Annotated in this window: 53 protein-coding genes; all 53 read right to left on the minus strand. The window is 47.7% G+C overall.

Features of this window, described 5'->3' with window-relative positions; genetic code table 11:
- The coding region (locus FWJ59_RS00005; protein WP_414479924.1) for a methionine gamma-lyase family protein at positions 1–915 on the minus strand (915 nt) is incomplete at its 3' end.
- Positions 916–1,024: 109 nt separating this feature from the next.
- Entirely contained in the window at positions 1,025–1,330 is a 306-nt protein-coding gene (gene hfq, locus FWJ59_RS00010; RefSeq protein ID WP_414479925.1) for an RNA chaperone Hfq, read from the minus strand.
- Between the two features lie 73 nt (positions 1,331–1,403).
- A complete protein-coding gene (gene miaA, locus FWJ59_RS00015; protein WP_414479926.1) occupies positions 1,404–2,375 on the minus strand; it encodes a tRNA (adenosine(37)-N6)-dimethylallyltransferase MiaA in 972 nt (323 codons plus the stop codon).
- Between the two features lie 14 nt (positions 2,376–2,389).
- A complete protein-coding gene (gene mutL, locus FWJ59_RS00020; protein WP_414479927.1) occupies positions 2,390–4,261 on the minus strand; it encodes a DNA mismatch repair endonuclease MutL in 1,872 nt (623 codons plus the stop codon).
- A gap of 11 nt (positions 4,262–4,272) precedes the next feature.
- Positions 4,273–6,900 carry a DNA mismatch repair protein MutS gene (mutS, locus tag FWJ59_RS00025; RefSeq protein WP_414479928.1) on the minus strand — a complete coding sequence of 876 codons (2,628 nt, stop codon included), beginning with the start codon at positions 6,898–6,900 and terminating at the stop codon, positions 4,273–4,275.
- Positions 6,901–6,969: 69 nt separating this feature from the next.
- A complete protein-coding gene (miaB, locus tag FWJ59_RS00030; RefSeq protein ID WP_414479929.1) occupies positions 6,970–8,352 on the minus strand; it encodes a tRNA (N6-isopentenyl adenosine(37)-C2)-methylthiotransferase MiaB in 1,383 nt (460 codons plus the stop codon).
- Between the two features lie 79 nt (positions 8,353–8,431).
- On the minus strand, positions 8,432–9,697 hold the full coding sequence (locus FWJ59_RS00035; protein WP_414479975.1) for a M16 family metallopeptidase: 1,266 nt from the start codon (positions 9,695–9,697) through the stop codon (positions 8,432–8,434).
- Between the two features lie 75 nt (positions 9,698–9,772).
- A complete protein-coding gene (locus FWJ59_RS00040; RefSeq protein WP_414479930.1) occupies positions 9,773–10,483 on the minus strand; it encodes a polysaccharide deacetylase family protein in 711 nt (236 codons plus the stop codon).
- 108 nt (positions 10,484–10,591) lie between these two features.
- The gene (locus FWJ59_RS00045) at positions 10,592–12,769 is read right to left on the minus strand and encodes a polyribonucleotide nucleotidyltransferase (protein WP_414479931.1); all 2,178 of its coding nucleotides are present in this window, start codon (positions 12,767–12,769) and stop codon (positions 10,592–10,594) included.
- A 236-nt stretch (positions 12,770–13,005) separates the two neighbouring features.
- Entirely contained in the window at positions 13,006–13,269 is a 264-nt protein-coding gene (rpsO, locus tag FWJ59_RS00050) for a 30S ribosomal protein S15 (protein WP_414479932.1), read from the minus strand.
- A 105-nt stretch (positions 13,270–13,374) separates the two neighbouring features.
- Positions 13,375–14,319: a bifunctional riboflavin kinase/FAD synthetase gene (locus FWJ59_RS00055; RefSeq protein ID WP_414479933.1), complete on the minus strand. Its 945-nt coding sequence runs from the start codon at positions 14,317–14,319 to the stop codon at positions 13,375–13,377.
- Positions 14,320–14,329: 10 nt separating this feature from the next.
- Positions 14,330–15,238 (minus strand): tRNA pseudouridine(55) synthase TruB, encoded by a 909-nt coding sequence (gene truB / locus FWJ59_RS00060; RefSeq protein WP_414479934.1) that lies wholly within the window; start codon positions 15,236–15,238, stop codon positions 14,330–14,332.
- A gap of 20 nt (positions 15,239–15,258) precedes the next feature.
- Complete coding sequence (locus FWJ59_RS00065) at positions 15,259–16,242, minus strand: DHH family phosphoesterase (protein ID WP_414479935.1); 984 nt, start codon at positions 16,240–16,242, stop codon at positions 15,259–15,261.
- Positions 16,239–16,604, minus strand: coding sequence for a 30S ribosome-binding factor RbfA (gene rbfA / locus FWJ59_RS00070; protein ID WP_414479936.1), 366 nt, complete (start codon positions 16,602–16,604; stop codon positions 16,239–16,241). The genes FWJ59_RS00065 and rbfA overlap by 4 nt, the downstream gene beginning before the upstream one ends.
- Before the next feature lie 18 nt (positions 16,605–16,622).
- Positions 16,623–19,070: a translation initiation factor IF-2 gene (gene infB / locus FWJ59_RS00075; RefSeq protein ID WP_414479937.1), complete on the minus strand. Its 2,448-nt coding sequence runs from the start codon at positions 19,068–19,070 to the stop codon at positions 16,623–16,625.
- Positions 19,071–19,077: 7 nt separating this feature from the next.
- The gene (locus tag FWJ59_RS00080) at positions 19,078–19,410 is read right to left on the minus strand and encodes a L7Ae/L30e/S12e/Gadd45 family ribosomal protein (RefSeq protein ID WP_414479938.1); all 333 of its coding nucleotides are present in this window, start codon (positions 19,408–19,410) and stop codon (positions 19,078–19,080) included.
- On the minus strand, positions 19,394–19,675 hold the full coding sequence (gene rnpM, locus FWJ59_RS00085) for an RNase P modulator RnpM (protein WP_414479939.1): 282 nt from the start codon (positions 19,673–19,675) through the stop codon (positions 19,394–19,396). Before rnpM ends, FWJ59_RS00080 begins: the two co-directional genes overlap by 17 nt.
- Before the next feature lie 37 nt (positions 19,676–19,712).
- Entirely contained in the window at positions 19,713–20,744 is a 1,032-nt protein-coding gene (gene nusA / locus FWJ59_RS00090) for a transcription termination factor NusA (protein WP_414479940.1), read from the minus strand.
- A 16-nt stretch (positions 20,745–20,760) separates the two neighbouring features.
- Positions 20,761–21,222 carry a ribosome maturation factor RimP gene (rimP, locus tag FWJ59_RS00095; protein ID WP_414479941.1) on the minus strand — a complete coding sequence of 154 codons (462 nt, stop codon included), beginning with the start codon at positions 21,220–21,222 and terminating at the stop codon, positions 20,761–20,763.
- Between the two features lie 155 nt (positions 21,223–21,377).
- Positions 21,378–25,673, minus strand: coding sequence for a PolC-type DNA polymerase III (locus FWJ59_RS00100; RefSeq protein WP_414479942.1), 4,296 nt, complete (start codon positions 25,671–25,673; stop codon positions 21,378–21,380).
- A gap of 52 nt (positions 25,674–25,725) precedes the next feature.
- Positions 25,726–26,358, minus strand: a complete 633-nt coding sequence (locus tag FWJ59_RS00105; RefSeq protein ID WP_414479943.1) for a glycosyltransferase family 2 protein — start codon at positions 26,356–26,358, stop codon at positions 25,726–25,728.
- Entirely contained in the window at positions 26,355–27,428 is a 1,074-nt protein-coding gene (gene ispG, locus FWJ59_RS00110) for a flavodoxin-dependent (E)-4-hydroxy-3-methylbut-2-enyl-diphosphate synthase (protein ID WP_414479944.1), read from the minus strand. The genes FWJ59_RS00105 and ispG overlap by 4 nt, the downstream gene beginning before the upstream one ends.
- 28 nt (positions 27,429–27,456) lie before the next feature.
- Positions 27,457–28,482: an RIP metalloprotease RseP gene (gene rseP, locus FWJ59_RS00115; RefSeq protein ID WP_414479945.1), complete on the minus strand. Its 1,026-nt coding sequence runs from the start codon at positions 28,480–28,482 to the stop codon at positions 27,457–27,459.
- A 17-nt stretch (positions 28,483–28,499) separates the two neighbouring features.
- Positions 28,500–29,639 (minus strand): 1-deoxy-D-xylulose-5-phosphate reductoisomerase, encoded by a 1,140-nt coding sequence (locus FWJ59_RS00120; RefSeq protein WP_414479946.1) that lies wholly within the window; start codon positions 29,637–29,639, stop codon positions 28,500–28,502.
- 75 nt (positions 29,640–29,714) lie between these two features.
- Positions 29,715–30,524 (minus strand): phosphatidate cytidylyltransferase, encoded by an 810-nt coding sequence (locus FWJ59_RS00125; RefSeq protein ID WP_414479947.1) that lies wholly within the window; start codon positions 30,522–30,524, stop codon positions 29,715–29,717.
- A 2-nt stretch (positions 30,525–30,526) separates the two neighbouring features.
- Positions 30,527–31,270: an isoprenyl transferase gene (locus tag FWJ59_RS00130; RefSeq protein ID WP_414479948.1), complete on the minus strand. Its 744-nt coding sequence runs from the start codon at positions 31,268–31,270 to the stop codon at positions 30,527–30,529.
- Positions 31,271–31,325: 55 nt separating this feature from the next.
- Positions 31,326–31,586: a PASTA domain-containing protein gene (locus tag FWJ59_RS00135; protein ID WP_414479949.1), complete on the minus strand. Its 261-nt coding sequence runs from the start codon at positions 31,584–31,586 to the stop codon at positions 31,326–31,328.
- Complete coding sequence (gene frr, locus FWJ59_RS00140) at positions 31,587–32,153, minus strand: ribosome recycling factor (protein WP_414479950.1); 567 nt, start codon at positions 32,151–32,153, stop codon at positions 31,587–31,589.
- 5 nt (positions 32,154–32,158) lie between these two features.
- Positions 32,159–32,884 carry a UMP kinase gene (gene pyrH, locus FWJ59_RS00145; protein WP_414479951.1) on the minus strand — a complete coding sequence of 242 codons (726 nt, stop codon included), beginning with the start codon at positions 32,882–32,884 and terminating at the stop codon, positions 32,159–32,161.
- 113 nt (positions 32,885–32,997) lie between these two features.
- On the minus strand, positions 32,998–33,651 hold the full coding sequence (gene tsf, locus FWJ59_RS00150; RefSeq protein WP_414479952.1) for a translation elongation factor Ts: 654 nt from the start codon (positions 33,649–33,651) through the stop codon (positions 32,998–33,000).
- Positions 33,652–33,777: 126 nt separating this feature from the next.
- Positions 33,778–34,485: a 30S ribosomal protein S2 gene (rpsB, locus tag FWJ59_RS00155; protein ID WP_414479953.1), complete on the minus strand. Its 708-nt coding sequence runs from the start codon at positions 34,483–34,485 to the stop codon at positions 33,778–33,780.
- Between the two features lie 162 nt (positions 34,486–34,647).
- Positions 34,648–35,046, minus strand: coding sequence for a DUF6115 domain-containing protein (locus tag FWJ59_RS00160; RefSeq protein ID WP_414479954.1), 399 nt, complete (start codon positions 35,044–35,046; stop codon positions 34,648–34,650).
- A gap of 29 nt (positions 35,047–35,075) precedes the next feature.
- The gene (locus tag FWJ59_RS00165) at positions 35,076–35,408 is read right to left on the minus strand and encodes a hypothetical protein (RefSeq protein ID WP_414479955.1); all 333 of its coding nucleotides are present in this window, start codon (positions 35,406–35,408) and stop codon (positions 35,076–35,078) included.
- Between the two features lie 14 nt (positions 35,409–35,422).
- A complete protein-coding gene (locus FWJ59_RS00170; protein ID WP_414479956.1) occupies positions 35,423–37,222 on the minus strand; it encodes a FapA family protein in 1,800 nt (599 codons plus the stop codon).
- A complete protein-coding gene (locus tag FWJ59_RS00175; protein WP_414479957.1) occupies positions 37,219–37,995 on the minus strand; it encodes a sigma-70 family RNA polymerase sigma factor in 777 nt (258 codons plus the stop codon). Before FWJ59_RS00175 ends, FWJ59_RS00170 begins: the two co-directional genes overlap by 4 nt.
- Positions 37,996–38,011: 16 nt before the next feature.
- Positions 38,012–38,500: a chemotaxis protein CheD gene (locus FWJ59_RS00180; RefSeq protein ID WP_414479958.1), complete on the minus strand. Its 489-nt coding sequence runs from the start codon at positions 38,498–38,500 to the stop codon at positions 38,012–38,014.
- Positions 38,501–39,124 carry a chemotaxis protein CheC gene (locus tag FWJ59_RS00185; protein ID WP_414479959.1) on the minus strand — a complete coding sequence of 208 codons (624 nt, stop codon included), beginning with the start codon at positions 39,122–39,124 and terminating at the stop codon, positions 38,501–38,503.
- 22 nt (positions 39,125–39,146) lie between these two features.
- Positions 39,147–39,596, minus strand: a complete 450-nt coding sequence (locus FWJ59_RS00190; RefSeq protein WP_414479960.1) for a chemotaxis protein CheW — start codon at positions 39,594–39,596, stop codon at positions 39,147–39,149.
- A gap of 9 nt (positions 39,597–39,605) precedes the next feature.
- Complete coding sequence (locus FWJ59_RS00195; RefSeq protein ID WP_414479961.1) at positions 39,606–41,591, minus strand: chemotaxis protein CheA; 1,986 nt, start codon at positions 41,589–41,591, stop codon at positions 39,606–39,608.
- Between the two features lie 81 nt (positions 41,592–41,672).
- Complete coding sequence (locus FWJ59_RS00200; RefSeq protein ID WP_414479962.1) at positions 41,673–42,344, minus strand: flagellar brake protein; 672 nt, start codon at positions 42,342–42,344, stop codon at positions 41,673–41,675.
- Positions 42,345–42,362: 18 nt separating this feature from the next.
- Positions 42,363–43,256 (minus strand): MinD/ParA family protein, encoded by an 894-nt coding sequence (locus FWJ59_RS00205; protein ID WP_414479963.1) that lies wholly within the window; start codon positions 43,254–43,256, stop codon positions 42,363–42,365.
- Entirely contained in the window at positions 43,256–44,395 is a 1,140-nt protein-coding gene (gene flhF / locus FWJ59_RS00210; RefSeq protein ID WP_414479964.1) for a flagellar biosynthesis protein FlhF, read from the minus strand. Before flhF ends, FWJ59_RS00205 begins: the two co-directional genes overlap by 1 nt.
- A 4-nt stretch (positions 44,396–44,399) precedes the next feature.
- The gene (gene flhA, locus FWJ59_RS00215) at positions 44,400–46,433 is read right to left on the minus strand and encodes a flagellar biosynthesis protein FlhA (protein ID WP_414479965.1); all 2,034 of its coding nucleotides are present in this window, start codon (positions 46,431–46,433) and stop codon (positions 44,400–44,402) included.
- A gap of 17 nt (positions 46,434–46,450) precedes the next feature.
- Positions 46,451–47,536: a flagellar biosynthesis protein FlhB gene (gene flhB, locus FWJ59_RS00220; protein WP_414479966.1), complete on the minus strand. Its 1,086-nt coding sequence runs from the start codon at positions 47,534–47,536 to the stop codon at positions 46,451–46,453.
- Positions 47,533–48,324: a flagellar biosynthetic protein FliR gene (fliR, locus tag FWJ59_RS00225; protein WP_414479967.1), complete on the minus strand. Its 792-nt coding sequence runs from the start codon at positions 48,322–48,324 to the stop codon at positions 47,533–47,535. Before fliR ends, flhB begins: the two co-directional genes overlap by 4 nt.
- A 7-nt stretch (positions 48,325–48,331) precedes the next feature.
- Positions 48,332–48,622 carry a flagellar biosynthesis protein FliQ gene (gene fliQ, locus FWJ59_RS00230; RefSeq protein ID WP_414479968.1) on the minus strand — a complete coding sequence of 97 codons (291 nt, stop codon included), beginning with the start codon at positions 48,620–48,622 and terminating at the stop codon, positions 48,332–48,334.
- Positions 48,619–49,389, minus strand: coding sequence for a flagellar type III secretion system pore protein FliP (gene fliP / locus FWJ59_RS00235; protein WP_414479969.1), 771 nt, complete (start codon positions 49,387–49,389; stop codon positions 48,619–48,621). Before fliP ends, fliQ begins: the two co-directional genes overlap by 4 nt.
- On the minus strand, positions 49,376–49,738 hold the full coding sequence (locus FWJ59_RS00240; RefSeq protein ID WP_414479970.1) for a FliO/MopB family protein: 363 nt from the start codon (positions 49,736–49,738) through the stop codon (positions 49,376–49,378). Before FWJ59_RS00240 ends, fliP begins: the two co-directional genes overlap by 14 nt.
- Positions 49,735–50,097 carry a response regulator gene (locus FWJ59_RS00245; protein WP_414479971.1) on the minus strand — a complete coding sequence of 121 codons (363 nt, stop codon included), beginning with the start codon at positions 50,095–50,097 and terminating at the stop codon, positions 49,735–49,737. The genes FWJ59_RS00240 and FWJ59_RS00245 overlap by 4 nt, the downstream gene beginning before the upstream one ends.
- 48 nt (positions 50,098–50,145) lie before the next feature.
- Positions 50,146–51,264, minus strand: a complete 1,119-nt coding sequence (fliY, locus tag FWJ59_RS00250; protein WP_414479976.1) for a flagellar motor switch phosphatase FliY — start codon at positions 51,262–51,264, stop codon at positions 50,146–50,148.
- A 9-nt stretch (positions 51,265–51,273) separates the two neighbouring features.
- Positions 51,274–52,266: a flagellar motor switch protein FliM gene (gene fliM, locus FWJ59_RS00255; RefSeq protein ID WP_414479972.1), complete on the minus strand. Its 993-nt coding sequence runs from the start codon at positions 52,264–52,266 to the stop codon at positions 51,274–51,276.
- A 23-nt stretch (positions 52,267–52,289) separates the two neighbouring features.
- Positions 52,290–52,727, minus strand: coding sequence for a flagellar basal body-associated protein FliL (gene fliL / locus FWJ59_RS00260; RefSeq protein WP_414479973.1), 438 nt, complete (start codon positions 52,725–52,727; stop codon positions 52,290–52,292).
- A 23-nt stretch (positions 52,728–52,750) separates the two neighbouring features.
- Positions 52,751–53,548 (minus strand): OmpA family protein, encoded by a 798-nt coding sequence (locus FWJ59_RS00265; RefSeq protein ID WP_414479974.1) that lies wholly within the window; start codon positions 53,546–53,548, stop codon positions 52,751–52,753.
- Between the last annotated feature and the right edge of the window lie 161 nt (positions 53,549–53,709).

Below are 53,709 nucleotides of genomic sequence, written 5' to 3' on the forward strand. Positions count from 1 at the left end.
CGCTTCTCCCACCACATGGGGAGCAAGAAATAAGCCCTGATAAAACGGCGTATAAGAGGCAGCGTATGATCCCACTTCCCTACCCGTCCCCGGATAAGTTAAGCGGTATGATAGCTTCTCGATAGCTCTGCTGGTGCCCACCGCATATCCTCCCGTTGGTGCCAATCCGCCTCCCGGGTTCTTTATAAGGGAACCCACAGCTATGTCGGCACCCACATGGCACGGTTCCAGCTCCTCGGTAAACTCTCCGTAGCAGTTGTCAACAACCACAAATACGTCGCTTCTCTTGCTCTTTATATCCCGTAATGCCTTTTGAATTTGCTTCACTGATAGCGACGGCCTGAGACTGTATCCCCTTGAACGCTGTATCAACACCAGTTTGATCCTTGGGTCATCCAGCAGTGACAGCACAGTCGGTATATCGATATCCCCTTGAGGGGTCAAATCGACCTGCTTATAGCCCACTCCCCACTCGGCCAGAGAACCGTCAGAGGGGTCGTTGCCCATGCCAATGACCTGTTCCAGGGTATCATACGGCTTTCCAGTAATGGACAGGATGACATCGCCCGGCCTTGTGAGGGCAAACAGGCAATCGCTTATGACGTGAGTACCAGAAACCCAGTGGGGGCGTACCAAAGCATCCTCTCCTCCAAATACCGCTGCGTATAGCTTATCAAGCGTATCCCTTCCTTCATCCCCATATCCATATCCGGTAGAGGGATAAAAATGCCTCTGGCTAACCTGATACTGGCCCATAAACTTCAAAATCCTGGCTTGATGATACTCCCGCAGCTCATCAATTGGTTCAAACATCGCTTTTATGCCTTCATGAGCCTCTTGCACAAATTTGGCCACCTTTTGAGGTATGCCCATATCGTCGTACAGCTGTTGCATCCCTTTCAAGCTCAAAGCCACAGTTTCTCCCCCTTTAAAATACGAAACCCTTTGGCCCCGCTGCACCACAGCTTATAAAGCCAAAGGATTTCACCTCGAACTCCTAAACTATCAAAGCCCATTTGAACCATCAACTTTCGGCCTCAGAAGGATTAGATTTCTCCTTATTGGCGTTGTTAGCGTTATTATTGGTTGCGTTGTTATTATTGCCGCTCGTAAATATAACCTGACGGGCTGGGGTTACGGTAGAAACAGCATGCTTATATATCATCATCTGTTTGCCTTCGCTCTCAAACAGGATGATGAAATTGTCAAAACCCTTAATCAGCCCTTTGAGCTGAAATCCGTTGATCAAATGAATAGTAACAGGTATTCGTTCCTTGCGCAGCTGATTGAGATAAGCATCTTGCAAAAGAATCGTCACCTTGTTCGCCATATCGATTAACCACCCTTCAAAATAATTATGTAAAATTTTTATACCTTATTTTGTTAATATTATACACTATTTTTTAAGTGTTTAAAAGATGATTTTGGAAATTTATGTTCAATTTTTCCTTTATATAATCCAAGCACCACTTGACCAGGGCTTCGTGGGACTCAAACTGGTCTACATCTACCCATACGATATCCTTTTGTGCCCTGAACCATGTGAGCTGACGTTTAGCATATCGCCGTGTCTCCCGCTTCAATATGTCTATGGCTTCTTCCAGCGATACCCTGCCTTCAAGGTATTCCATCAACTCCTTATAACCTAAGCCCTGCATGGATATCATATCCCTTGTATAGCCCCTGTCCAGCATTCCCTTTACCTCATCTAGCAGCCCCTTTTTCATCATCTCATCCACTCGCTGATTAATCCTCTGGTACAGCTTGGCCCTGTCCATGGTAAGCCCTATCATGGCCACGTTATATTTATATTCCATTTTTTCCAGCCCCTGATCGTATTCCGACATGGGCTTGCCGGTCAGATGATATACTTCCAAGGCCCTGATCACCCTGCGAACATCGTTGGGATGAAGCCTTGCTGCCGTTTTAGGATCCACAGCCTGAAGCTTCCTGTGCAGGTATTCTTTCCCCATGATCTCAGCTTGGCGTTGAAGTTCCTTCCTGAACTCTGGATCATAGGAAGCATCGGTAAAATTCATAGGATACAGCAAAGATTTTATGTACAGCCCTGTGCCACCCACCACTATGGGGAGCTTGCCTCTGCGGTAAATATCATCAATGGCCTGGGTGGCCAACCTTTGATATTCAGCTACGCTAAATTCCTGCCCCGGATCTATGATATCTATCATGTGATGGGGTATTCCTTGCCGCTCTTCGACTGTAGGCTTGGCAGTTCCTATATCCATATACCTGTATATCTGCATGGAGTCGGCCGAGACGATTTCCCCGTTCAAAACCTTAGCAAGCTCGATAGATAGCTTGGTCTTCCCTACAGCTGTTGGCCCTACTATCACCACTAAAGGCCTTTTCTCCATTTCCCCCTTCCCCCCTACTGGATCCTCTTAAATTTTTTCTCCAGCTCGTACTTGGTAATAGCTACCACGATAGGCCTTCCATGGGGGCAGGTTAAAGGGATCTTTTGTTCCTGAATATCATTAAGTAGAGATAGGATCTCTCTATCCGATAGTGGATCACGAGCTTTTACAGCCTGCTTACATGCTATCCTCATTATGTCATGCGGTTTGAAGGCGACGTATAGATGTGCATCCCGCTCCCCCTTCCATTGATCCAAAACATTGTAAAACAGCTCTTTAATGTTCACCCCGCTTACTACAGCCGGTATACCTCTTACCGCCCATGCGTTTCCTCCAAAGGGTTCCAGTTCAAACCCCAGTGACTTAAAAACCTCCAAGGCATCCTGGAGCAGCATGTGCTCATAGTGGGAAAGCTGGATTATTACCGGTGGCAATAGCTGCTGTGTAGCCACATCGTGCTGAGCCATGTTTCTTTTTAGCTGCTCATATATCAGCCGTTCATGGGCGGCGTGTTGGTCTATAAAGAACACCCTATCCTGGCTTTCCACTATGACATAGGTCGAAAAGATTCTCCCAACAATCTTAAAATTTACCAACTCATTTATATTATGCTCATAAATTTTGCTATCTAAACCTTCATTTGCATATTTTTTCTCTTGCTGCTCAAAACGGTCATCATGCACATAGACATGCCTGACCTTCTCAGGCCTTGACAAAAACGACACCTGTTCTTGCTTAAATCTCAGATCTTTTGAGCTTCCATCAAGCCGGTCAAATTCATCATCGTCTCGGTTTTGAATTTCTTCGTTATCTTGTTCCCCATTATCCTGCTTTTCGTTATCTGAATAGTTTATCCCACGGATATCTCGATGGCTTATGTCTGGAATATACGGATGGGCATCCAGGATTTCCCTGACCCACTGGAATATGAGGCTGTACACCACTTCTTCCTGCCTGAACCTTATCTCGGTCTTGGCAGGGTGCACATTTACGTCAACCTGACTGGCTGGTACGCTTATATGTAGGACAGCCCAAGGGAAGTGATGCAATGGCAGATAGGAGCGATGAGCTTCCTCGAGGCTTTTTGACAGCAATGGGCTTTTTACGTAGCGTCCGTTGACAAAAAACGATTGATGATTACGGTTCATCCTGGCAAGGGATGGCTTGCCCAAGTAACCGTAGACGGATAGACCGCTCTTGTGATCGCTCCTCTCTATCTTGATAACCTGCTCTCTTATTTCCCTTCCATAGACAGATATTATGGCCGACAACAGGTCCCCATTTCCCGGGGAATGGTATACGGCCTTGCCGTTATTTATATAGCGAAAGGAAATCTCGGGATGGGCGAGTATGAGCTTGGCCACCAGATCGCTGATGTATGCCGCCTCCGTCTTGGGGGCCTTTAGGAATTTAAGCCGCGCCGGCGCATTGTAGAATATATTTTTAACCATTACCGTGGTACCCTCAGGGCATCCCACTTCCTGCACCGATATGATGTTGCCGCCGTGATTTATGACATGGGTACCCGACAAGGAATTGCGAGTCCGCGTGAATATCTCCACCTGGGAGACGGCAGCTATGCTGGCCAGCGCCTCCCCCCTAAAACCGAGAGAAGTGATCTCATAGAGGTCATCGCTAGATTTGATCTTGCTGGTGGCGTGGCGCTCAAAGCACATCCGAGCATCCTGCTGGTCCATCCCTTCTCCGTTATCGGTAACCCTGATAAAGGATATGCCGCCGTCCTTTATCTCCACGGTAATGGCAGAGCTACCCGCGTCTACAGAGTTCTCTACCAGTTCCTTTACCACCGAAGCCGGCCTTTCGACTACCTCGCCGGCCGCTATTTGGTTTATGGTAAATTCATCCAGTATATTGATCTTGGGCAAAGGATCCCCTCCTATTGCTGTTTAGCCTTTTGAACAAGGCGATACAGGATGTTCATGGCCTCAATGGGGGTAATGTTCAATACATCGATGGTCTTAAGCTCCTCCTCTATCTCCGATGGCCTAGGGATGAAAAATGAAAGCTGTTCTCCCATAGGCTTTTTCTCGGCTACATAAGAAGAAGTGGCAGCTGAAGTTTTCTTGGCGATGTCGGACTCTTCAAGCTGAGCCAATATGGCCTTGGCCCTTTCGATGACCGGTTCGGGCAGGCCGGCCAGCCTGGCTACCTGTATCCCAAAGCTCTTGTCAGAGCCGCCCCTTACAATCTTTCTTAAGAATATGATGTTGTCCCCCTGCTCCTTGACTGACACGCAGTAATTTTTAACTCCAGGCAGCTTGCCTTCCAGTTCGGTGAGCTCGTGGTAATGGGTGGCAAACAGCGTTTTGCAGCCCAGGGACTTCTGCGTGCAGATATATTCTATTACTGCCCACGCGATGCTGAGGCCATCGAAGGTGCTGGTCCCCCGGCCTATCTCATCCAGGATGAGCAGGCTGTCCGGGGTAGCGTTGTGCAGTATGTTGGCCACCTCGTTCATCTCCACCATAAAGGTGCTTTGACCGGCAGCCAGATCGTCCGATGCCCCTATGCGGGTAAATATCCTATCCACTATGCCGATTTTGGCCTCACGGGCAGGGACAAAGCTGCCTATCTGTGCCATGAGCACTATGAGAGCCACCTGCCTCATGTAAGTGCTCTTCCCCGCCATATTGGGGCCGGTAATTATTATCAGGCGATGGTCTGCTTTATCCAGATATGTGTCATTGGGCACAAACATGCTGCCCGACAGGGTCTTTTCCACTACGGGGTGCCGCCCGTCCTTTATGGAGATAATTCCATCGGTAGCAATCTGGGGACGCACATAATCGTTCTCTATAGCCACCCTAGCCAGCGAACACAGAACGTCCAGTGTGGAGATTATCTGTGCAGCAGACTGTATCCTGTCTACATGCTTGGCGACCTCTTCCCTTATTTTCAGGAAGAGCTGGTATTCCAGCTTAACGCTTTTTTCTTCAGCGCCCAAAATGGCATCTTCCATTTCCTTGAGTTCGGGAGTGATATATCGCTCGGCATTGGCTAGGGTTTGTTTGCGTATATAGTCCTTGGGCACCATGTCGTAATATGACTTGGTCACCTCTATATAGTAGCCAAAAACCTTATTGAAGCCCACCTTCAGGTTCTTTATTCCGGTTCTCTCCCTTTCCTTCTGCTCAAGAGAGGCGATCCACTCCTTTCCCTCCCGCATGGCCCTCCGATACTGGTCAAGCTGTGCATTGTACCCTTCCTTTATTATATTGCCCTCTTTTATAGTGGGGGGAGGATCTTCGGCAATGGACTCCTCAATAAGGCTATATACGTCATCCAAGGTATCCAGGTTGAGGTATGCGTCTTTGAGGATGGCCGACTTGCAGTGCTGAAGCAGCTTTTTTATATCGGGCAGATTCCTAATCGACTGCTTTAAAGAGAGAAGGTCTCGAGCATTGGCGGTTCCGTAAGATATACGCGCCATCAGCCTCTCAAGGTCATAGACGCGCTTGAACTTATCGCACAGGTCATCCAGCAGAATCCTATTGGTGCAAAGCTCTTCCACGCCATCCAACCTATACTCTATCTCTTCCTTTTTTACCAGGGGCTGCTGTATCCATTTCCTCATGAGCCGGCCGCCCATGGCAGTGTTGGTCTTGTCAAGCAGCCACAGCAGCGAGCCCCTTTTGTCCCTTCCACGTATGGTCTCTGTAAGCTCGAGGTTTCTTCTGGTAGCCGCGTCCAGCACCATGTAGGATTCAAGGTAATAGGGCTTAATCCGGGTTATATGGCTTAAGGTGCCTTTTTGTGTCTCGGTCAGGTACTCCATCAGCGCGCCGGCTGCGCAGATGCCGTAGCTCATATTCTGACAGCCAAACCCTTCCAGGGAATGCACCGAAAAGTGCTGTATAAGCTTTTGGTATGCCGAATTATAGCTATAAGCCCACTCGTGATAAAGGGTGATAAAGCACGAAAACCGCTCCTTTAGCGTGCTCAACAGCTGCTGATCAAGCTCGGCGCTCTGGTTTATCAATATCTCCCTGGGAGCCACTCTAGACAGCTCGTCCAACAATTTAGCTTGAGCGTCTTGTCCGGTGATCTGGCTGACGTAGAATTCGCCGGTGGACACGTCGACTATGGAAAATCCGAAATTTTGCCCGTCCTTGAATATGGATACCAGATAATTATTGCTCTTTTCCTCCAGCATGGAGTCTTCCAGTACCGTACCAGGCGTTATTACCCTTACTACCTGCCGTTCCACCAGGCCTTTGGCCTCTTTCGGATCCTGCATCTGCTCGCATATGGCGATTTTATATCCCTTTTCGATTAGTCTAGCTATATAGCTCTCCACCGAGTGATAGGGAACGCCACACATGGGAGCGCGCTCCTCTAAGCCGCAATCCCTTCCGGTCAGGGCTATTTCCAGCTCCCTCGAGGCTATCACAGCATCCTCAAAGAACAGCTCGTAAAAATCCCCCAGCCTAAAAAAAAGAAGAGCGTCTTTATACTGCTCTTTGATTTTCAAGTACTGTTGCATCATGGGAGTAAACCCAGCCATATAAAACCCCCCATCATAAACCGCGTAATCCCTTTCAACCATCGTCGCTACGGCCAATGCTTTAATGCATTATCGCACCAAAACTCCATCCAGCGTCCAGGCTTTGGGGAGCGTGATCTTAACGTTTACAAGCTGTCCCGTCAGCCCCTCATCCCCCTCAAAATGCACCAGCTTATTGGTTCTCGTCCTACCCGCCAGCTTTGCAGGGTTATTTTTGCTTACGCCTTCTACCAACACCTCCACAACCCTGTCCAAATACTGCTGATTCTTGGCCTTGCTTATTTCGGTCTGCAGCTCTATGAGCCTATTGAGCCGATCTTTTTTGACCTCTTGGTCCACCTGGTCGGGCATGGCAGCAGCAGGAGTACCCCTTCGCGGAGAGTACATGAACATGTAGGCCGAATCGTACTGCACCCTTCTCACCATATCAAGGGTGTCTTGGAAGTCCTCTTCAGTCTCCCCTGGAAAACCCACTATCAGGTCGGTGGTAATGGCTATGTCGGGAATCCTATCTCGAAGCCTCTCCACCAGCTTGAGGTAATCATCCCTGGTATACTTCCTGTTCATCTTGTGAAGTATGCGATCGCTTCCAGCCTGCAGGGGCAGGTGAATGTGCTCGCACACCTTCTCGCACTCAGCCATGGCATCTATTAGGGCCTGGGACAGGTCCTTGGGATGGGAGGTTACAAACCTGATCCTTTCAATGCCGTCGATTTTATTCACATCCCTCAACAGGTCGGGGAAGAGGTACTCGCCTCCCAGGTCCTTGCCGTAGGAATTGACGTTTTGTCCCAGCAGGGTGATTTCCTTATAGCCCTGCTGCGCCAATTCCCTGACTTCATCCAGTATATCCTGCGGCCTTCGGCTCCTCTCGCGGCCGCGAACATAGGGAACGATGCAATAAGTACAAAAGTTGTTGCAGCCGTACATTATGGTGACATAAGCCGATATGCCATCAGCTCTATGGGGCCTTAAGCCCTCTATGATTCCCCCTTCCTCATCCAGCACTTCCACGACCGAATGCCCTGCCGACAGGGCTTGGTACAGCAGCTTGGGAAAATGGTGCAGGTTATGGGTACCAAATACCAGATCCACAAAGGGGAATTTCTCAATGAGCTCATCGGCTGCCCCTTTCTGCTGCATCATGCAACCGCAGACACCAATGATCATATTGGGTTTTTTGCGCTTGTATGGTTGAAGCATCCCTACATTTCCGTACACTCTCTGTTCGGCATGCTCTCGCACGCAGCAGGTATTGAATAGTATGAGGTCGGCTTCTTCGATAGTGGGAGTCTCCTGATACCCCATTTCAAGCAACATGCCAGCTAGCTTTTCGGAATCATGGACGTTCATCTGGCAGCCATATGTCACTATATGGTATTTAAGGTTCTTGTCGCCTATTAGCTGCTTTACAGCCTCGATGTAATCCATTTGTTGCTCCTGTATCGTCATTTTTGCCTCCCTTTGCATTTCCTATTTGCATTTCATTGATTATTATATCCTGGCACCAAACTTTATGCAAGTTACAACATCAAGCGCCATTATAAGCGGTGCCGTTCAGCACGTTTTCACGGCCCACCACCGCAATGGCCATGGTATCGGGCAATAGGACCCGGTCTACCACCCTCATCACATCATCCATTGTGACATTTTCAATCTTGGCGAGGACCTCTTCCGGCGTCCTAACCACTCCTAAGAGTAACTCTGCCCTCCCTATGGCGTTCATCCTGCTATTGCTGCTCTCCATCCCCAAAATGTAGTTGCCTTTCAGTTGCTGCTTGGCGGTATCGAACTCATCGTTAGAAATGCCTTCCACCCTGATCTTTCGTATTTCCTCCATGATCAAATCTGCCACCCTTTTTGCCTGCGAAGGCTTCATGCTGGCATAGATGGTAAACAGGCCTCCGCAGGTGTAAAAGGACGGATACGACATGACGGAATATACTAGCCCCTTATCCTCCCTTATGTTCTGGAAAAGCCGCGAGCTCATGCCCCCTCCCAGGAGGTTGTTGAATATCATGAGGGGATACACATCGTCATGTCCCAGCGGAACTCCCGGATACCCGATGCACAGGTGTACCTGCTCTATATCCTTCCATTTGAAGAGGTTCTTTGACTGGTAAAATGGCGGAGGAACGATAGCTTGTCCAACATTATAATCTGACTGCTTCTTCCAATCGCCAAAGAATGTGCCCAACAAATCTATGAGCTGCCCTTCATCGAAGTTGCCGGCTATGGATATTACGGCGTTTTGGGGCAAATATTTCCTATCCAGAAAAGAAAGCAGCTTTTCTCGGTTGAGACCAAGTATAAACTCCTGGCTTCCCAATATAGAATTGGCCAGCGGATGCCTGCCTACCAGGGCTTCAACCAATAGGTCATGGGCTAGGTCCTCTGGTGAATCTTCATACATCAGTATCTCCTCCAGCACCACGCCCTTTTCCTTTTCCAGCTCAACCGGGTCCAGCAATGAATTGATGACCATATCCGATAGGACGTCTATGGCTCGAGGCAGGTGCTCATCGATTACGTTGCTGTAATAGCAGGTACATTCCTTTGCAGTAAAGGCGTTGAGCTGCCCTCCCACAGCATCCATGGCCTGGGCAATCTGTTTGGCAGAGCGGTTTTTGGTGCCTTTAAAGAGCATGTGCTCTATAAAATGAGGTATTCCGCTGTTTTCAAAATCCTCATAAATGGATCCTGACGCAAACCATATGCCTATGGACACAGAACGGAAATGGGGAATCTCTTCTGTTATGACTCGTATCCCATTGTCGAGTTGATACCTCTTATACATCCATTTCACCTTTCCCATTTAACTTTCTTTTTAGAGTATTTTATCAAAAATACCAGAGGTTCTTCTATACGGTTTTTATTCATCCAGTAAGTCGGATATACGTACGATCTCGTAACCTCTCTGGCGAAGGCCGCTTATGATAACCGGCAGCGCCTTTACAGTATCTTCGGTGGGATGCATCAAGATGAAAGCGCCGTTGTGGGGATTTTTAAACACCCTCTTGATTATGCTGTCCACCCCGTCGCCTCTCCAATCAATGGTATCAATGCTCCACATTATGGTCTTGTATCCCAGGGACTGAGCAGCCTGTAATGTGGTACGGTTGAAATCACCATAAGGGGGTGCAAAAAGGCGGGTCTTAACGCCCGTTATCCTTTCTATGACCTCCTCAGCCTTCATTATCTCCTGGCGATTTTGTTCTAGGGTGAGCTTGCTGTGGTACTTATGGCTATAACCGTGGTTACCCAGTTCATGCCCTTCCTGTACTATCCTCTTGAGCAGTTCGGGATTTCCCTCAGCCCATTGTCCCCCTATAAAAAAGGTGATCTTTATGCCATGTTGCTTGAATATATCGAGCATTGCGGGCAAATATTCGGTCCCCCATACCACGTTACATTCAAAGGCTACTCTCGGTTGTGATGCATCACCTTTATATATCGGATTTCCTGACGATAGATAATTGAGCACGTAAAGCGACTCACCGCGGCCTGAATATAAGATGAACATTACCAGCACAACTGCTGCAAAGCATAGTACAAGCGTTCTTTTCCTCAAGACGATGATCATAAAATCTTTTCACCCCTGAATAAAATATTCCATTAATAAGTATTCAACGGGTGAAAAGATATATGATAAAAATAAATAAAACATAAACTGTTTTTAACAGTTTATGTTTTATTTATGGTGTCTCCTTATCGGATTAGGAGTGCTACCTGCTCTGCGCTGATGATGTTGAGGTCCTCGCTTTATCACCTCGCTCTTTGGGGGAGGTGGCAAGACATCCTTTCTTGAAAGGGTGATGCGCCCTAACTCATCGATATCCGTCACTTTAACGGTAATCTCATCGCCTACCTTTACTACATCCTCAACCCGTCTGACCCTTTCGTGCGCTAGTTTGGATATGTGGACCAAGCCTTCCTTCCCCGGCAGTATCTCGACAAAGGCACCAAAATCGGTAATTCGCAGCACTTTTCCGGAATAGATCTGCCCCACTTCTACATCCCTGGTTATGTTTTCTATCATTGTCAGCGCTCTTCTAGCATCCTCTATGTTGGGCGAGTAAATATATATTCTTCCGTCCTCGCGTATATCTATCTTTACATTGGTTTCGCTTATTATCTTGTTGATGGTCTTACCGCCAGGGCCAATTACGTCTCTGATCTTGTCAGGACTAATGGTAGTGGATATGATCTTCGGCGCAAAACGCGATACCTCTTTTCTGGGCTCGGAGATGACCTGCAACATCTTCTCTAGTATATATAGGCGTCCTTCCCGTGCCTGTTCCAGAGCTTTTTCTAGTATATACCGGTCAATGCCCATTATCTTAATGTCCATCTGTATTGCGGTAATCCCTTTTGCAGTACCTGCCACTTTGAAGTCCATATCACCTGTAGCATCCTCCAAGCCCTGGATATCAGATAGTATCACCACTTGACCGGTCTCGTCGTCCTTTATTAATCCCATTGCTATCCCAGCTACCGGCGCTTTTATGGGTACCCCAGCATCCATGAGGGCTAATGTGCTTCCGCATACGCTGGCCTGAGAGGTGGAACCATTGGAGCTCATAACCTCTGAGACCAAACGTATGGTGTATGGGAACTCTTCTTCGCTGGGAATCATAGGCTCCAGCGCCCTTTCTGCCAATGCGCCGTGGCCTATCTCTCGCCTTCCCGGTCCCCTCATTGGCCGCGCCTCGCCCACGCTATAAGGCGGGAAGTTGTAATGATGCATGTAGCGTTTAAAGTCCTCTTCCCACAGCCCGTCCAATACCTGTACATCGCCCAGCGCCCCCAACGTACAGGTGGTTAGCACCTGAGTCTGCCCACGCTGGAACAACGCCGAACCATGGGTACGCGGCAGCAGCCCCACTTCGCAGTGTATAGGACGGATGTCCTTGGGACCCCTTCCATCGGGCCTTATGCCCTCTTTGAGTATCATGTTGCGGACCACTTCTTTGGTTATTATGTTGATAACTTCCTTGATATCGGCTTCCTTTTCAGGAAAGGTTTCTGCAAAATGCTCTAGCACTTCTTTTTGCAAAGCGCTCATCCTTTGCTCCCGTTCCCGCTTGTCGACAGTTTTGACTGCTTCCCTTATCTTTTCGGTAGCGTATTCCCTTACCTGCGCTTCAACCTCGGGATCGGGTGCATACAGCTGGCCTATCCGTTTGGGCTTCCCAACCTCTTGAACGATCCTTTCCTGGAACTCCACCAGCTGCTTGATATACTGGTGAGCAAACATTATCGCCTCAACCATCTCGGCCTCGGTCACTTCATTGGCTCCAGCCTCTACCATGAGTATGGCGTCTTTGGTGCCTGAAACGATAAGATGCAGCTTACTCTTTTCCCTCTGCTGGCTGGTGGGATTGATGATGAATTGCCCATCCACCATTCCCACAGCTACCGAACCAGTGGGACCAAGGAAGGGAATATCCGAGATACTCAACGCGATGGAGGAACCCAGCATAGCAAACACATCAGGCGGATAGTCGGGGTCTACCGATAATGCCATGGCCACCACGTGGACGTCGTTGCGGTACCCTTTAGGGAACAAGGGCCTCAAGGGCCTGTCGATCAGCCTGGCCGTCAATATGGCCTTATCGGTGGGTTTACCCTCCCTTTTGATAAAGCCACCAGGGATACGCCCTACAGCGTACAGCTTTTCCTCGAAATCGACGGTAAGCGGGAAGAAGTCTATCCCTTCCCTGGGTTCATCGGACGCTGTAGCAGATACGAACACTACGGTGTCGCCGCACTGTACCGTACAAGCACCATTAGCTTGTTCAGCCAGCTTTCCTACCTCAACCGTAATTTTGGTGCCTGCAACCTCTGTGGTATATATCCTGTGTTCCATTCCCAAGGATTCATCTCCTTTCTTCGTTAAAATTGTTTAGGCTGTAAGAAGTTTTATGCAAAATTAAACTATACTTAGTTTGCTTGGTTTATCCCATTTTATTTTCTCAACTCTTACCATCATTCCCAGCTAAATGCTCCATGAAGATAAAGGAGCATATGCTTTAACTCGGCTGCCATTATTAAACAGATGCATAATAAGCAATGGAGCGGGCATCCCCGCTCCACCTTCCATATCTATTTTCTCAAATTAAGCTTTGATACAATAGCCCGGTACCGCTCCACATCCTTCTTCATGAGGTAATTGAGCAAAGCGCGTCTCCTACCTACCATCATGAGAAGCCCTCTACGAGAATGATGGTCTTTCTTGTGCACCTTAAGATGCTCGGTCAAATGATTGATCCTTTCAGTAAGCAAGGCAATCTGTACTTCCGGAGATCCGGTATCATTCTCATGGAGCTTATAGGCATCGATGATCTGCTTTTTAAGTTCTTTGTCCATTCCTTCGTCACCTCCATTGCATTCCAATATAACCGCCACAACCTTAGTATTACGCCGGAGGCACGTAAAACCAAGGAAGTGGTTGGCAATCCAAAGATTATTTTATCATACCTTGCACCTTTTGTAAATGAGATTTTTAGCTACAGATATATCGCGTTCCATCTGGCGTATCAACTCCTCCTGCGACGGAAACCGCTTTTCCTCCCTTATGTATTTCAAAAAATACAGCCTGGCGCGCTTGCCGTACAGTTCACCACCTCGATAATCCAGGAAAAAGCTTTCTATATGTAATCCCGACTGTTCAAAGGTGGGGTTTTGGCCTACATTGGTGACGCCCCAAAACCATTGTCCCTCAAGATTACAGCGCGTCAGGTACACCCCAAATCTGGGGATTACTATATGTTTGTGGCCGATATCCAGATTGGCAGTGGGATAGCCCAGATTTTTACCCCGCCCAGCTCCGCGGACTATTCGGCCATTTATGGAATAAGGCCTCCCAAGATACCGCCATGCCCCGGCCACATCCCCCTGTTGGATGGTCTCGCGAATTAAACTGCTGCTAACCACCTTTCCTCCCACTTTGACAGGAGGCACCACCACCACTTTAAATCCCATTTCCTTACCCATTTGCATTAAAAGCTGGGTATCGCCACTTCCATTATGGCCAAAGCGATAGTTATACCCCACCACAATAAAGCGCACATCATATTTTTCAAGTAAGTGCTGCTGTATGAATTCCCGAGGCGCAGTACGAGCAAAATCCTCGTTGAAATCATTGAGGACAAGAATGTCTATGCCCATACGGTGGAACTCCAGTATCTTCTTGTTGAGGTTCATGATTTGAGGCGGTGCCTTGTAAGGTGGCAAGCAGCCCAAAGGATGTCGCTTGAATGTATATACCATCGTGGTATAGCCATAACGTCGCTTTAGCTCTATTAAACGCCTAATTAAGGCCTGATGTCCCTTATGAATGCCATCAAATGTACCCAGTGCCAGGACTACAGGATGCCTTAGAGAATGATCATCTTTTTCATTGAATATAACCTGCATAGCCTCCCCCTTACACCAGCACTTTGTCCATTTTTATGTGGATATAATCCTCCTCCAATTTGACCACGCCTATTCCTATGAACTGCTCCCTGCAGTATACCCTTATGGGGACCTGATGGCCCAATTGGTCAAATTTCAGGTCCTGTCTGGCTAACCTGATAGGATTGCCGTTGATCAACTTATTATAGTATGCGGAGGGAACATCCACCCTCCTATAACCTTTGAGGGCTTCATCCGTAGGTATGAGAATTTCATTCAGTTTCCCCTTTAAGAGGTATTCCTCGATTTCCCACAGGGTATGGGAATCATCGATGGTATGGCTTCCTGTGCGGTACCTCAACAAAAAGCCCATATATGCGCCGCAACCCAGCCGGCGTCCTATGTCGCGGCATAGCGAACGTATATAAGTGCCTTTGGAACACTCAACCTCAAACAGAACTCTATTAGGTGGCTGGTATTGCAGTATGGTATTTCGATAGATGGTCACTTCTCTTTCCAGCTTCGAGGTATCCAGCCGCTGTCCTTGCCGCGCATACTCATAAAGCTTTCTGCCCCTGTACTTTATAGCCGAATACATGGGAGGAAACTGCTTGATGGACCCCTGAAATTCATCAAATACCCTCTTTATATCCTCAAAGCTGGGATAATCATGGGATACCCAGATGACACGCCCATACGAATCCAGAGTATCGGTCTCGGCTCCCAATATCATCTCGCAGCGATAGGCCTTGTCCTGTTCAAGCATGAGGCTAGCCACTCTGGTGGCCTTGCCAATGCAGACGAGCAGGACGCCGGCAGCTCCCGGATCTAAAGTACCTGTATGGCCTACTTTCTTTACCTTAAGCAACCTGCGAAGGTACACCACCACATCGCTGGAGGTCATCCCCGGTGGTTTCAGGACGTTAATAACTCCATCCATACCGATGTTCTAACCCCTTTTCATCCCAGCATGGATTTAAGCGCTTCTAGGATCTGCTCTTTTGCCTGTTCTATGCTGGCGTTTATCAAACAGCCGGCTGCCCGTGCATGACCACCTCCACCAAACCTGGCTGCCAAGGCGCTTGCATCAACCACGCCCTTGGTGCGCAAGCTAACCTTGGTCCTACCTTTCTCGATCTCCTTAAACAGCGCCGCACACTCCACCCCTACGATGTCTATGCCGTAGTTGACTATGCCATCGGCATCGTTGACATCCAGACCTACCTCTTCCAGCATACTCCTGCTCACCGTCAAAAAAGCCACCCTGTCGTCACAATGCATCTCCAGCGAACTCAGCGCCTTTGCTAACAACCTCACCCTGGCCTCGGTGGTATTTCTAAACAATGCCCTGGTTAATTTATCCACATCAAGGCCGTATTCGATGGCCTGAGCCGCTATGCGATGGGCTGCTGGAGTGGTATTGCTAAACCCGAAGTTCCCCGTATCGGTGGCGATACCGGTATATATAGCCTCATAGACCGCTAAGGAAAAATAATTGTTGTCCATTTCCTGTATAAGGTCAAAGACCAGCTCGGAGGTTGAAGAGGCTTCCGGTTCCACAAAATTAATGTCAGCATACACGGTGTTGGTAGCGTGATGATCGATGTTTATGGTGCAGGATGCCTGCTCTAGAAAATAGGCGGCATCTCCCAGCCTCCCCTCGTCGCTGCAATCCAGGCACACCACAGCATCATAAGCGTCCGACTTGGCTTGACCATTTTGGCCTGGCCTTATGAAGTTTTGGATGCCGGGCAAAAAGGCCAGGTTTTCGGGCGGAGCATCATGGCAAAAAAGCTCAACTGTTTTACCATGGTCCATCAAAAAATTGGCCAGTGCGAGACAAGAACCAATGGTATCGCCATCAGGAAATATGTGAGCTATGACGGCAAACCGCTTTCCGCGTTTTAAGGCTTCTATGATGGGCATCATCTTAACGGCTCTCATTGATTCACATCCTGTTCCTTTTTCATCAGCTCGTCAATCTTTTGGGCTATACGTATGCTATATTCTATGGATTCATCTAATACGAAAGATATTTCGGGAACATATCTCAAGCCCAGCCTCTGTCCCAGTTCCTTCCGTATAAATCCAGTTGCGCGATCCAGCCCCTCCATGGTCTTCCGCTTTTCTTCTTTGTCTCCAAGTACGCTGACGTATATCTTGGCATGGCGTAAATCTTTTGATACGTCAACTTTTACTACAGATGCCATGTTGGTAACGCGAGGGTCCTTTACGTGGTTGCGCATTATATCGCTTAACTCCCTTTTTATCTCTTCAGCTATTCTCTGTGCTCTCTGATAAGACATATCCACCACCCGCACTTCTCATTCATTCTGAACTTCTTCCTCGGTGAAGGCCTCAATTATATCGCCTTCCTTTATGTCATTGAAATTGCTTATGCCTACACCGCACTCGTAACCGGCTGCTACTTCCCTGACATCATCTTTAAATCGCTTGAGAGAGGCTATTTGCCCCTCGTGAACCACTATACCATCCCTAATAATGCGTACCTTAGCGTTTCTCATTATCTTTCCATTGGTCACATAACAACCAGCAACCGTCCCAACTCCGGATATCCTAAACGTGGTTCGCACTTCTGCCTGTCCAAGCACCACCTCACGGTAGGTGGGTTCAAGCATGCCCTTTATGGCAGCCTTTATATCTTCTATGGCGTCGTATATCACCCGATACAGCCTTATGTCTATCTTTTCTTTTTCGGCCAACTCGGTTACGCTGCTTGGCGGACGAACGTTAAACCCGATGATTATAGCGTTGGAGGCCGATGCCAACATTACGTCTGACTCGGTAATGGTACCCACACCACTGTGTATGGCCCGTATGCGCACTTTATCGGTCGAAAGGCGTTCAATGACGTTTTTAACCGCTTCGGCCGTGCCCTGAACATCTGCTTTAATTATTACCTTCAGCTCTTTTAGCTCTCCCTGTTCAATCTGGTTGAAGAGGTCATCCAGAGATGCCTTGAGGGAAGAACGGACACTGGCCTCCTTCATCTTCTCCTTGCGCTCCTCCGCCACCTGCCTTGCCAGTTTATCGTCTTCAAGCGCATACAGTATATCTCCGGCTTGGGGCACCTCCGAAAAACCCAGCACTTCCACCGGCACGGAAGGCCCCGCGCTTTCTAGCCTTCTGCCGTTGTGGTCCATCATGGCCCTGACGCGACCGTAAGCGGTTCCAGCCACCACCGCATCTCCTACATGAAGGGTTCCGTTTTGAACCAAGACGGTAGCAACCGGGCCACGACCCTTATCCAGCTTTGCTTCAATGATGGTACCCTTGGCAAACCTGTTGGGATTGGCTTTGAGCTCCTGCATCTCGGCTACCAGCAGGATCATCTCCAACAGCTCATCGATCCCCTGCTTCTTAAGAGCAGATACCGGCACCGCGATGGTATCACCGCCCCAATCCTCCACCAGCAAGCCCTGTTCTGCCAGCTCCCGCTTCACCCGTTCAGGATTGGCAGTGGGCAGGTCCATCTTATTGATAGCCACTATGATGGGTACATTGGCTTCTCTGGCATGGTTGATAGCTTCTATGGTCTGCGGCATGACGCCATCATCGGCCGCTACCACCAATACAGCTATATCGGTAACCTTTGCACCCCGCGCCCTCATGGAGGTAAATGCTTCGTGACCCGGCGTATCTATAAAAGTGATGTGCTTCCCATTTACCTCTACCATGTAAGCGCCTATGTGCTGCGTGATACCGCCTGCTTCCTGCTCGGTGACGCGGGAGTTACGTATGGCATCCAACAACGACGTCTTGCCATGGTCGACGTGGCCCATAACGGTGACCACCGGCGGCCGTGGCTGTAAGCTGGCAGGATCATCTTCCACATCCTCCTGCACCAGCATTTCTTCATATGAAACTGCTGGCTTTTTCTCAAGCTCAATGCCAAACTCGCTGGCCACCAGTGCAGCCGTATCATAATCCAGCTCTTGGTTTATGGTAGCTAATACGCCCAGCTTCATCAGGTGCTTTATGATTTCAGCTACCTGTATTCCAATAGTCTCTGAGAGCTCCTTTACCGTTATCCTATCCCCGATGGTAATGGCCTTCTTCCTTTCAGCAGTAACAGGAGCCTTTTGCTGGGCAGCCTGTTGAGCGCTCTTGTTCTTCTTCTCCTTCTCCTTCAAAAGCTTATTATAGATCGAAGGATGTTCCTCTTCCCAGTAATCCTTCTTGGTCTTTTGAGCTTTGGCCTTTACCGTTTCAGCAGAAGCCTTCGCAAAGCTTTCTTCTTTTCCTTTAGCAATATCGGCTTTTTTATCTTTGCTTTGAACTGCTGCCTGTTGAGAGAAGAACTCGTCTATCACGTTTTTGGCTGGCTTGTCTTTAGACCTGGGCCGCCGCTTCCTTGATGTTCTCCCCTCTTCCTGAACAGCCTGATTATCCTCCTGTCTTCGATGCTCTTCCTGCTTGCGAGCATTTGCCTGCTTACGTCTCCGATCTTCCTGCCTTCGACTTTCTTCTCGGCTACGGCTCTGCTCCTGCTTACGCCTTTCTTCCTGCTTGTGGCCTGCCTTTTTGGTGTCGGCTTCCTGCTGGTTCTGCACAGCTTTTTCGGCCTTCAACGCCTCTTCCTTCTTCCTTTCCTCCATTTCCTTTGTTTGCTGCTTAAAAGAGTTCTCCATCTCCCTTATCTTACTTAAATAATCATCTATATCCTTATTGAGGGCTTTTATCTTATCGAGCAGGGACTCAGCGCTTTTTCTTACCTTTTTAGTTGTAACATAAACGTTTATATTTGACATTCATATATCACCCCCGTACTGGCATTTCCGAGTTTTCCAGCTGCCTAAGCAACGCTTCTTTCAGCCCCTCATCAGTGACCGCCAGAACCGTTCTGCTTCCCTTACCCACAGCCTTACCCAGCATCTCCTTACTTCCCACTACCACGTAATCGGTTTTGTAATGCTTACACATATTTATGAATTTCTTCAAAGTATTGTGCGAGGCTTCCTCGCTTATTATCACCAGCTTTGCCTTTCGCATCCTTATGGCTTTTTGACACAGCATCTCACCTATCATCAGCTTACCCGCTCTGGCCGATAGGCCAAGCAGCTGGTAAAATCCTCTAAGATCCTGATTCATGGGCTTTTAAAAGCTCACCTCTCAGGAATTGATACACTTCCTCGCTGATCTTTTTATCAAGGGCTCGTTCCAATGATTTGTGCTTTATAGCCTTATCCAAACACTCGACATTGTAGCAGAGGTAAGCCCCTCTACCCGGAGCCTTTCCTTTTAAGTCTATATGAACTTCTCCCTGAGGGCTTCTAACTACCCGTATGAGCTCCTGCTTTGGCCTTGATTCCCTGCATCCAACGCACATCCTCATGGGTATCTTCTTTTTCTTCACCAGCAATCCCCCTTTCAAACCGGCAGGCCTCAAAGCTCTATACCTGTGATTCGCTCTTTATATCGATCTTCCAACCAGTGAGTTTGGCTGCCAGCCTGGCATTTTGGCCTTCTTTGCCGATGGCCAAAGAAAGCTGATTGTCGGGAACCACCACCCTGGCTGCCTTCTCATTCTCATCTATGGTTACGCTGTATACCTTAGCAGGGCTCAAGGCATTGGCGATAAACTCTGCGGGATCGCTGCTCCATTTCACGATATCGATCTTTTCACCTTTAATCTCATCAAGCACGTGCTGCACCCGCATACCCCTTTGCCCAACGCAAGCGCCTACCGGATCAAGTCCCGGCACGGTAGAATGTACCGCAATCTTGGTCCTGGAGCCGGCTTCCCTTGCTATGGCCTTTATGAGTACCTCTCCCCTTACGATTTCGGGTACCTCGCGCTCAAACAACCTCTTTATAAGGCCTGGATGGGTGCGCGATACGATGATCTGCGGCCCCTTGGTGGTTTTTTTAACTTCAAGGATGTACACCCGAATTCTATCGTTGACGCGATATTCCTCGTTGGGCATCTGCTCATTTGGGGGAAGTATGCCTTCAGCGCGATCAAGGTCCACAAATACCGTCTTTTTCTCTATCCTCTGGACAATACCTACTATAATCTCGTTTTCCTTCTCAAGAAACTTTTGGTACAAAACAGCCCTCTCGGCCTCGCGAATGCGCTGTATCACCACTTGCTTTGCATTTTGTGCAGCAATCCTGCCAAAGTTTTTGGGGGTCACTTCTATCTCTACTATGTCATTGAGCTGATAGTTGGGGTTTATCTTCCTAGCTTCCTCCAGATCGATCTCCAGATTTTTGTTGGTAACCTTTTCCACCACCTTTTTAAGTGCAAAGACCTTCACCTGCCCGGTGGCTCTATCTATATCAATGCGCACGTTCTGCGATGTACCAAAGTTTTTCCTGTAAGCCGTTACAAGAGCGTCATTGATGGCTTTGTACAATATATCCGCATCAATGCCCTTTTCTTTACCTATCTGTTCAATGGCCTCCAAAAATTCGGCATTCATAAATACTCCTCCTCCATCAGATATTCACGTCTAGCCGTACCATAGCGACATTGTCTCGCGGAAACGAGTAAGTACATTCCCCATCCTGTATGACTACATTACCGTCTTTGAGTCCTACCAGCTGGCCGTAATAGTTCTTCTCGCCATTGACAGACTTATAAAGCTTAACGCAAACCCTGTGCCCCTTATAGCGCTCGAAATCTTCATCCTTCTTAAGCGGCCTGTCAAGCCCGGGCGATGATACCTCCAGGTAATAGCGATGGGGGATGGGGTCATGATGATCCAACAGCTCACCTATCCGTTCGCTGAATATCTGGCAGTCATCCAGCGTGATCCCACCGGGCTTGTCGATATAAAATCTCAGAAACCAGCTTCCGCCCTCCTTTTTGTACTCTATGTCCACAAGCTCATATTTGAGCTCTTCAAGGATGGGGCGCGCAAGCTCCTCCACCACCAATTCAACCCTGTTATGCGCCATACTATAACCTCCAAAATGAAATTTTTCACATTATTAATTTGCCCAATCCCTCATTTTAATCAATAACAATGAAAGAGTGGGTTTCCCCACTCTACCGCACAAACAAACTATAATTAGTCAAATCAATTATATCACCACGCTTTAGCAAATTCAAGTTAAAAAAACGAAATTTGACTGGTCTCGGGCAGATCATCAAGGCAGCCGTAATTCTTCAATATTTCAACCACTGCTTTGGAGACCTTAGCCCTTTCTCTGAAATCCTCCACCGATACGAACTTGCCTGCTTTTCTGGCTTCGGCAATGCTGGTGGCAGCGCTTATCCCAACTCCCGGTAGGGCATTAAGGGGTATCCTTATGCCCTCGGGCGTCACAAGGAACTTTACGGCATCCGACTTATACAGGTCAACGGGAAGCAGCTTAATACCCCTGGCATACATCTCCAGCGCCACTTCCAGCACAGACAAGGAATTCTTTTCCTTTACACTCAAAGCATTGCCTTTTGACTCCATTTCCTTGATCTTGTAGGCAATGGCCTCTTTACCTTTCAATATGGTATCTATATCAAAGTCATCGGCCCTGACGGTAAAGTATGTGGCATAAAAAGCCTCAGGGTAATACACCTTGAAGTAAGCGATCCTAAATGCCATGATCACGTAGGCTACGGCGTGGGCCTTAGGAAACATGTATTTTATCTTCTTGCACGATTCGATGTACCATTCAGGTACGCCATTTTCCCTCATCTTTTCTTCTTGCTCTGGGGTCAAACCTTTCCCTTTCCGGACGTTTTCCATTATCTTAAATGATAAGAGGGGATCAACGCCTTTATATATGAGATAGGTCATTATATCATCTCGGGCCGAGATGACCTCCGAAAGCTTGGCAACTCCATTTCTTATTAAATCCTGGGCATTGTTAAGCCATACATCGGTGCCATGGGAAAGCCCGCTTATCCTTACCAGCTCCGAAAAGGTTTTGGGCCTGGTCTCGGTAAGCATTTGCCTGACAAACCGCGTACCGAATTCAGGTATGCCGAAGGTGCCCACTTCACAGTTTATGTCTTCAGGCGACAATCCCAGCGGCTCTGTGCTGGAGAATATCCCCATGGTCCTCTTCTCGCCGATGGGGATGGTTTTGGCGTTTATGCCGGTTATATCCTCTAGCATGCGTATGACGGTTGGGTCATCATGCCCCAGTATATCCAGCTTAACCAGCCTGCTGCTTATGGAATTGTAATCGAAATGGGTAGTAATGACCCCCGATTCCCTGTCATCGGCCGGGTACTGCAACGGCGTGAACTGATGGACATCATATTTATGGGGCACCACCATAACTCCTCCTGGATGCTGGCCGGTGGTGCGCTTTATGCCGGTACACCCCCTAACCAGGCGTTTAATCTCTGCGTTGCGCGCTACCATATTATGTTCCTCAAGGTATCTCTTTACAAAACCATAGGCGGTTTTCTCAGCCACGGTAGCAATGGTTCCCGCCCTAAACACGTTTCCACGCCCAAATAGTTCTTCAGCATACTTGTGCGCCGTAGACTGATACTTCCCTGAAAAGTTGAGGTCAATATCGGGAACCTTATCGCCATTGAAGCCCAAAAACACTTCGAAGGGAATGTCAAAGCCGTCTTTTCTATAAGGCGTACCGCACACCGGACAATTCTTGTCAGGCAGGTCAACTCCGCAACCGTATTTTGAGGTGTCCACGTCAAAGTCCGAATGCTTGCAGGAGGGACACACATAGTGCGGCGGCAGTGGGTTTACCTCCGTGATGCCAGTCATAGTGGCAACAAAGGAGGACCCCACCGAACCCCGGGAACCCACCAGGTAGCCATCCTCCAGAGATTTTTTTACAAGCTTGTGGGCAATCCAGTACAGCACGGCATAGCCATTGCTTATTATAGCATTTAACTCCTTGTTGAGGCGTTGCTCCACGATGGCAGGAAGAGGATCCCCATATATGGCTTTGGCATTGCTTATAGCCAGGTCGCGGATATTTTCCTCTGCTCCAGGGATCTCGGGAGTATACAGCTCATCGGGTATGGGTTTTATGTTTTCGATGCCATCGGCAATGGCCCTGGGAGCGTATATTACGACCTCCTTGGCCTTATCCTCTCCAAGGTATTTAAACTCATCGAGCATTTCATCGGTAGTCCTAAAATACAGCGGCGCCTGCTGCTCAGCATCCTCATAGCCCTGACAGCTCATGAGTATACGCCTGTAGTATTCATCGTGAGGGTCAAGGAAATGCACATCACCCGTTGCCACCACGGGCTTGTTGAGCTTTTCGCCCAGCTCCACTATCTTTCTGTTGATCTCCTTTAAGGCATCTAGATCCTTCACCTTGCCCTCGCGGATTAGATGCTCATTGTTGCCCAGCGGCTGTATCTCAAGATAATCATAAAAAAGCGCTATATCCCTAAGCTCTTCATCGGAAGCCCCCTTCAATATTGCCTGATAGAGCTCCCCGGCTTCACATCCAGAGCCTACTATCAGCCCATCGCGATGGCTTGCCAGCACGCTCTTTGGAATGCGGGGCCTGCGGTAAAAATAATCCAAATGCGATTTGGTGATGAGCCTGTAGAGATTTATCAGCCCATCCTGAGTCTGAGCAAGTATGACGGCGTGATAATTTTCAAGGCTGTTTAAATTGCGGGTTTGGCTAAACAAGGTATTTATATGGCACAGCTTGCTGGCTCCTTTTTCCTCCAGCAAGTTGAGCATATGCAGCAGTATATAGGCTAACGTTTTAGCGTCATCCAGCGCCCTGTGATGCCGTTCCTGTGGTATTTTAAGGTACTGGGCTAGAGCGTCCAAGCTATGGCGCTTTAGGTCCTTAAATAGTTCCCTGGACAGCGACAGCGTATCTATAATGGGATTGTTTATCCTTACGCCTATGTACCTGCATTTCTCCTTTATAAACCCCAGATCAAAAGGAGCATTATGGGCCACAAGGGCTGCATCGCCGAAGAATTCAAGCAGCCTTGGTAAAACCTCCTCAATGGCAGGCGCATCCTTTACCATTTCATCGGTAATGCCGGTAAGCTTTACAATATCACGGGGGATGGGCACTCCGGGATTGACAAAACAGCTAAAGGTATCTACAATCTTTCTGCCTACTATCTTGACAGCGCCGATCTCGGTGATCTCGTCCTTTTTAGGATTAAGGCCGGTGGTCTCTATGTCCACCACCACAAATGGCTGATCAAAATCTTCATCGTTGGCTTTAATAACTATGGGCTTGCAATCGTTAACGAGATAAGCTTCCACGCCGTATATTACCTTTATGCCGTACTTCTGGCTGGCTTCATAGGCCTCTGGGAACGCTTGTACCACCCCATGGTCGGTGATGGCTATAGCCGTATGGCCCCACTGGGCAGCCCGCTCCACCAATGCTGTGGCAGAAGATACAGCATCCATGGCGCTCATCTGGGTATGCAGATGAAGCTCCACCCTCTTTTCAGGATAGGTATCCTGCCTTTGGTGGGGAGAAACCAGCATGATATCGCTAGCCTGCAATACATCTTCCCGCTGAAACGGATCATACCGACAATTGCCCTTCACCCGTACCCAGCACCCATTCTGTATGCGATTTTCCACATCTGAAGCCTTATCCTTGGGGCAGAATGCCTTTACCGTAATGGAATCGGTATAATCGGTAACATCCAGGCAAAACAGCACCTTATCGCCTTTGAGATCCCTCTTTTCAATATCAAAAACCTCGCCCTCGATGACTACCGCTTCAATGCCATCATGAATTTGGAATATGGGTGTGGGGGAATCCTTTATGGGCTTGCCCAGAATAACGGATTCCTCATTGCATGTACTGCCTTCATTGCCTTCTGAAGGTTTAGGCCGCGCCTCATTGATCTGAATCGCTTCTTGGGCCAAAATGGAATCCTCTTTTTCCCTTTCCTCGAAATACTCCTCATCCATCCATTGCGGTTCATCCCCTATAAGCTGCATGCTCACCTTTATGGGCTGGTTAAAGGTCTCATGCAACCACTTGCTTATATGCTGGTCTACTTTCTTCATTTTAAACAGTTCCAAAGCTACGGGATGGTTTATCAGCAGCGTGAGCCCATCGGATGAAAGCTGAGGGGTACAATGGTTCAACCATCCGTTCAAAGAAGGAAGCTCGCTCTTCAAAGACTGGACTATGTCTTTCCAAAAATGAGAAAAATGGCGCTTGAGCATCTCTATGCCGCCGTCCTGATACAATACCCTCAGCCTTACCTGTTCCAGCTCCGGAAGCTTTTCCTTGATGTGTTGTTCCAGCAGGCGTATCTTCTCAGGTTCCACAAAGGAATGTGCACTTACATATATGTCCCATTTTCTCCGTTTCTTATATACCACAGCCTTTACCAGGCTGAGATTATCAAGCCACATAGAGTACCTATCATCCACTATCTTTACCAGCGGGAACGCTTTTGCACCGTCGTTGACCATATGTTTCCCCCCTTAAAGCGTTCCTTATTCTATATTTTTTATGTTGGGTAGCTTACATCCTCAGCTGCTTTGCAATCTCCCAGTACATCTTAAGGCGCTCGGCCATACCGCGCATGGCGCCCATCTTTTCCTCCTTCATGACATGGGTTACGCCGTATAAAGGAACCTCCATGACTCTCAAATTCCACTTGCGCGCACAGCGGGTCAATGCCATCTCTATGCCGTAACCCGTGCTCCACATCTCATCGCTTATCATATCAAGTACCCATCTCTTTACAGCCCTTTGTCCCGTCAAGAATGGCGTAAGCTTCTGGGCAAGGTCGGTCATTCCTCTTCCCGAGCAAAATACCCCAAGGACCATGTCAGCAGCTCCGTGAAATACGGGTAAGAGAAGTGCGCGCACATGATGGGGCTCCAACCCTATCAGGTCGGCATCCAAAAACAGTACTATTGAAGCCGAAGTGTTATCCAGACCTGCCTTCATGGCGTAACCCTTACCCATATTTTGAGGCAGCTCAATCACCCTTACGCCATCAAAGCCACATGCTACCTCTGCCGTCCTGTCGGTAGAGCCATCGCTTACTACCACTATGTCATCAATCTCGCCTACCCTTTTGACGGCATAAAGAACCTGCCCTATATGCTTTTCCTCGTTATATGCCGGTATTATGGCCGATACGCTCATGGTGTGCCATTCTCCTTCTTGCCTATCATGTTGCGGATTTCGGACATCAGCACATCCAGAACCTTGTCCTCGGGAACGGTGCCTACCACCTCGCCTTTTCTGAACAAGGCGACCTTGCCCTTCCCTCCGGCAATTCCAATATCGGCCTCCCGCGCTTCGCCCGGACCGTTAACCACGCATCCCATCACCGCCACTTTAAGCGGATAATCGACTCCTTTGAGCTCTTCCTGTAGCTTTTGTACCAGACGCATCAAATCTATATTGCACCTTCCACATGTAGGGCACGATATTATCTCGACGCCATATGGCCTAAGACCAAGGGCTTTGAGTATCTCGCGCCCTACCCTTACCTCTTCAACCGGCGGGGCTGTGAGTGAAACCCTTAAAGTATCTCCAATCCCCTCAGCCAGCAAGGTGCCAATGCCGATGGCAGACTTTATGGCCCCAGAGAAGGAGGTTCCGGCCTCCGTAACTCCCAGGTGCAGAGGATAATCCACCCGCTGGCTCATAAGGCGGTAAGCCTCTATGGTCTTCATGACGCTGGTGGCCTTGAGGGAAATGACGATATTCTCGTATCCCAGCTTTTCCAGTATGGACACATGCTCCAGAGCGCTTTCCACCATGGCTTGCGGCGTATTTCCATATTTGTATAGTATTTCCTTCTTCAATGACCCGGAATTTACGCCAATCCGTATAGGTATCTCCCTTTCCTTGGCGGCCGAAACCACTTTCTGCACCTCTGCATAGCCACCTATATTGCCCGGATTGATCCTCAACTTATCAACGCCTTTTTCTATGGCAGCAAGGGCCAGACGGTAGTCAAAATGTATGTCGGCAACCAGAGGGATATCGGTAACCTTCTTGATCTCTTGGATGGTATTGGCACACGCCTCGTCAAACACGGCCAGCCTCACTATGTCGCATCCGGCCGCTTCCAGCTCCAGCACCTGCTTTATGGTGGCATCCACGTCCCTGGTATCGGTATTGGTCATGGACTGCACCGAAATGGGGGCATCCCCCCCTATCTCAATCTTTCCCACCTTCACTTTCCTGGTCTTACGCCTTTCCATAAACCTTTCACCGCCAAAACTGCATTTCCTATCTAGTTATGTCATGATAGGTAACCAATACCATGAGTAGTATGAGCACCACAAACCCTATGAAATGGATAAACCCTTCTTTCTCGGGTTCGAGGGGTTTGCCCCTTACCCCTTCGACCAAAAGCAGAGCAATTCGCCCTCCATCCAGGGCAGGAAAGGGAATCAGATTTATAATCCCCAAATTCAGGGATATCATTACCGCCAAGAGCAAAAGCTGCTGCATCCCGGCTTCAACGGCCTTGCCTATCTCGCTTACTATGCCTACGGGGCCCATAACTTCATTTAATCCCTGGCCCTTAAATATTAGGCCTCTAAGTGCATCTACCATCATGAGCGTCAGTTTCCCTACACTATTAAAGGCCATGCCCGTAGCCTGTATCAGGCCGTAACGCCTAATGCGCCCAAATACTATTCCTATCACATATGAATCGCTTTCTTCGTTGTATTCAGGTACCACCTTTATGTTTATATCTTTCCCATTTCTGCGCACCACTATTTTCAGCTCATTGCTGCCCTTTTGCCTTATTGCATTGCGGATGGTCTCAACGGCCTCCCGGGCCTCCATGCCCTCCACCGATATATCATCCACTTTTATGATGCTGTCGCCAGGAAGGAGCCCCGCCCTCTCGGCCGGGCTGTTCTCTACCACCTCCAAAATCTCGGGCACTTCCTCGTATACCCCGTAGCCCATATAAAACACCGCAAGGAGCACCACGGCCAGCAATATATTCATTGTCGGTCCCGCCACTATAACTGCCATGCGCTTCCATACGCTAGCATTGCTAAAGGCCCTCTCATCATCTGACCTCTCATCTTCGCCCAAGAATTTTACATAACCGCCTATGGGCAAAGCCCTCACCGAAAATCGGGTACCCTTTCTGGAAAAGCCCAACAGCTTTGGGCCCATACCAATGGAAAATTCTTCGGGATGTATGCCTACAAATCGTCCAGCCAAAAAATGACCCACTTCGTGGACCATTACGAGAAGGCTTAAGAAGATCAAAGCGACCAATATCGTTAACATATCCTCACCTACCTTTTTTACATCAATTGTCTGCGTATGCTATGGTCCACCCTCAATATGGTATTGAGATCGGGATCTTGAATGGCCTTATGGGATTTCATTGCTTGCTCTATCATTATGGGAATTTCCATAAAAGAAATTTCACCTTTTAAGAATTTCTCTACCGCCACCTCATCGGCAGCGTTCAACACTGCAGGCATAGTACCCCCTATCTCCAACGCTTTATAGGCCAGCGCTAGGCATGGGAACCTCTCAAAATCGGGCATCTCGAAAGTAAGAGGTTCCATGGCAGTAAGGTCTAAACTACCAATGTCGGACCTTATGCGTTCAGGCCAAGATAAGGCATATAGTATGGGTAGCCGCATGTCAGTGCGGGCCATATGGGCTATTATGCTGCCATCGATGTATTCCACCATCGAATGCACAATGCTCTGAGGGTGGATTACCACTTGAATCTGATCCATGGATAAGTTAAACAGCCAATGCGCCTCTATGACCTCAAGCCCTTTGTTCATCAAAGTAGCGCTGTCTATGGTCACCTTTTTACCCATCTTCCAGGTAGGGTGATTCAATGCCTCCTCGACGGTAACATGCCGCAGCTCATCCCTGGTATAATTTCTAAAGGGCCCTCCCGAAGCTGTAAGATATATCCTGTTTACCCTGGATGGGTCGTTACAGCCGGCCAGGCACTGAAATATGGCTGAATGCTCGCTGTCTACGGGTAAGACCTTGCTCCCCGAATTTCTAGCGGCTTCCATCACCAGATGTCCCCCGGCCACCAGCGACTCCTTGTTTGCCAGGGCAACGTTCTTACCAGCTTTCAGAGCTGCTATGGTGGGCTCAAGCCCCGCGATTCCCACCACTGCTACCAGAACTAAATCGACCTCGGACAGCGTGGCCAGTTTAACCAGGCAATCTTTGCCCGATATGAGTTCAAAGTCGGTTAAACCATAATTTTTAAACTCTTCTGCCCTTTCAGCATCCACTATTCCAACATACGCAGGGCGAAAGGCCTCCACCTGCTGCGCCAGCAGCTCAATATTTCGGTTGGTGGCCAAAGCAACCACCTGGAAATTATCAGCATATTGACTTATTACATCCAGAGCTTGCCGGCCTATAGAGCCGGTCGACCCCAGTATCGCTATCCTCTTCTTCATCGTTAACCTCCGCATACCCTCTTCCTGTACTTTAAGATTGGTCACAAGGCCATGTATTATGTAAATATAGGCAATTTAGCTCAAAAACAGAAGATAATAGGAGTATACAACCGGGACGGTAAATAAAATGCTGTCAAAGCGGTCCAGCATCCCTCCATGCCCGGGCAAGATACGCCCAAAATCCTTTATATTGCAAAACCTCTTGATGCTAGAGGCTGAAAGATCTCCCATTTGCGACGTTATACCGCAAAGCAGGCTGATGACTATATAATGAATATACCCTATATCAAGCTCATAAAAACGGTTAAAAACCATCCCCACCACAATGCCTGCTATTAGGCTTCCCAGGACGCCTCCTATGCTCCCCTCCACCGTCTTTTTAGGACTAATCCTAGGACACAGCTTGTTTTTTCCCAGCCCAAGGCCGATAAAATAGGCAAAAGTGTCGGTAGCCCATGTGACAATCAGCGTAAATATCAGCAGGTATTTACCGTATATTTCAGCATCATATAATAAAACCAACGACATGAAAGCCATGCCGGGATATACAATTCCGAAAACCGTCAAGCAAGCGTCCAATAAATTGCAGCGCTGGGATACCACAGTAAGGAATAAACAAAAAAAGGCAGCCAAAAGGGTAGACAACAAAATAGCATGAAAATACCTTAAATTTAATACAATACAGCAAAACAGCCAAAAAATAAACAAATAGCCCACCCATGGAAGAGGGTTGTATCCCCGATGGCGTACAGCGGTATAGAACTCGTACACAGCGATCAACGTCACGGCCAATACCGATAGGTCAAAAACCCAGCCTCCCATATAAAAAGCAAATATTAAATATACGATGCCTATTGCAGCGCTTGCTATCCTTACTAACAACATTTCTAAACCGTCCCTTCATCTGCTATGAGGCCACCATACCGCCGCTGACGCCTCTGGTACTCCATAATGGCTTCCAGGTAGGCTCTTTTATCGAAATCTGGCCATAGAACATCGGAATCAGTAAACACCAATTCGGTATACGCGATCTGATACAGCAAAAAATTGCTAAGCCTAAATTCTCCGCTGGTTCGGATCAATAGGTCAGGATCGGGAATACCTGCAGTATACAAATACCTGCTAAAAAGCCTTTCGTCAATATCATCCAAGGAAATCTTTTTATCCAGCACATCCCTGGCTATGGCTTTGGCCGCACGCACGATCTCGGCCCTTCCGCCGTAGTTTAAGGCTATATTCACGTTCAACCCAGTATTGTTCTTTGTAATCTCCACCGCGTTAGCAATTTCCCTTTGAGCAATAGGCGGAAAGGCTTCTACATGCCCCAAAACCGAAATTTTGACGTTATTAGAATTGAGCTCTTGGATTTCCTTTCTCAAATACTCCACCAGCAACGACATCAAAGCATCCACTTCAGCTGCGGGCCTTTTCCAGTTTTCGGTTGAAAATGCATACAGGGTTAAATACTTTATCCCCAGCTCGTCGCTGGTCTTTATTACTTCTCTAAGAGCCTCCACTCCCTGTCTATGGCCGGCCACTCGCGGAAGCCCCCTCTTGGTAGCCCATCTACCATTGCCATCCATGATTATGGCCACATGCTGCGGCAGTGGCTTGCTTTTTACCTGTTCCATCAAAGCAAGCAATTCCGCTTTATTGACATCTTTTTTGCCGATAAACATTTAGCGTTTATTCTTCCTCCCCATGTGTGAGCTTATATGATTCAAACTCAGGGGGGCGGTATCTAAAAGAGGAAACGATTAGTTCTATCTGCCCGTCACCCACGATTCTTTGGCGTATAACCCTCTCTTCAAAGCCATAATCTTGTTTAAGATCCTTTGAGCCCGGGGGGAAATACTTCACTATCCTGGCATTAACATAAAGGCCGCAATCTTTCAAAACCTGAAGCGCATCTTGAAGCCTTAAACCCACCAAATCAGGTATTTCCATCTATACCTCCATGATTTCCTGTTCCTTCTCTTTGACTATATCGTCGATCTTCTTTACGTATTGATCGGTCAACTTCTGAATCATTTCCTCTCCGCTCTTTAAATCGTCTTCGCTTATCTCGGCGTTCTTCTTCATCTTTTTGAGCTGTTCATTTGCCTCGCGCCTTACCGACCGCACTGCTACTTTTGCCTCTTCTCCATACTTTCTAACTAGCTTTACTAATTCCTTTCTGCGTTCCTCGGTGAGTTCAGGGAAGATAAGGCGTATAACCTTACCGTCGTTGCTGGGCGTAACTCCCAAATCCGACTTCAATATCTCCTTTTCCACTGCAGGGATCATCTTGGTATCCCAAAGGGATATGACCAGCATTCGTGGCTCAGGTACCGAGATATTTCCCAGCTGCGTGATAGGAGTAGGTACGCCATAATAATCCACTACTATGCGCTCCAACAGCTTTGGATTGGCTCGACCTGCTCGTATCCCTACCAGTTCCTTTTTTAGCACCTCCACCGATTTGGCCATCTTTGAACTGGCCTGATCATGCACTTCTTTTATACTGGGATTCATACCATCTACCTCCTTAACTCTCCTATTATTGTACCTACTTTCTTGCCCAAAACAGCAGCTTTTATATTTTCCTGGTTTTCCAGTCCGAATACTATAATGGGAATCTTATTGTCCATGCACAGCGAGATAGCGGTAGTATCCATAACGCCTAGCCCTTGATTTAACACGTCGATGTAGTCAATCTCATCGATCTTATTGGCATTGGGATTTTTCTTGGGATCGTCATCGTACACTCCGTCGACATTTTTAGCCAGCAATATAACTTCGGCTTCTATCTCAGCTGCCCGCAGCGCAGCTGTGGTATCGGTCGAAAAATAGGGATTGCCGGTACCGCAGGCAAATATGACCACCCTGCCTTTCTCCAGATGCCTTATTGCTCTTCTGCGTATATAGGGTTCGGCTATCTGCCTCATCTCAATAGCAGTCTGAACCCTGGTCTGCACATTTTTGCTCTCCAACACATCTTGAAGTGCCAGCGCATTTATAACCGTAGCCAGCATCCCCATGTAGTCGGCCGTGGCCCTGTCCATACCCATGCCCATGCCTTCTCTTCCTCTCCATATGTTGCCGCCGCCGACCACAATGGCCACCTCTACTCCCATCTTCTGTAGCTCTATCACCTGATCAGCTATGAGATTTAAGACTTCGCGTTCGATGCCGTATCCCTTTTTGCCTGCCAAGGCTTCTCCACTGAGCTTTAAGACGACCCTCTTAAATAACGGCTTTTCCATTAGAGTACCTCCACCTTTTAATATATTTCTATACCCATTGGGCATATCCTCTTTTTTTGTATAAAGTTAGACTCAATTTTCCCAAAAAAAGAGAACACATATGTGTTCTCTTTTTAATTGCCTTTCATCTGCTTTGCAACCTCTTGTGCGAAATCGTTCTCCCGCTTTTGAAGGCCTTCGCCCAATTCAAACCTCACAAACCGTCGGATCCTGATATTTTCGCCCACCTTGGATATCATCTCCATGACCAGGTCCTGGACGGTCTTATCGGGATCTTTCACAAAAGGTTGCTCCAAAAGGCATACCTCTTTATAGAATTTGCTGAGCCTACCTTCCACTATTTTGTCAACTACTTTTTCCGGTTTGCCTTCATTTAAGGCCTGGGCTCTCAGTATTTCCTTTTCCTTTTCTAAGACTTCTTGGGGTACTTCCTCCCTTGACAGATACTGTGGATTGGAAGCAGCTATATGCATTGCGATATCGCGTACGAAAGCCTTAAACTCGTCAGTCTTTGCCACAAAATCGGTTTCACAGTTTACCTCGACTAGCACGCCGATCCTTCCGCCAAAATGGATATATGCATCCACCAGGCCTTCAGCAGCAATTCGACCCGTCTTCTTAGCGGCAGCTGCTAGGCCTCTCTCCCTTAGCAGCTCAATGGCCTTCTCCATATCGCCATTTGCATCCTGCAAGGCCTTCTTGCAGTCCATCATTCCGCATCCTGTACGCTCTCTCAGCTCTTTTACCATCGAAGCAGTTATCTCCATACTAATTCCTCCGTTTCTTATGTAATGTGGCTTGAAACTATCTCTTCATGGAATAACTTCCTTATCCTACTCATGCATCGAAAGAAAGGGAAAGATAACGGTTAACCCCTTCTCTTCCCCCTTCTTTTATTCCTCCTGAGCGGTAAATTGTTCGCCCTGACGCCCTTCCAACACTGCATCGGCTATCTTGGACGTTATCAGTTTGATGGCCCTTATGGCATCGTCATTGCCAGGGATTACGTAGTCCACCTCGTCAGGGTCGCAATTGGTATCCACTATAGCCACAATTGGAATGCCCAAAATCCTGGCTTCCCTCACAGCAATGTGTTCCTTTTTTGGATCAACGATGAATACAGCGCCCGGCAACTCCCTCATTTCCTTTATGCCGCCTAGATTCTTCTCCAGCTTTTCCTTCTCTGCTCGAAGCTTCATGACCTCTTTTTTAGGCAGCACATCAAACATGCCGTTATTCTCCATTTCCTCCAGCTCTTTGAGCCGCCTAATTCTCTGGCTAATGGTAGCGAAATTGGTTAACATACCACCTAGCCACCTGTGATTTACGTAAAACATGCCGCATCGTTTGGCTTCGGACTCGATTGACTCCTGAGCCTGTTTTTTGGTTCCTACAAACAGCACGCTTTTCCCTTCGGCAGCTACCTCGCGAATAAAATTATAGGCCTGCTCCAGCAATTTGACGGTCTTCTGCAGGTCCAAAATATATATGCCATTCCTCTCAGTGAAGATATAAGGAGCCATCTTTGGATTCCAGCGCCGGGTCTGATGCCCAAAATGAACACCTGCTTCCAGGAGTTGCTTCATGCTTACAACTGCCACGACTTTCACCTCCTCAAAGTTATGCCTCCCCCTCCCTCATCTCAATTGACAACCAGCTTGCGCGGCACCAGCCAATTGATCAGGAAGGGTGTGTATTACAATACTACCTCTAGTAGTATAGCATAAGCCATTTTTCAATTCAACAACAAATTTCGCTAAGCTTCAATTATTCTTAAGGCCTAATATGAGCTCCACTTCTCCCTTCCCTATGCCCAGCTTTTTGGCTATTTCCTCCTCAGTGCTACCGCTCTTATACATGAGTATGACGGCCTTACGCTTTTCATTATAACCTCCATCAATATTTCGCCTCAAATTTTTACCTGGATTCTGTAGTTGAACCTCGTGGATGGCTGTATTGGTATGATGCAGCGCCTTTTCTGCCTCGGGAAATGCATTGCGGATTATATCTTCAAGCGCATCATACAATTCATATAGCCTTTTTTCCTTCTCTTCCAGGCGCCTTTCCAGCTCAAAGAGGTATTGCCTATCCTTCCTCGTCTGCCAAAAAATTACAAATAAAAACATTAAGCCTGAAAGAAGGAACATCAATTCCTCGCTCATACCTTTCCCCCTTAAAATGTGGCCATATTTTAAATTCTGATGTCGATGTTGCCTCCTGTATTCCTCTCTATTATTTCGGCTTCCTTGCCAAAAACAGCCTTACGGCATTCTTTACCCTTATCCTGATGGGATTTGGCGTATTTGGGATGGCGATGTCTTCCGTCATGCTCTTTGTCAATCCTTTTATGATATATATGCCCCGCTGGTATCACCTGACGCTGAGCGTCCTCGACCACCTGTTGAAAGTCCCGGCTGTTGGCAAACTGGTCTATGTTGAACTTCTGGTTTTGAAGGCTGGCTTCTTTGGTATATTCATTTGTCCTCTGTATGCTAATTTGGATGTCTATAGGCCGTATTGACACGGACCTCGCCCCTCTCATCCCTCATATGTTACAAAGCGGATTTCACCCTCATCCCGCAAAAAGGTCACATAGTTGATGGGATCCTTTACATTAAAGGTAGATTGGCCAATAGTTATGGAGACACCGGGATAAACCACCTTTTTTACATGGATCTTGCCATGTGCCCCCTTTAAAAATGCCTCTTCCAGCTCAAAGAGCCGCGCCTTGATGGTAGGAATCTTCAAGCTGTATTCATCTCTCGCCCTCAACGCCTTATGTTTGGTTATCACCTTGTCCAGAGGTAGCCTTCCGCTTGATTCCATTCTGCTTAAAACGGCCAGCGCCTGCTCTATCTTGCGCTGTTCCTTCTCCAGCCTCTGCAGCTCCTCCTTGAGCTGTTCGTATTCCTGCCTGATTTCAGGGCTTATTCCCACCTCCAGAACAGTAGAAGTTGCCATAGGCGAGCCTATGGTAGAAGCCGTTATACCTAAAGCCGCGTGCACCCTCCCGCCTACTATCAATGCCCGCTTGCCTATTAACCTCACGTATTGGCCGCTCACAACGTTGCTATGCATTATGGCTTCTGCAGTGACATCTCCTTTGGCGTACACGGTGCCGTTTTCTATGAATCGAGCGGTTACGCTGCCTCCCGCCCGAATCATACCCTTTTTTGCTCCTTGCAAACCCTTTCTTAAAATGACATCCCCTTCAGCAATCAGCGTTGCCCCTTCTACCACGCCCCTCACTTCTATGCTGCCGCCAGCCCTCACTTCAAACCCAGAGAGAACGTTCCCATGTATGATGACGCTGCCCACGAAGTTTATGTTCCCCGTAGAGTTATCCACGTTGTTCTTTACCTCGTGTACGCTGTACACGTGCACCCTGCCGCCTATCATCTCCACTTTTCCGTCTATTGCTGCCAAAAGCTTTAATCCGTCATCCGACACTACCACATTCTTGCCTGCCGGTAAAACTAAAGGTTTGCCAGGTTTGGCAGGCACCGACGTTCCTAGCACCGTCTTCCCGTCAACGCCTGGCGTAGAGGGGGTTAGCGTCACCAGTACCTGGCCCTTGGTCACATTCTCTATGTTGTCCAGCGAATGATAGTCTACCGTTCCATCTTCCCTGATCTCGGGTTTTGATTTTTTGTCGGGCTTAAAATGATAAGTAAGCTTGGCATCCTCTCCATTCTGTGGAGGCTTACCCCGAGCGACGATCACCTCTTGACCGTATCTACGGCTATTAAGCGCTTGGCGTATAGCATTCTCGTCAATGCCGTATACCACCCCTTTATCCGTGAGTGCCTGTATTACATCCTTATATTCCAACAATCTTCCCCCGTCGGGCGGCAACAGCATCATGGTAGCCAGCATCCCATCCTGCGAGATATGCACCAATACCTCTTCGTCAACCGGGAGCTCAGGCTGTGGCTCTGCAACCTTAACAGGACGGCCGGGATTGACATGCATGGCCTGAGCCACTGCATCGACCATCAACCCTTGAATCTTTTTCCTTTTCAAATGATACATAATGGCCTCTTCATCGGCCTTTGTAAACTTGGAAGGGGGAATGTACACCGTAAGATATACGCCATCTTCTTTATATTCCACAACAAAGCTCTGGGAACGCTGTTCGTAACTGTTCTCCTTTACCTTATGGTTTTCTTCCTCTACATAAAGCAGCAGCCTGTATGGCTTGATCACTATGCCCATCATGGTCCTGCCTTCTTGGAGTACCTCAACCTTTACCTTCCCCGGTTCCACGCCAAGGGCTTTTAAGCCTTTCTCCAGAGCACCATTATAGGTATTTCCCTCCACAATAACCTCTCGTCTCATGCTAATCCCCCTTCCAATAGATCCCCTTTAATTCTCATCAACTTATTTTTAAGCTTAAGCAGCGCTCTAGTATGAAGCTGTGAAACCCTTGACTCGGAAATGCCAAGGACCATGCCGATCTCCTTCAAGGTTAGCTCTTCAAAGTAGTACAGGCTTATGACCATCTTTTCCCTTTCAGGCAGCTCATCAATGGCTTTTGCCAGATAGCCCTTAAGCTCATTTACCTGAACCACATGCTCGGGGTCATCATATCGCCGAGAGTCTACCAATGAACTGGCTATCTCATGGAGCTGTTCTTCCAGCGAAACCACAGCAAAGGAGTGCATCTCCACCAAAGTCTTCCTCAGCTCTTCAACCGAAACTCCCAGGGTATTAGCTATCTCCTCATCGCTTGCCGTCCTACCCTCTTTTTCAACTTCATCAATAGCTTTGCACAGCTGTTTGGTCTTGGTGCGCAGCGAACGAGGAACCCAATCTTGCTTGCGTAACTGGTCTATGATAGCGCCTTTTATCCTGAACGTCGCATACGTCTCAAACTTGACGTTTCTCGATGGGTCATACTTTTCAATTGCATCCATCAATCCAAGTATCCCATAGCTTATCAAATCTTCCATATCCAAGGAGGAATTGTTTACAAAAGTCAGCCTAGATACCACGCGCTTCACCAAATAACTGTACCTTAGTAGGAGTTCATTTCTCGATTCTATTGTACTATGTTTTTTATACTCGGTCCACAAGTTTTGGAGCTCGGTGGCAGCCACTTTTTTCGACATGTCACTCTCCTCGTATTCATAGTATCTTTACGCCGTGGCCGATAGTTCTTACCACCAATTTACCATCGGCAGCATGAAATTCGATGGTTCTCCCATAATTGCCGCCAGTATCCTGGGCGACAATGGGTATATCGTGCTGCCGTAACACCTCAATGGTGGCCTGTACATTCCTCTCGCCGATATTCAAAACCTCGCTGGCACTGCCTTTCAACGAAAACATCTGTGCTCCTCCTGCAATTTTGGCAATTATCCTCTCCTTTTTTGCATTCATCTTTATCATCAGTTCAAGCAGGCACTCGACGGCCGTATCCACAAATTTTGCCTTATTCCGATTGTTCTTTATCAGCTTGCTCGATGGCAGCATTATATGGGCCAGCCCAGCCGTTTTGGTGGCCTTATCATACAGCGCAATTCCAACGCACGAACCCAAACCCAGGGTAACCAGCACTCCATCCTCTGCAATAACCTTTAAATCGCCCATGCCGACCTTGACTACTCGATCCATTTACCCAACCCCTAAAGCCTTAAGAATGACATTAAAAGACTCCATATCAGGTATGACTATAAAATGGCTCCTAAACCGGTCCGTTCCGTTTATCAGATCGGTTTCTATAAACATTGCCTTATCGCTGGTTTGACCGAATTGAATCATAGGAACGCTTAAGATAGCTCCCAGCATATCACAGGCAAAATAGGGGACAGATGGTTTGGTGGTCAGTCCGGTAAACGAGGATATGGCCCCCAGATAGGCAGCTGTAAGTATATTCCCGAGCTCTTCCAATGCCGATACCTCAATTTCAGAAAAGTCCCGATTGGAAATACTGCCACAAGCATTTCCTAACAACAGCCCTGTGATACGCTTGGCTGAAATTACATCCAGCACCAATAATACAGTGCCGCTTATATCGCCTTTAAACTCAAGATATATGCCCACTACAGGGGTTTCAGCTCCCTCCATTATGTCTTCCAAATCTTTAAACTCGGCTATCTTTACCTCGGGAACATTCATGTCGATTCGCCTGTTTAGCATCTTTGAAAGGGATGTAGCAGCATTGCCAGCTCCAATCGTGCCTATCTCCCTCAATATATCCAAATACAGGGAATTTATATCATCAAAGGAAAATGACATAAACCTTACACTCCTAGCCTTTTCAGTTTAACAGCCATTCCAAAGTACGGGGTATATCTACTATCATAACCGGCTTATCTCCAAAGTTTATGAGCCCGGAGATGACCACCTTTCTCTTTCCATCTAAAGCTTCCCCGCCCCACTGCACTCCATCTTGAGGTATATTCAATATCTCGGTTACCCGGTCAACTATCATCCCTATTCGGCACTCGTCGTATCGCAGTATTGCTATCCGCGTTGCATCGTCAGCCGTCTTTTCTTCATAGCCCAGCATGCGCCTCGCGCTCATCACCGGCATTACATCCCCTCTCAAGTTGATGATCCCTAGTACCTCGGGGGGACTGTGGGGCACTCTGGTTATCTGCGTCATCCTCTCTATGGACTCCACAAACAGCACATCTACAGCGTATATTTCATCATCTATCTCAAAGGCTATGTACTGCTTAAGCTGACCGCTCTCTGACAATTTCATGACCCCCCTTTAAATCAAGTGGTTTACATCCAGGATGAGCACCACACGCCCATCACCCAGGATAGTGGCTCCTGACACGATCTTGATCTTGGAAAGCGCTTTTCCCAGCGGCTTGATGACTATCTCCTGCTGGCCTATCAGCTCATCCACAGACAGTGCCGCCAACCTTTCTCCCTTCTTTACTATCACAGCAGTGACCACATCATCCGCCTTAACCTCTCCGGGACATTCCAGCACCTTTGCCAGTCGGAGAAAAGGTATTAGAAGTCCGCGATAATCGATGAACTCTTTTTGGCGTACCAGCTTTATAGATTTTGCAGGTATTTCTATTATCTCTTTTATGGAACCTATAGGTATGGCATAAACCTCCTGCCCTACGGATACAAGCAAAGCCTGAATGATGGAAAGGGTTAGAGGCAATCTGATTATAAACCGCGTTCCGTGGTTTGGACGGCTGTCTATATCAACCACACCGCCAATGGACTCGATTTTGGTCTTAACCACATCCATCCCCACACCGCGCCCTGAAATGTCGGTTACTTTTTCAGCAGTGCTGAAACCCGCTTCAAATATAAACTGCAATATCTCCTGCTGGCTTAAGGTTTCGGCTTCCTCGCGTGACACCAGCTTTTGCTCTATCGCGCGCTTTAAAACCTTGTCGATATCTATGCCCCTTCCATCGTCGCTGACCTCTATCACCACGCTATCGCCATCATGATAGGCTTTAAGCTCCACAAGCCCGGCAGAGGGTTTACCAAGGGCTATACGCTCCTGAGGAGTTTCTATACCGTGGTCAATGGCATTTCTGATGAGGTGTATTAGCGGCTCCCCGATCTCATCGATGATGGTCCGGTCAACCTCTGTTTCGGCTCCGAATATGTTGAGCTTGACTTCCTTGCCCGTACTCCTGGCTAGATTCCGAACCGTTCTGGGAAATTGTTCAAACACCACCTGGATAGGGATCATCCTTACTTTCATTACAGCGTCATGGAGCTCTCCTGTCACCCTGCCCAGATACTCCAACGATTCGGCCATTACCGCCGTGTCGCCATACCGCTGCAAATCTTGTAGGCGGTTCTTTATGATGATCAGCTCGCTGACCAGGTTCATGAGCCTATCCAGCCTTTCGATATCAACCCTGATGCTCCTGCCGGTTCCCCTGGATATCTTATCCTTAATTTGGGGCGCAGCCGTCCTATCCGTCTCCTGGGCTTGGGGTTTCTTGCTTTGGCTGTGGCCGTGTATATCATCCGGGTGAATTTCCCTTATATCGATGCTTTCTATCTCCGAAATGCTGTCCAGCTCCTTCTTTATAGTGTCGAGCTCGGCTTTGCATACCGCCACCACTGAAAAAGATAGATCAAATTTTTCCTCTTCTATGTCCTGAGCCGAAGGGTTGGAATAAATTATATGGCCAAAGTTTTCGATGGCTTTAAAGATTATGTACGCCCGGGCAGCCTTCATGAGGCAGGTCTCCTTGAGCCTAACTTCTATGTAATAAGGCGTAAATCCGTTTTTCACTGCTTCCTCCATCACGTGTAAATGGTGATCGGCCAGGGGTAAGCCTTCTCTTTCCAGCTTTTGTGGGCTATGGTCCGCATCCTTGCTACCTGAATCATCTACAAGGCCCTGAAGTTTAGCACTTATATCGTTTATATCCATGAAATCCTCCATGCCCTTGTCTATAATGCCTTGGAGTAACCCATCAAGGATATCCAAAGCCTCAAATAGCGCATCCATAATGTCGGCGCTCACGTCCATATTTCCTTTTCTAATTTTATCCAGCACATTTTCCATGGCATGCGCCAGGTTTGCCATGTTTTTAAAGCCCATGCTACCAGCCATGCCCTTTAAGGTGTGGGCCGATCGAAATATCTCGTTTATCACGTCAGCATTGTCCGGCTGCTGTTCCAGCACAAGAAGGTTGTTATTCAGGTTTTGAAGATGTTCTTTGCTCTCCTCGATGAATAGTTTCATATACTGTTCGTTATCCATTGAATTAACCCCCCAATCCTTTTGCTTTGTACAAGGCTATGCTCCTCACGAAGGCTCCCTTTTATAGTCTGCCTGCTTAATCTATATGAGGCCTTTTGCCTTTAACCTGCGCTGCTGCTGAAATATGAACCGAATTAACCTATCCCGCTCGGATTCTAAAATATCGACAAACTTAATCCCCGCTTCAAATCTGTAATGACCCTCCACGCAGGGACTAACCCTTATAACCAGCCCTTTTAATTCAAGGAAATCTTTTTCACCGATTGAAAGGCGGCATTCCAGCTGTTGGCCTGGCTTCAATTCCTCATCGGTCAAAAGCCGCATCCCACCGCCGCTTACGTCTACAGTATAAGCTTTGATATAATCCGTCCTGTCTGGCTGATTGTTCTGATCAGCCAACCTGAAAAGGACAGGCAAATTTATCTTTAACCTGTAAAAGTTACGCCTCTGAATCCTGTGTATGGGTGAAACTCGCTTTAGGCGTATAAGCTGTATCGCCTCTGTCTGCTGTCGGTCCATGACCTCGGCCTCAAAGTAGAACTGTCCCCGCTCGCGAAAGAAATTTACCGTTACTCTTTGCCCAATGGCCAACACGACAGGCTCCCCTTTTATCGTGGGCATGGTAATGAGCAATTCATCATCTTGAGGGACATCCTGCACCATGCTGAAACAGGTTTTGGGATCCGCATTTAAACGTCCCCGTACCACCACCTCGATTTTCTCTCCAACATTTATGGCGTCTTTTATAAGCATGGTGTTCCCATCAACCCCCTAAAGCGCTTTTCGCTTAAAGTCCAACAGCTTAAGAAACTGGTTTACATATCCTCTAAATCCTTGTGCCTCACCGACGTCGGCCCGCTCTCCTGCCACTATAGCGTGGGCCATGGCATACACCTGCCTTGATGCATGGCTTCTTGGGTATTCCAGCACAAAAGGCCTTTGCCGTTTGGTAGCCTTCACCACCGCATCGTCATACAGGATATACCCCAGAGGTTCCAGTTTGACATCAAGAAACCTTTCAGCCACCCTTATAAACTTGTCCATAACGTCCGTTGCCTCCTGGGCGCTCTCGGCCCTATTGACCACCACCCTTAAGCTCATATCCTTCTTTATGGATACCACCGATTTCACCAGAGCATATGCATCGGTTACCGACGTAGGTTCGGGCGTGGTGATAACAATGGCTTCGTTGGCAGCCAGAATCATCCGAATAACCTTGTCGGAGACACCAGCTCCAGTATCTATCATTATTATATCTGCTAGATCGTCCAATCGCTCAAGCTGCTTCATCAGGACTTCCATATCCTGGGTGGAAAGGTTTAGGAGCTCCCATATACCTGATCCTCCTGCAATGAATCTGATACCACATGGGCCTTCGACTATAACCTCTTCAATGCTCTTTTTGTTGGTAATTACATGGAACAAATTGTACCTGGGGATCATCCCAAGCATTACGTCTATGTTGGACAGCCCGAAATCTGCATCTATAATGAGCGTCCTGTGTCCCATGCTGTTTAAAGCGATGGCACAGTTGAGGGTGAAATTGGTCTTGCCCACACCGCCCTTTCCGCTGGTTACAGTTATGATACGCCCCTTTTGAAGCGAGGCACGCTGCCTTTCCCTTAACTCATTTACAATCTGCCTTAACTTTTCGGCCTGGTCCATCAAACTTCCACCCTCTTCATAATACAGGATAACAGCTTATTAGGGTCAGCCACCTCTATATCATCGGGCACGCTCTGGCCGGTAGCTATGTACGACAGCGGCCTACCGCTGATATGGCGGCAGTTTAATATGATCCCATAGCTGGAAGCTTCATCCACTTTAGTGAACAGCAGCTTGTAATCGGGCAAAAAGCTGTAGCTCCTTATTATATTTAAACACCCGGAATAGCTTGTGTTGCAGCTCAGAACCAGATAGACTTCATCGGCCTTGCTCAAAGAGATTAGCTCCAATATTTCCTTTTCCTGCGCCCTGTCCCTGATGCTCTTGCCAGCCGTATCTATAAACACCACATCTTTATCATTGTGTTCTTGGAGAGCATCTACCACCTCCCGGGGCGAATACACGATGCTCAAGGGAAGCTCCATGATCTCTGCATATATCTTGAGTTGGTCCACCGCTGCAATCCTATATGTATCGGCGGTTATGAGCCCAACTCTCATCTGCTTTTGTATGGAAAATATGGCTGCCAGCTTTGCCAGAGAGGTGGTCTTGCCAACTCCGGTAGGACCAACGAATATCACCACTTTACGCCTGCCAGGCGATACCTCCAAAGGCCGAGAAGGCCCAATGCGCTCCATCAGCACCTGTTCCAAACACCGCTTGAAATCAGCAGAGCTCCTCTCGTGAAGCAGACCAGCTTTTTGTATGATGTCCTTTGCGATGTCCTCGTTTACCTCATTTTTAACAAGCATCTCATAATATGGAATGTATTCGTGTTTTATGTTTAGGTCTGCACGGCCTTCCGTTGCTTTTAAGCTACTCGTCAATTTGTCTAACATTTCACCCATATTGGCGATCTGAGCTTCTAGTTTCTCCAAAACCCGACTGGTATCATCCTGCCTACCTAACAGAGCATAGCTTGTAGCGTTGGCTGACATTACCCGGCGGGGGATGAAATTTTCCTCCCTGGATTCATCGGCAGCTGCCACCACTTCAATGAGCGGCCTTTTAAACCAACCCATTATCCCCTTTTGTCGTACCTTGCGGGTGCTGAGTATGAGGGCATCTTTACCCATTTCAGCCTTTACCTTTTGCATAGTCTCCTGAACGGTATGGCCGATATACCTCTTCACCTTCATAGCTTTAAGCTTTCACCACCCCCACTGACCGTATCTCCACCGAGCTATCCAGCTCATTATATGACAAAACCACCAAGTCGGGCGCTACCTGCTCGGTCAGCTTCTTGAAATACATCCTCACCACCGGCGCTGTCAGCACTATGGGCTGCAAGCCCAGAGAAGTGAACTTTTCCAGCTCCCTGGTGAGGCTTTTAAATATGGATTGCACTTTATTGGGCTCTAAAGCCAAATAAGAACCGTGCTCGGTTTGCTGAACGCTATCCATTATGGTCTTTTCAAGCTCAGGGGCAAGCGTTAAAACTTTTGCCTTTTTGTCGGGCACAAATCTCAACGTAATGGTGCGGGATAGGGCCTGACGCACATATTCGGTCAGCATGTCGGGATCTTTGGTTATATTGCCGTAGTCAGCCAGCGTTTCCAGTATGGTAACCATGTCTCGTATGGGCACGTTTTCCTTTATCAGGTTGGACAGAACTTTTTGGACCTCGCCAAGGCTCAAAGTTTTTGGCACCACTTCCTCCACCAATGCTGGATACTTTTCCTTCAAGTTATCCAGCATGGTCTGTACGTCCTGCCGATTGATAAGCTCATAGCCGTGCTTCCTGATGACCTCGGTAAGGTGGGTGGATATAACCGAAGGCGCATCCACCACAGTATAGCCCAGCATCTCGGCCTTTTCCCTCTGATGCTCTTTAATCCATTTGGCGGGCAAGCCAAAGGCGGGTTCCACCGTATCGATACCTTCTACAGGCTGCTCAACGGTCCCCGGATCCATGGCCAGTAGATGGTCGGGCAAAACCTGCCCCCTGGCCACCTCAACTCCCTTCACCTTTATGACGTATTCGTTGGGATCTAGCTGTATGTTGTCCCTCAGCCTTATTACCGGCACAATGAGACCTAGGTCCAATGCCATTTGCCTTCGTATCATGACTATCCTGTCCAACAGATCTCCGCCCTGGTTGACGTCAGCCAAGGGTATAAGGCCATAGCCAAATTCGACTTCCAGGGGGTCAATTTCCAAGAGCTGCATTACGTTTTCGGGCTTTCGCATCTCCTCCAGTACATTCTCGGAAGTAGCCTCCTGCCCAGCAGTCGTCAACGCCTCCCTGGAGGCCCGCATCATGATATAACCCATATAGGCCATGCCAGCCCCCATTATAAACAGTATCCAGCGCGGAAAGCCCGGGAAAAAACCCATAACAAACAGAAGAACCGATGCCAGTATAAGCACCAGAGGCTGATCAGTTACCTGCTTAACCAGGTCCCGTCCCAAATTGGATTCGGAAGCTGCTCTGGTGACGATAATGCCGGTAGCGGTGGAAATAAGCAAAGCGGGAATTTGGCTCACCAGCCCATCGCCTATGGTCAATATGGTATACCGCTCAAGCACCTCTTCAATAGACATCCCCATCTTGGTCAGACCAATTATAATGCCGCCCACTATGTTTATGATGGTGATCAAAATCCCCACTATGGCATCGCCTTTTACGAATTTGCTGGCACCGTCCATGGCGCCGTAAAAGTCGGCCTCCTGCTGTATCCTTTGCCTGCGCCTTTTAGCCTCGTTCTCGTCAATAAGCCCAGCGTTCAGATCGGCGTCTATCGCCATCTGCTTTCCGGGCATGGCATCCAGGGTAAAGCGCGCTGCGACTTCCGCTACCCTCTCGGCCCCTTTAGTAATGACGATGAACTGCACGATTATTATGATTAGAAACACAATGGCCCCCACCACCAGGTTGCCCTGTACGACAAAATTGCCAAAGGTTTCGATCACCCTTCCGGCCGAACCTTTGCCCAGAATAAGCTTGGTAGACGATATGTTGAGGGCCAAGCGAAAAAGGGTGGCGATGAGGAGCACCGAAGGAAATACCGCAAAATCCAGCGGCTCCTTTACGTAAAGGGTGACAAACAGTATGACCAACGACAAAGAAAGATTGATGGTGAGGAGTATGTCCATCATGACTTCATTCAGCGGTAGGATGATAAGAAGAACGACGGCTACCATTATAAATGCGATGAAGACGTCTGCAAACTTCAACCTCCAAAACCTCCCCCTCAAATACGTTTCCCCTTCACGCTGTAAACAAAGGCAAGAACTTCTGCCACCGCACGGAACAGCTCAGGGGGTATGGTTTGTCCTACCTCGGTGGATTTATATAGCATCTGAGCCAGAGGCTTGTTTTCCACTATATACACCCCATGCTTTTTGGCTATCTCCTTGATCTTGAGCGCGACATAATCCTGTCCCTTGGCCACCACCACTGGTGCATCATGTTCTTTTGGATCATAGCGCAAAGCCACCGCGAAATGTACGGGGTTGGTTATGACCACATCCGCCTTGGGTATTTCCTGCATCATCCTGCGCAAGCTAATCTGCCTTTGCCGCTCGCGGATGCGAGAGCGAATAAGGGGATGCCCTTCCACTTCCTTGAATTCATCCTTCAACTCCTGCTTGGTCATCCTAAGGCTCTTTTCATACTCCCACCATTGATAGAAATAGTCGAACACCGCAAGTATGATGAACACCACTGCCATCTTGATTCCGATGTTATAGGCCATATTTGCCATTACAATAAAGCTATTTCTAAGGCCCAATTGAGCCAGTTGGGCAAGTGACTTTATATCTGCCATAAACTCTTGGTAGGATATGAAACCCACTATAGCCAGCTTCAGCAGAGACTTTAACAGTTCAACAAAGGTTCTCTTTGAAAATATCCTCTTTAAGCCTTCCAGAGGGTTTATACGGCTCAAATTGGGCATGAGTGGCCTCGTGGTAAATATAAAACCAACCTGGCAGAAGTTGATGGCCAGCCCGGCCACCATAATCAGCCCACATATCGGCAGCACCGCCAGTGCTACCGTATACACTATCTCCTTGACCATTGCCAAAATTCCGACCTGTGTATTAAGCTGCTCAATGAGGCCATCAGCTTGAAGATATCTATTATATGCCCGATACAGCTTATCCATCACAAAAGAGGAGGTAAGCTTTAAAGCCAACAGCCCTATCACAAGGGTTGCGGCAGAACTCAATTCTACACTTTTGAAGACCTGACCTCTTTCCCTTGCCTCCCTCCTCTTTTTGGGAGTGGCCTTCTCGGTCCTTTCCTCGGCAAAAAGCTGAAGGTTCATGCGCATCATTGCAGATTCAACCCTTGTATTACGCTCCTTATTCCTTTGAACATAGAACTAAAGGCACCGTCCATCATGCTTATCAATACTGGGACCGCCAAAAACAGCACCACCAGCCCTATCAGTATTTTAAAGGGCAGCCCGATAACGAAGACGTTCATCTGCGGTATTGCCCTCACCAATATGCCAAATACCACCTCGGCCAACAAGGCCGAAGCTATGGCTGGCACCGCCATCTTCAATCCCAGCACGAAGAACTCCACAAACATGTTAAACAGCGGGCGCACTATATCCCCAGATAATGCCGCTTTTCCCAAGGGCAATGCCTCAAAGCTATACATCAGCAGCCTGATGAGGGCATGATGTCCATCCATAGCGAAAAACAACACCATGGCAAGCACATTGTTAAAATTGCCCACTAAGGGGATCTGTATGTTGGTCTGGGGGTCCAGTATATGCACAACGCCAAAGCCTATCTGGTTGTCTATTAACTGCCCTGCCAGCAAGAAAGCCGAAAAAGTAAACAGCACCACATAGCCCATGATAAGGCCAATAAAGATTTCCTTTATGATATAAAATGCCAGCTCTATGTAAGAGCTTATATCCATTGCCTCATCATAAACGGGGTAATAAACCGCTGCAATAAAGGTCAGCGCCAGTATAAGCCCTATGGTGAAGATGGCAGGAACGTTCCTTCTACCGAATACCGGCGACATGAAGAACATGCCAGATATCCTGGCCAGCGCCAAAAGCACAGCATCGATGTTTAATAAAATCCTTCCAAGAGCATCCAGCATCTTCTGTTCACAATCCCAGTATGGTATTTATGCTATTATACAGCCTGAGCGTGAAATTTACCATGGTCTCTAAAATCCATGATCCGAATATGATAAGCGCAACAGCTACTGCCAAAATTTTGGAGATGAAAACGAGGGTATGCTCGTTTATCTGCGTAATGGCCTGGAATATGGCCACGATGAGGCCTACCACCAGGCTCAGCCCCAGCATGGGAGCCGCCAGCAAAATCCCCGTGTATATGGCCTGTTGCGCCAACGTTATTATCTCCCTCTGGCTCATTGCATCACTTCCCTTCATCTGAATCCTGCCACCAAATTTTTAATCACCAGGTTCCATCCGTCCACCATTATAAACAGCAGTATCTTAAGGGGCAGGGAGATCATAACAGGAGGCAACATCATCATTCCCATCGACATGAGGGTACTGGCCACCACCATATCCACGATGATGAAGGGTACATATATCAAAAAGCCGATCTGAAAGGCGGTCTTAAGCTCGCTGGTTATAAAGGCCGGTATCACCACGCGCATAGATATATCGTCATAGGTATCGGGTTGCTCCTGGCCTGAAAGCTCCAAAAACAATGTCAGATCCTTCTCCCTGGTCTGTTTTAACATGAATTCCCGTATGGGCTTTATGGCCTGCTGGGCAGCAACATGTTGGTTTATGTCCCCCTTAAGATAGGGTTGAATGGCACTTTCATTTATCTGAGACATAATAGGTGCCATCACAAAAAAAGTGAGAAAAAGTGCAAGCCCTATTAAAACCTGGTTGGGCGGCGTCTGCTGTGTCCCCAAAGCATTTCTTACAAAAGCCAGTACGATTATTATACGGGTAAAGGCGGTCATCATTATGAGGATGGAAGGCGCCAGCGCTAGTACCGTCAGGATCCCCAGTATTTCCAGGCTATCCACCACATCCTGGGGCGATTGGGCGGCCTCCACCTCTAAACGGGGAATGGGGATAGAGGGCTGTGCATAAGCTCTGTAAGCCCATATAAGAGATAAGGATATCAGTACAACAAACAACATAACCACAAAAAGCAGCTTCTTAAGCATCCCCATTCGCCTCACCTTTTAGCTTTTTCACATAATTCCCCAATAGCTTGGCAAAGGTCCCGTTTTCCTCTTCGGAATGAAGGGGTATCAGGTCTTGCTGGGTAATCTGCCCTAAAAACTCCATATTCTGGCCTGTAATTCCCACTATGTAGTATTGATTGCCCACCTGTATTAGGCACACCCACTTATCCCTTCCCAAAAAGATTCGATCGATTACCTTTATGTATTTTCCACTGGTATAGCCGCCAAACTTGGTGCCCACAAACCGCGCCGTTAGATAGGCCAGGGCCAAAACGACTATAAATGCTATTAAAATGCCTATAGCACGGAGTATCTCTTCCATCTTTCCATTCATCCAATAATCTTTTTTACTGATTCAATAACCCTCTCGGCCTGGAAGGGTTTAACAACGAAATCTCGTGCTCCCGCCTGTATCGACTCGATCACCATGGCTTGCTGTCCCATAGCAGAACACATCATTATCTTGGCATCCGGGTTTATCTTCTTAATCTCACGAACCGCTTGTATGCCATCCATCTCGGGCATGGTAATATCCATAATAACCAGGTCTGGCTGAAGCTCCTTATACTTTTCAACAGCCTTCAACCCGTTTTCAGCCTCGCCGGCTATTTCATATCCATTCTTGGTCAGTATATCCTTGAGCATCATGCGCATAAATGCGGCATCATCCACCACCAAAATCCTTTTCCCCATAATCATCCTCCCTTTTGTTCATGAATATTATCGTATTAAAGACAAAGCTCATTTAAGGCTCGATATCCTTTTGTCAGGGCTTATTATATCAGTAATCCTAACGCCAAAACTGTCGTCAATTACCACCACTTCTCCTTTGGCTATTACCTTCCCGTTCACCAGCACGTCTATGGGCTCACCGGCCATCTTGTCCAGCTCTATTACAGAACCGACGTTGAGCTCAAGGATTTCTTTTATCAGCTTATGGGTCCTCCCCAGCTCCACCGAGACCTGCAGCGGCACATCCAGTATCAAATCGAGATTGTTCCTGCTGGCGCTTGCAGCCTTTTCCTCCAAGGGCTGAAATGAAACAGGCTGCACATTAATGGGCTGGGCTTTTGACTCCTCGGCAAAAACCTTATTCTCATGTTGGCTTACCTTATACTCCTGTTGGTTTCTCGAACCTTGCGCGGTCTGTGACGGTTCTTGAGAGCTGGAGACATCGCTCACTTGCTGTGTAGCTGCCTGCTGGTATTGCCCCAGCAAATTGCTCAGCAAGTCCTTTGCAAAATCAATAGGCAATAACTGCATGATATAGCTATCTATAAGCCCCTCGACCACCATCTTAAAGTTGATCCGGACTATGGGCTCATCGGATTTAAAAAGGGTATTGGAGAAATCCCCGCTGAAATCCATGATAAAAGTATTGGGCGGCGATATCAAAATGCTCTTGTTGAACATGGTGGACAATGAAGTACATGCAGAACCCATCATCTGATTCATCACTTCGCCTATGGCGCTTAAGTGCAGGTCGGTAATCTCCCCCTCAATATTGGTACCGCCTCCACCCATCATCAGGTCAGTGATGATCTTGACATCCCTATCCTGTATTATCAGTATGTTTGTCCCTTCCAATCCTTGGGTATACTTCACCTCTGCAGCTACAAAGGGAATGGGATACTGCCTTGCCAGCTCCTTAATAGTGGTTATAGTCACTTCAGGGGTGGTGATGGTCACCTTCTTGCCCACCAGGGTTGAAAGGGTAGTTGCCGCAGCACCCATGCTGATGTTGCCTATTTCTCCTATGGCATCAATCTCTTCCGGGGCAAGCTGCTGCGACGGTTGCATGGCAATATCCTGACCTCTTAGCAGAGCGTCTATTTCTTCCTGGGATAACATTTCGTTCATGTCCATGTTTTAAATCTTTCCCCCTTCTTCGCATATACTGGTAATTTGAACAGCTAAGTTATGCTTTTTCAAGCCCACAATTCCGCAAAACTTTTTGACATCGCCAACGTAGATGGCGATATCCTCATCGACTTTCTTATCCAGTTTGATGACATCACCTTTCTGAAGCTCTATTAGCTCTCTGATGGTAATGCTGGCCTGCCCCAACACCGCCCTCACTTCAACAGGAGTGGCCTCTATCTGAGCCGCTAACAACTGGTAGTACTTGCGCTCGTCTTCTTCAGCAAGCTTTGTGGAGAACCAGTGCTTGGAGCTCAACCGCGATATAATAGGTTCAATGACTAGGTAAGGAATGCATATGTTCATCATCCCCTCGACCTCTCCGATGTGAGCATCAAGGGTTACTATGGCAATGGGTTCGTTTGGCGAAATTAGCTGAGCAAACTGGGCATTTGTCTCTATGTGCTCAAGCGTAAACTCAGCATTGACTACGTTAGCCCATGAGCTGTTCATAATGGGCAAAAGCTGTCTTATTATCCTTTCGATCAGCACAATCTCGATCTCGGTAAAATCCCTGACTTTCTCAGGGGCCAAGCCCAGACCGCCCAACATGCGGTCGATGATGGCATACACCACATTGGGCGAAAACTCCAGTATTATGGAACCCTTCAATGGCCTGAAGCCGATGATCCCCAAAACGACAGGAGCAGGGAGTGAATTGATGAACTCGCCGTATGTCTGCGGTTCCACCGATACCAGTTCTATCTGGCAATAGGTGCGCAGGATTCCCGAAAAATACGACCCCATCAGCCTCGCCAAGTTTTCGTGTATGATCTGGAGGGTACGAAGCTGATCTTTGGCAAATTTTTTGGGCCTTTTAAAATCGTATACGCTAACCTTTTTTTCGCGCGCCTCTTCCTTTATCTCGTTTATGTTTACCTCCCCAGCCATAAAAGCTTCCAGGAGAGCGTCAATTTCTCGCTGCGACAGTACTTCAGCCACAAAATAGTACCTCCCTTACCCCTTTATTGCATCACAAATTCGTTAAAATATATGCCGATGATAGAATGAATCTTTAAGGTTTCCTCTAACTCCTGTTTTATTCGATTTCTCAAAATTTCCTGAATATCGCTGCGTTTTATGTCATCTTCCGAAACATCCCGCAGTATCGAAATGATCCTATCCCTTACCTTATGCGAATTCTTGTTTAAAACATCCACGTCATTCTGGTTTCCAACTTCTATGGATATATCTACTTTTATATAATGGTCACCGCCCTTTAAATTGGTGATAAAAGGCTGGTCATCGTGAAACACAAAGATTTTCTTATTTAAGTTATCCTCATAATCTTGCGGAAGACCATTAACTGCATTTGATGGATTCAGTATCAGATACAATATAAACCCCATCCCAACAAATAAAACCCCAAAAAGCGGTATTACTATTGCCAACAACTTCTTCATATCCATATCCCTACTTAACCCCTTTACTCTATAGTTTGTACATTATCTACATTGATAGCTTTCACTATCTGTACATCAACCCGCCTGTTCTTAGCCCTTCCCTCTTCCGTTTCATTTGAGGCTATGGGATAATACTCTCCATAACCTTCACCGGACAGCTTATTTCCCGGAAAACCATGCTTTTCCTGAAAATACCTTACAACCTTTATGGCCCTGTCAGCCGAAAGCTCCCAGTTTGTAGGATAAAATATGGTGTTTATTGGCTGCGTGTCGGTGTGCCCCTCGACGCGCACTCTGTCAATTTGGTCAATGTAATTGAGCAATATATTGGCTATTCGGTCAAGTATTTCCTTGGCTTCGGGCTTGAGTTCGGCCTTACCCACATCAAATAGCACGTAATCCTTAAAGCGGATAAGGATTTCAGTCTGTGTAGGCGAGAGCTCAAGCTGTGCCGGAATTTTATTTTGAGCTATGTACTGGCTCATTTGCTCATAAAGCTTTAGAAATGGATCCACCTGCCCAATATTCTTTTGCTTTCCATGCCCCTCCTGCATCTTGTTTCCCACAAGCTTTTCCAGATCAACGGGTGAAATCCCACTTTGATTCACCCCCGGTATATCGCTGATGCTGGCCCCACCTTCCAGGATCCCAATGCTTCCCCTCAACGACTCCACCACTGCTTCCCATTTTTGCATGTCTATAATGGAAAAGGAGTACAGCATTACGAAAAACGTCAAGAGTAAAGTCACCATATCCGAATAGGTGGTAAACCATTCAGCCACCCCACCAGATGACTTTTTGGCTCTTCGTTTCCTTGCCATTTTATATCTCACCTGCGTTTGAATTGTTGTCTAAAGCCTTTCTCTCTTGCGGTGACAAAAACGCTTTAAGCTTTTCTTCTATGATTCTGGGGTTTTCCCCCGCTTGTATGGAAAGTATACCTTCCAGCATAATCTCCTTGTATAGCATCTCCTGTGCGCTT

Source organism: Caldicoprobacter sp., from assembly GCF_047459465.1.
In the GTDB taxonomy this organism is placed as follows: Bacteria; Bacillota; Clostridia; order Caldicoprobacterales; family Caldicoprobacteraceae; genus Caldicoprobacter.

Coding starts and splice junctions, on each gene's coding strand:
- hfq (WP_414479925.1), bottom strand. CDS start 1,330: ATGGCGAACAAGGTGACGATTCTTTTGCAAGATGCTTATCTCAATCAG.
- miaA (WP_414479926.1), bottom strand. CDS start 2,375: ATGGAGAAAAGGCCTTTAGTGGTGATAGTAGGGCCAACAGCTGTAGGG.
- mutS (WP_414479928.1), bottom strand. CDS start 6,900: ATGGCTGGGTTTACTCCCATGATGCAACAGTACTTGAAAATCAAAGAG.
- miaB (WP_414479929.1), bottom strand. CDS start 8,352: ATGACGATACAGGAGCAACAAATGGATTACATCGAGGCTGTAAAGCAG.
- FWJ59_RS00035 (WP_414479975.1), bottom strand. CDS start 9,697: ATGTATAAGAGGTATCAACTCGACAATGGGATACGAGTCATAACAGAA.
- FWJ59_RS00040 (WP_414479930.1), bottom strand. CDS start 10,483: ATGATCATCGTCTTGAGGAAAAGAACGCTTGTACTATGCTTTGCAGCA.
- FWJ59_RS00045 (WP_414479931.1), bottom strand. CDS start 12,769: ATGGAACACAGGATATATACCACAGAGGTTGCAGGCACCAAAATTACG.
- rpsO (WP_414479932.1), bottom strand. CDS start 13,269: ATGGACAAAGAACTTAAAAAGCAGATCATCGATGCCTATAAGCTCCAT.
- FWJ59_RS00055 (WP_414479933.1), bottom strand. CDS start 14,319: ATGCAGGTTATATTCAATGAAAAAGATGATCATTCTCTAAGGCATCCT.
- truB (WP_414479934.1), bottom strand. CDS start 15,238: ATGGATGGAGTTATTAACGTCCTGAAACCACCGGGGATGACCTCCAGC.
- FWJ59_RS00065 (WP_414479935.1), bottom strand. CDS start 16,242: ATGAGAGCCGTTAAGATGATGCCCATCATAGAAGCCTTAAAACGCGGA.
- rbfA (WP_414479936.1), bottom strand. CDS start 16,604: ATGTCTTATCAGAGAGCACAGAGAATAGCTGAAGAGATAAAAAGGGAG.
- infB (WP_414479937.1), bottom strand. CDS start 19,070: ATGTCAAATATAAACGTTTATGTTACAACTAAAAAGGTAAGAAAAAGC.
- FWJ59_RS00080 (WP_414479938.1), bottom strand. CDS start 19,410: ATGAATCAGGATCTTAGAGGATTTTACCAGCTGCTTGGCCTATCGGCC.
- nusA (WP_414479940.1), bottom strand. CDS start 20,744: ATGAATGCCGAATTTTTGGAGGCCATTGAACAGATAGGTAAAGAAAAG.
- rimP (WP_414479941.1), bottom strand. CDS start 21,222: ATGGCGCATAACAGGGTTGAATTGGTGGTGGAGGAGCTTGCGCGCCCC.
- FWJ59_RS00100 (WP_414479942.1), bottom strand. CDS start 25,673: ATGGTCAACGACGGTGCAAAAGCGTTCCCGCTGGTAAAGATAGTGGAT.
- FWJ59_RS00105 (WP_414479943.1), bottom strand. CDS start 26,358: ATGAGCGTATCGGCCATAATACCGGCATATAACGAGGAAAAGCATATA.
- ispG (WP_414479944.1), bottom strand. CDS start 27,428: ATGGAAAGGCGTAAGACCAGGAAAGTGAAGGTGGGAAAGATTGAGATA.
- rseP (WP_414479945.1), bottom strand. CDS start 28,482: ATGTTAACGATATTGGTCGCTTTGATCTTCTTAAGCCTTCTCGTAATG.
- FWJ59_RS00120 (WP_414479946.1), bottom strand. CDS start 29,639: ATGAAGAAGAGGATAGCGATACTGGGGTCGACCGGCTCTATAGGCCGG.
- FWJ59_RS00125 (WP_414479947.1), bottom strand. CDS start 30,524: ATGTTGTTAGTAAGGATAGCAAGCGCTGCAATAGGCATCGTATATTTA.
- FWJ59_RS00130 (WP_414479948.1), bottom strand. CDS start 31,270: ATGGAACAGGTAAAAAGCAAGCCACTGCCGCAGCATGTGGCCATAATC.
- FWJ59_RS00135 (WP_414479949.1), bottom strand. CDS start 31,586: ATGGAAATACCTGATTTGGTGGGTTTAAGGCTTCAAGATGCGCTTCAG.
- frr (WP_414479950.1), bottom strand. CDS start 32,153: ATGAATCCCAGTATAAAAGAAGTGCATGATCAGGCCAGTTCAAAGATG.
- pyrH (WP_414479951.1), bottom strand. CDS start 32,884: ATGGAAAAGCCGTTATTTAAGAGGGTCGTCTTAAAGCTCAGTGGAGAA.
- tsf (WP_414479952.1), bottom strand. CDS start 33,651: ATGGAGATAACTGCTTCGATGGTAAAAGAGCTGAGAGAGCGTACAGGA.
- FWJ59_RS00160 (WP_414479954.1), bottom strand. CDS start 35,046: ATGAGCGAGGAATTGATGTTCCTTCTTTCAGGCTTAATGTTTTTATTT.
- FWJ59_RS00170 (WP_414479956.1), bottom strand. CDS start 37,222: ATGAGACGAGAGGTTATTGTGGAGGGAAATACCTATAATGGTGCTCTG.
- FWJ59_RS00175 (WP_414479957.1), bottom strand. CDS start 37,995: ATGTCGAAAAAAGTGGCTGCCACCGAGCTCCAAAACTTGTGGACCGAG.
- FWJ59_RS00180 (WP_414479958.1), bottom strand. CDS start 38,500: ATGGATCGAGTAGTCAAGGTCGGCATGGGCGATTTAAAGGTTATTGCA.
- FWJ59_RS00185 (WP_414479959.1), bottom strand. CDS start 39,124: ATGTCATTTTCCTTTGATGATATAAATTCCCTGTATTTGGATATATTG.
- FWJ59_RS00190 (WP_414479960.1), bottom strand. CDS start 39,596: ATGAAATTGTCAGAGAGCGGTCAGCTTAAGCAGTACATAGCCTTTGAG.
- FWJ59_RS00195 (WP_414479961.1), bottom strand. CDS start 41,591: ATGGATAACGAACAGTATATGAAACTATTCATCGAGGAGAGCAAAGAA.
- FWJ59_RS00200 (WP_414479962.1), bottom strand. CDS start 42,344: ATGCTTATAAAAGACGCCATAAATGTTGGAGAGAAAATCGAGGTGGTG.
- FWJ59_RS00205 (WP_414479963.1), bottom strand. CDS start 43,256: ATGGACCAGGCCGAAAAGTTAAGGCAGATTGTAAATGAGTTAAGGGAA.
- flhF (WP_414479964.1), bottom strand. CDS start 44,395: ATGAAGGTGAAGAGGTATATCGGCCATACCGTTCAGGAGACTATGCAA.
- flhB (WP_414479966.1), bottom strand. CDS start 47,536: ATGATGCGCATGAACCTTCAGCTTTTTGCCGAGGAAAGGACCGAGAAG.
- fliR (WP_414479967.1), bottom strand. CDS start 48,324: ATGCTGGATGCTCTTGGAAGGATTTTATTAAACATCGATGCTGTGCTT.
- fliQ (WP_414479968.1), bottom strand. CDS start 48,622: ATGAAGGGAAGTGATGCAATGAGCCAGAGGGAGATAATAACGTTGGCG.
- fliP (WP_414479969.1), bottom strand. CDS start 49,389: ATGGGGATGCTTAAGAAGCTGCTTTTTGTGGTTATGTTGTTTGTTGTA.
- FWJ59_RS00240 (WP_414479970.1), bottom strand. CDS start 49,738: ATGAATGGAAAGATGGAAGAGATACTCCGTGCTATAGGCATTTTAATA.
- FWJ59_RS00245 (WP_414479971.1), bottom strand. CDS start 50,097: ATGGGGAAAAGGATTTTGGTGGTGGATGATGCCGCATTTATGCGCATG.
- fliY (WP_414479976.1), bottom strand. CDS start 51,264: ATGAACGAAATGTTATCCCAGGAAGAAATAGACGCTCTGCTAAGAGGT.
- fliL (WP_414479973.1), bottom strand. CDS start 52,727: ATGAAGAAGTTGTTGGCAATAGTAATACCGCTTTTTGGGGTTTTATTT.
- FWJ59_RS00265 (WP_414479974.1), bottom strand. CDS start 53,548: ATGGCAAGGAAACGAAGAGCCAAAAAGTCATCTGGTGGGGTGGCTGAA.